Consider the following 56723-nt stretch of genomic DNA (forward strand, 5'->3'; position numbering starts at 1 on the left):
CCAAGGCGTTCGCGCGCAAATCCCACAGGAATAATTGGCCCGAAACAAACGTAGGAGCGAGCGCAGCTCGCGATGCGCCGCGCGGGCGGCGCTCGCTCTAACAGGCGCTGCATACCGTGTGGCAAACACCTGTCAGCCCTGATGCGATCCCCGTAGTGGCTTGCCGGCGATTGGGCCGCAAGGCGGCCCCCGAAATCAGCGCGGAATGACTGGCTGGCGCGGCTTCTTGCCCTTGCCGCCACCACCCTTGCCCGCTTCCTTGCGCTCCTTGGCCGCCTGCTGATTACGCGCAAACGCTTCGGCTTTGGCCTTTTCGCGCTTGTCCCACGGCTTGCTGCCATCGCTGCCACGCGGTGGCAGGCCCGTGTGCTGGGTCAGGATTTTCTGGTCCTTGCCCACTTTGTGGCTGCCCGGCGGGGTCGAGTTCTTGCGGCGCGCGCTCTGGTAGCTGTCGGTCTGCGGCTGGTGCGCCGGAATCAACTGGTGCTTGCCAGGCCCGATCAGGTCGGCGCGGCCCATGCGCTGCAGCGCTTCGCGTAGCATTGGCCAGCCTTTAGGGTCGTGGTAGCGCAAGAAGGCCTTGTGCAGACGGCGCTGCTCGTCACTCTTGACGATTTCCACACCTTCGCTCTTGTAGGTCACCTTGCGCAGCGGGTTCTTGCCCGAGTGGTACATGGCGGTGGCCGAGGCCATCGGCGACGGGTAGAACGCCTGTACCTGGTCGGCACGGAAGCCGTTGCCCTTGAGCCATAGCGCCAGGTTCATCATGTCTTCGTCGGTGGTACCCGGGTGCGCGGCAATGAAGTACGGGATCAGGTACTGCTCTTTACCCGCTTCTTTCGAGAATTTCTCGAACATGCGCTTGAAGCGGTCATAGGTACCAATGCCCGGCTTCATCATCTTGTCCAGCGGGCCACGCTCAGTGTGCTCCGGGGCAATCTTCAGGTAGCCACCTACGTGGTGGGTGACCAGCTCCTTGACGTATTCCGGCGACTCCACGGCCAGGTCGTAGCGCAGGCCCGAGGCAATCAGGATCTTCTTCACCCCTGGCAGGGCGCGAGCCTTGCGGTACAGCTCGATCAGCGAACTGTGGTCGGTGTTGAGGTTCTCGCAGATGCCAGGGAACACGCACGAGGGCTTGCGGCAGTGCTTTTCGATATCGTGGCTCTTGCACGCGATGCGATACATGTTCGCAGTCGGGCCGCCAAGGTCGGACACCACGCCGGTGAAGCCTGGCACCTTGTCACGCATCTCTTCGATTTCGTGCAGGATCGACTCGTGCGAGCGGTTCTGGATGATGCGGCCTTCGTGCTCGGTGATCGAGCAGAAGGTGCAGCCGCCGAAGCAGCCACGCATGATATTGACCGAGAAACGGATCATTTCGTAGGCCGGGATACGCGCCTTGCCGTACGCAGGGTGCGGTACACGGGCGTAAGGCATGCCGAACACGTAGTCCATTTCCTCGGTGCTCATCGGAATGGGTGGCGGGTTGAACCACACGTCCACGTCACCGTGTTTCTGCACCAGTGCACGGGCGTTGCCCGGGTTGGTCTCCAGGTGCAGCACGCGGTTGGCGTGGGCATAGAGCACCGGGTCGTTACGCACCTTCTCGAACGATGGCAGGCGGATGACCGACTTTTCCCGCGTGACCGCCGGGCTGTCGAGAATCTGTACCACCTTGGCTTCGTTCGGGTCTTCCTGGTCGCCCTTGGCCTGCTCGATGGCACAGGCCTGGGTGTCCTGGGTGTTCACGTAGGGGTTGATGATCTTGTCGACACGGCCTGGGCGGTCGATGCGGGTCGAGTCGATTTCGTACCAGCCCTGCGGCGTGTCACGGCGCACGAAAGCGGTGCCGCGCACGTCGGTGATGCTTTCGATGCTTTCGCCACTGGACAGGCGCTGGGCCACCTCGACCACCGCCCGCTCGGCGTTGCCGAACAGCAGGATGTCGGCGCTGGCGTCGATCAGGATCGAATGGCGAACCTTGTCCTGCCAGTAGTCATAGTGGGCAATGCGACGCAACGATGCCTCGATGCCGCCGAGTACGATCGGCACATGCTTATAGGCTTCCTTGCAGCGCTGGCTGTACACCAGGCTGGCGCGGTCTGGTCGGCTACCGGCCAGGCCACCCGGGGTGTAGGCGTCGTCGGAACGGATTTTCTTGTCCGCGGTGTAGCGGTTGATCATCGAGTCCATGTTGCCGGCGGCCACGCCGAAGAACAGGTTGGGCTCGCCGAGCTTCATGAAGTCGTCTTTGGACTGCCAGTTCGGCTGGGCAATGATGCCCACGCGGAAACCCTGGGCTTCCAGTAGCCGGCCGATGATGGCCATGCCGAACGAGGGGTGATCGACGTAGGCATCCCCGGTCACGATGATGATGTCGCAGGAATCCCAGCCGAGCAGATCCATCTCCTCCCTGCTCATTGGCAGGAAAGGTGCTGGCCCGAAGCATTCGGCCCAGTACTTGGGATAGTCGTAGAGTGGTTTGGCTGCTTGCATGTCAGTGACCGGTTCTGGTGTGCAGGAAAATCGCGGGCGCGAAATATAGCACAAATTTTGACCAAATCCGACTGTCTTCGTGGGGGATTGGTGGGTGGGGTGACGGTTGGCTGACTTGGGGGTTGTTTCATCCATCAACCCGATCATGGTCAATTGGCGCTCATACCCCATCAACGCCGAAGACTGGTCGCGAGCGTCCTGGCATGGGATTCCGGGCTCGATGCGGAACGACGGGTAGGTGCCATTTTCGCCTTGATAGAACGTGGTCTTGCCGACGGTGAACTGAGTGTTCATTCCCATGATAATTCTCGGCTGCCTGGACGGGCCCTTTTGCGGGCACGCCCGCTCCCACAAAGTCACCACAAACTTCGCGACTTGCACCGTACCTGTGGGAGCGGGCATGCCCGCGAAAGGGCCCGCCCAGGCGACATCAAAAAAAGCCTTGAAAAGGCATCTGCACTCGCAGCGGGTTGCCTTGAACAATCCGAATAGCGGTATTAATCGTCTGCGGGCTTACAGGCCCGGTCACCCTGGTGAGCGGATTGCTGAGGCTTGGCGATTGGTAGATCAGTTTCGGCTAGACAAGCAGGTGCCTGGCGTCGCTCGACGCGAGAGAACAGTTCAGTCGCTTACGACTTTGTCCTCAGGATACGCATTTCATACCCGGCTCCCTGCCCCGCGCGGTGGTGTTCGAGCAAGCTCATGATCGCGCTCAAATCGAGCGGTGGCTTGAACGGTTGGGCCTGGGCAAAGACTGGTACGAACTTGATCTGGATGCACGCGCAGAATCGATTTCCGGCGGCGAAGCACGCAGGCTGACGCTGCTACGCCTTCTTAATCAGCCTGGGGAATTCAATTTCTTTGATGAACCTACAGCTGGGCTCGATGCCGGGTCGGCAGAGCGCACTTGGGATCTGTTGTTTGAGGCATTCAACGGAAGAGGGCTGGTTTGTGTAACGCATGATCAGAGCGTGCTGTCGCGGTTTGACCGGGTTATCACCATGAGCGAGGGTCGGATCATCGGCCAAATGCAAACGAACATCGCTCAGAATCCCCCGCTAGCCGGCGCTCCTTACACCTTGTAGGAGCGGCCTTGCGTCGCGATGGGCTGCGCAGCAGCCCCAGGATTTCAGTGCAAATACAAACAGTGTGGGGGCTGCTGCGCAGCCCATCGCGACGCAAGGCCGCTCCTACAGTGAGTTATTCATCATCATCGAAGTTGTACATGCCCGGCGCGAGGTTTTCGAAGCGGGTGTACTTGCCGATAAACGCCAAACGGACAAAGCCGATCGGGCCGTTACGCTGTTTACCGATGATGATTTCCGCCACGCCCTTGTGCTCGGTCTCGGGGTGGTACACCTCGTCGCGGTACACGAACATGATCACGTCGGCGTCCTGCTCGATTGCACCGGACTCACGCAAGTCGGAGTTCACCGGGCGCTTGTTCGGGCGCTGTTCCAGCGAGCGGTTCAGCTGCGACAGGGCGATGACGGGGCAGTTGAATTCCTTTGCCAAGGCTTTGAGCGAGCGGGAAATCTCGGAAATTTCGTTGGTGCGGTTATCACCGGCCGAACCCGGAATCTGCATCAGCTGCAGGTAATCGACCATGATCATGGCGATTTCGCCGTGTTCACGGGCCAGGCGGCGGGTGCGCGCGCGCATTTCCGAGGGGCTGATGCCCGCGGTGTCGTCGATGAACAACTTGCGGTCGTTGAGCAGGTTCACCGCCGAAGTCAACCGCGGCCAGTCATCGTCGTCCAGCTGGCCGGAACGGACCTTGGTCTGGTCGATGCGGCCCAGCGACGACAGCATACGCATGATCAGCGACTCACCTGGCATTTCCAGCGAGAACACTAGGACGGCCTTGTCGGTACGCAGTACGGCGTTTTCCACCAGGTTCATGGCAAAGGTGGTCTTGCCCATCGACGGGCGGCCAGCAACGATGATCAAGTCGGCCGCCTGCAGGCCGCTGGTCTTCTCGTCCAGGTCGGTAAAGCCGGTGGATACACCGGTAATGTCGCTGTCGGAGTTGAACAAGGTGTCGATACGGTCGATGGCCATGGTCAACAGCTCGTTGACCCCCACCGGACCACCGGTTTTCGGCCGGGCCTCGGCAATCTGGAAAATCTGCCGCTCGGCATCGTCGAGGATTTCTTCGGCGTTGCGCCCTTGCGGGTTGAAGGCGTTGTCGGCGATGTCGGTACTGATGCTGATCAGCTGGCGCAACGTGGCGCGCTCGCGAATGATCGCGGCATAGGCCTTGATGTTCGCCACCGACGGCGTGTTCTTGGCCAGTTCTGCCAGGTACGCCAGGCCGCCAACTTGCGAAGACAGGCCTTCCTTGTCCAGTTGCTCGTGCAGGGTAACCACGTCGAATGGCTGGTTGGCGTCGGCCAACTTGTGCACGGCACGGAAGATCAGGCGGTGGTCATGCCGATAGAAATCGCCGTCCGATACCTGATCCAGCACCCGCTCCCAGGCGTTGTTGTCCAGCATCAGGCCACCGAGCACGGCCTGTTCGGCCTCGATGGAATGCGGCGGCACCTTGAGGGCTGCGGTTTGCAGGTCTAGCTGTTCGGAAGTGGTGATCTCGTTCATGGCCACGAAAGAATTCTGGAGGACGAAAAAGACAAAGGGCACGGCCTGTAGGAAACAGGACCGTGCCCGATGTTAACTGCCTGGCTCGCAGGGAGCCAGCCAGTCAGCGCAGCTTAGGCAGCTACGACAACCACACGTACAGTGGCTTCAACGTCGCTGTGCAGGTGCACGGCTACGTCGTATTCGCCAACCTGACGGATAGTGCCGTTCGGCAGACGAACTTCAGCTTTGGCCACTTCAACGCCAGAGGCGGTCAGGGCGTCAGCGATGTCGTGGGTGCCGATCGAACCGAACAGCTTGCCTTCGTCGCCAGCGGTGGCAGTGATGGTCACTTCCAGCTCGGCCAGTTGGGCAGCGCGGCTTTCAGCCGAAGCTTTCTTGTCAGCGGCTGCTTTTTCCAGCTCGGCACGACGCTCTTCGAACGCAGCCAGGTTGGCGGCGTTGGCAACGGTGGCCTTGCCGAATGGCAGCAGGAAGTTACGGCCGTAACCAGCCTTAACTTTTACTTTGTCGCCCAGGTTGCCCAGGTTAGCGACTTTTTCCAGCAGGATCAGTTCCATTTGGTAAAACCTCTTAACTTTTAACCTTCACCGTTCGCGGAGTCATTCCCCTTGGGGGACTTGCGACCGCGAAAATCAATCAGGCTGTCGACAATGGCCAAGACCACCAGCAACGGATAAATCAGCTGCATGATCAGCGGCAACGTCACGTACATGCCCACCAGCCAGAAACCGGCCAGTCGCCCCTGTGCCACCAGCCCGTGCATCAACGCGATGCCGGCCAGCACCAGTACCAGGCTGGAAGCCGATGCCAGAATGATGAACTGCGGACCGATAAACGGCGCCACCACCATCACTGCCACCAAGACCGCCATGGTCTGTTTCGGCAACTTCAGCTCGCGAAACTCGCGACCGAAGCCTCCAGGGTTGTACAACGCTGCTTGCCAATAGCGCGCCAGCATCAACGCCAGCACACTGAACAATTGCACCGTCACTGCTGTGGAGGCGACCAGCACAGGGCGGATCAGCTCACCGGAGAGCACGGGTTCCCCTTCGATTTTCGGCATGGCTTCGGCAAACGCCTTGGCCAGCATATCGAAGGTCTGCGCCAGCGCCAGATCAAGCACGAGGCTGAAAGCCACGGCGAACACGGCACTGGCGAGCAACACCCGGCTCCAGGGATGCTCGGCACGCAACATGGCGGCCAAGGCCAGGGCACCCGCAATCACCAGAAAGGTGATGGGATCGCCCATGACCCACACAGCCAGCCCGGCGAGCAAGCCGCCGACGATGACCGATGTAGCATCCCTGAACCCACGCCGCAGCAGCACAAGGCTGCCGGCAGCGGCACTCAACCAGAACAGCAGCGGCAGTACCGCGCTGATGACCACCACCAGGGTGGCCTGCATACGACCGCGCATGATGAAACTTGCTAACGCTCGCATGCTAGTCCCTTACTGCTTGTCGACGACCCGGTCTCAGCGGCCGTGGCTGTCGGTGTAGGGCAGCAGGGCCAGGAAGCGGGCGCGCTTGATAGCGGTAGCCAGCTGACGCTGATAACGAGCTTTGGTACCGGTGATACGGCTTGGAACGATCTTGCCGGTTTCGGATACGTAAGCTTTCAGGGTGTTGAGATCTTTGAAGTCGATCTCTTTCACGTCTTCAGCAGTGAAGCGGCAGAATTTACGACGACGGAAGAAACGTGCCATTTAATAGGCTCCTCTAAAGGTCCGTGGATTACTCGTCAGCGTTATCGCTGGAGTCGCTGTCATTGCTGTCGTCGCCTTCGGCGGAGTCAGCATGCTCAGGACGCTCGCGACGCTCACGGCGCTCGCTGCGGTTCTCTTCAGCCTTCAGCATCTCGGACTGGCCGGTAACGGCTTCGTCACGACGGATGACCAGGTTACGGATCACGGCATCGTTGTAGCGGAAGTTGTCTTCCAGCTCGGCCAGGGCCTTGCCGGTGCACTCAACGTTCAGCATCACGTAGTGAGCCTTGTGAACATTGTTGATTGCGTAGGCCAGTTGACGACGGCCCCAGTCTTCCAGGCGGTGGATTTTGCCACCATCTTCTTCGATCAGCTTGGTGTAACGCTCAACCATGCCGCCGACTTGTTCGCTCTGGTCCGGGTGAACCAGGAAGATGATTTCGTAATGACGCATGAATGCTCCTTACGGGTTAGTAGTCTGCCAGTGAATCTGGTCAGACAAGGAGTGAATGACACTGTATGTCTTGCACGGAGGGGAGGCACATGAGCGCCTGCCAGCTCGGCAAGGGGCGCAATTGTAGAGAAGGCGTTGCGCACAAGCAAGGCAATTGGCGAATATTTGAACAGCCTGAAACATATTCACATGGCGTCAAGCCCCCTTCGCGTGCACGCCCGCTCCCACAGGAAAGCTGCGTTGCCAGAGGCAGCAGCGAACCTGTGGGAGCGGGCATGCCCGCGAAGGGGCCGTTACAGGCTGAAGATCAGCGCTTGGCCTGGCGCTGACGCACGGCCTCAAACAGGCACACGCCCGTGGCGACCGATACGTTAAGGCTGCTGACGCTGCCACTCATCGGCAATTTCACCAGGAAGTCGCAATGTTCGCGGGTGAGGCGGCGCATGCCCTTGCCTTCAGCGCCCATGATCATCACCAGCGGCCCGGTCAGGTCTTGCTGGTAGATCTCCTGCTCGGCCTCACCCGCGGTGCCGACCACCCACAGGCCACGTTGCTGCAATTTCTCCAGCGTACGCGCCAGGTTGGTGACAGCCACCAGCGGAATGACCTCGGCAGCGCCGCAGGCCACCTTGCGCACCACCGGGGTCAGGGTGGCCGACTTGTCCTTGGGCACGATCACTGCCGTGGCGCCGGCCGCATCGGCAGTACGCAGGCAGGCGCCGAGGTTGTGCGGGTCGGTCACACCGTCCAGCACCAGGATCAGCGGCGGGGTTTCCGTGCGCTCGAGCATCTCTTCGAGCATCAGTTCGCCCCACACCTGGCTGGGGCTGACCTCGGCGACAACGCCCTGGTGCACCCCCTCGACCCAGGCATCCATTTCGCGGCGCTCGGCCTGGCCAACCGCCACGCGGTTTTCCGCGGCCAGTGCCAACAGCGCCTGCAGGCGTGGCTCGCTGCGCCCTTCCGACAGCCAGATCTGCTTGACCCGCTTCGGATGGTGCTGCAGCAATGCCTGCACGGCGTGCACGCCGTAGATCTTTTCCAGCTGACTCATGACTTGCTCTTGCTCTTGCGTGGCGCACCGGACTTCGGTGGGCCTTTACGGTGCTTGGTCGGTTTGCCAGTGGCCTTGCCACCTTTGTCCGACTTGCTGCTGGCGTGGCCGCCCGTGCGCGCCTCGCTCATCAGCGCCTTTTTCATCTCGCGGCTCTTGCGCACTTCGGCATTACGCTGCACGGCGTCTTTCGGGAAGTAGGCTTCGGCGGCTTCGCTTTTACGGCTGCGCGGCTTGGGCGTGGCCTTCGCCTCGCTCAGCGGCGGCTGCTCGGCCTGGTCAGCTGGTGGCGCGGCGCCGCGCTGCTTGCGACCGATAGGTGCCGCCAGGGTCGACTGGGCCACTTCGAAGTCAATCTTGCGCTCGTCCAGGTCTACCCGCATGACCTTCACTTCGATGGTGTCGCCCAGGCGGAAACTGCGCCCGGTGCGCTCGCCGGACAGGCGATGGTGCACCGGGTCGAAGTGGTAGTAGTCGCCCGGCAGCGCACTGACGTGCACCAGGCCTTCCACGTAGATGTCGGTCAACTCGACGAACAGGCCGAAGCCGGTCACGGCGGTGATCACACCCGGGAAGGTCTCGCCCACGCGGTCTTTCATGAACTCGCACTTGAGCCAGTTGACCACGTCGCGGGTGGCTTCGTCGGCCCGGCGCTCGGTCATCGAGCACTGCTCACCCAGTTGCTCGAGGGTGTTCTCGTCGTACGGGTAGATGCGCGCCTTGGGAATGCTCATGGCACCAGCCCGCTTGACGTGCGGGGTGTCGACCTTGGAGCGGATGATGCTGCGAATGGCGCGGTGCACCAGCAGGTCCGGGTAACGGCGGATCGGCGAGGTGAAGTGGGTGTAAGCCTCGTAGTTGAGGCCGAAGTGGCCATTGTTCTCGGTGCTGTACACGGCCTGGCTCAGCGAGCGCAGCATCACCGTCTGGATCAGGTGGAAGTCCGGGCGCCCGGCGATGCTCGCCAGCAGGGCCTGGTAATCCTTCGGCGACGGGTCCTTGCCTTTGTGCAGGCTGAGGCCCAGTTCGCCAAGGAAGGCGCGCAGTTTTTCCAGGCGCTCCGGCGGCGGGCCGTCGTGCACACGGTACAGGGCTGGCACGCTGTGCTTCTGCAGGAACTCGGCAGTGGCCACGTTGGCAGCCAGCATGCACTCTTCGATCAGCTTGTGGGCATCGTTGCGCACGGTCGGGCGGATTTCCGCGATCTTGCGCTCGTCACCGAAGATGATGCGGGTTTCCTGGGTCTCGAAGTCGATGGCGCCACGGGTGTGACGCGCCTCCACCAGCACCTTGTACAGGTTGTACAGGTTCTTCAGGTCTGGCACGACCGCCTTGTACTCTTCGCGCAGCGCCTTGCCTTCACGGGTGCGCGAGTGCTCGAGCATGCTGCTGACCTTGTTGTAGGTCAGGCGGGCGTGGGAGTGGATAACGCCTTCGTAGAACTGATAGTCGACCATCTGGCCGGCCTTGTTCATGGTCATTTCGCAGACCATGGCCAGGCGATCGACGTGCGGGTTCAGCGAGCACAGGCCGTTGGACAGCTCCTCGGGGAGCATCGGCACCACGCGCTCGGGGAAGTACACCGAGTTGCCGCGCTGCTGCGCTTCTACGTCCAGGGCCGAACCCAGGCGTACATAGCTGGACACGTCGGCAATGGCCACATACAGGCGCCAGCCACCGGAGAACAGGCGCAGCTTGCCCAGCGGCTCGCAATACACGGCGTCGTCGAAGTCGCGGGCGTCTTCACCGTCGATGGTGACGAACGGCAGGTGACGCAGGTCGATGCGCTTCTCTTTGTCCTTGTCTTCGACTTCAGAGCGGAACTTGCGCGCTTCCTTGATCACGTCCTTGGGCCACACATGGGGGATATCGTAGCTGCGCAGGGCAACGTCGATTTCCATGCCGGGGGCCATGTAGTTGCCAATGACCTCCACCACGTCGCCTTGCGGCTGGAAGCGCGGGGTTGGCCAATGGGTGATCTTGATCTCGACGAACTGGCCGATCTTGGCACCACCGTTGCGCCCCGCAGTCACCAGCACTTCTTGCTGGATCTTGGGGTTGTCGGGGGTCACATAGCCGATGCCGCCTTCTTCGAAGTAGCGGCCGACCACGCTTTCGTGGGCGCGGGAGATGACCTCGACCAGCACGCCTTCGCGACGGCCGCGGCGGTCCACGCCGGACACGCGCGCCAGGCCGCGGTCACCGTCGAACACCAGGCGCATCTGCGACGGGCTGAGGAACAGGTCTTCGCTGCCGTCATCTGGAATAAGGAAACCGAAGCCGTCGCGGTGGCCAGAGACGCGGCCGCAGATCAGGTCCAGCTTGTCTACCGGGGCATAAGTGCCGCGCCGGGTATAGATAAGCTGGCCATCGCGCTCCATGGCACGTAGACGGCGGCGCAAGGCTTCGATCTGGTCTTCTTCATACAGACCAAATTCTTTCGCCAGGTCCTCGCGTGCGGCGGGCTCGCCACGGTCGGCAAGGCGTTGCAGGATCAGCTCACGGCTGGGAATGGGGTTATCGTATTTTTCCGCTTCGCGAGCGGCCTCGGGATCGAGGGATTGCCAATCGGCCATCAGAAGGGGTTCACCTTGGGGTATATAGATAGGAATTCTGGCATAGGCGTATTGAAACCGGAAATGTCGGCCTTGGACAGCCCCCGCTGCAGTGCGTAAACAGCAGGAATAGGCCAGTGGAATCAACAAGTTGAAATTTTTGAATTTTTTTTTGCCAAGGGGGTTTACAGCCCCCCAAGCCGTCCGTATAGTGCGCACCACAACGACGGACTAGCCCGAAGTTGTAATAGAGATTAGCGGCGCTGTAAAGCACCAAATAATCTTGAATGTGTGCCCAGGTGGCGGAATTGGTAGACGCGCTGGTTTCAGGTATCAGTGACCGCAAGGTCGTGGAAGTTCGAGTCTTCTCCTGGGCACCAAGTATTTCAAGTAACAGATGACCAAGGATCTGTTACTACTGTGTGAAAGCGAACGATTTTCGCCTTCTCCAGATGATGTAAAGCTTTGCCCAGGTGGCGGAATTGGTAGACGCGCTGGTTTCAGGTATCAGTGACTTAACGGTCGTGGAAGTTCGAGTCTTCTCCTGGGCACCATACAAAAACCCACTAGCTTGCTAGTGGGTTTTTTCTTGCCTGCGATTTTTGTACCCTCCCCCACCCCTTGCACCATGGTCTGACGATGAATTTATCGTCACCCGGCCACATGAGAAACGATTTCGTTTACCATTGTTTCCAAATATGTTGCCGTAAGCGAGGAAGTACCCGCATGACGATCCGCCCGCAACCGCTGATGCGTACCTTGGCCGCCGCCGTGCTGAGCCTGGTCATCGGCGCTCCGGCCGCCATGGCTGACGCACCGGTCACCCTGACCATGTACAACGGTCAGCACAAGGAAATCGGCGAAGCCATCGCCAAGGCCTACGAGGCCAAGACCGGTATCCACATCAATATCCGTAAAGGCAGCAGCAACCAGCTGGCCAGCCAGATCATCGAGGAAGGCGATCGCTCGCCGGCCGACATCATCTACACCGAAGAATCGCCACCGCTGAACAACCTGGGCGAGCTGGGCCTGCTGGCGAAGATCGACGACGCCACGCTGAACATGCTGCCCAAGGAATATGTGGCTGCCAACGGCACCTGGATGGGCGTTACCGCGCGCACCCGCGTGGTGGTCTACAACCCGAAGAAGATCGACGAGAAAGACCTGCCGACCACCGTCATGGACTTCGCCAACCCTGACTGGGAAGGGCGCGTAGGCTATGTACCGACCAGCGGTGCGTTCCAGGAGCAGGCCGTTGCCATCCTGAAGATGCACGGGCGTGAAGCCACCGAAGAATGGCTGACCGGCCTGAAGGCCTTCGGCAAGACCTACACCAACAACATGGTCGCGCTGAAGGCCGTGGAAAAAGGCGAAGTGGCTGCCGTACTGGTGAACAACTATTACTGGTACGCCCTGGAGCGTGAGCGCGGCAAGCTCGATTCGAAACTGTACTACCTGGCCGACGGCGACGCCGGCAATCTGGTGACCATCTCGGGCGCCGCGGCCGTGAAGGCCAGCAAGCACCCGAAAGAGGCCCAGGCCCTGCTCAACTGGATGGCCAGCGAAGAAGGCCAGCGCGTGATCACCCAGACCACCGCGGAGTACCCATTGCACAAAGGCATGGTTTCGGACCGCGGCCTGAAACCGTTCGATGAACTGCGCCCGCCGAAGATTTCGCCAGCTGACCTGGGTAATGCCGAAGAAGCCATCGAGCTGGAACGCGAGGTCGGCCTGCTCTGATGACCGCCGCCCTGTCCACCCCGCTGCAGGTACGGTTCGTACCGCGCCGCAAGCGCCCTTCGATCTGGGTCGTGCTGCCTGTGCTGTTCCTGGTGGCGATGAGCTTGCTGCCCCTGGCCTATGTGGCAATCAAAGCCTGGGAAGCCGGCTGGCACGAAGCCCTGTACCTGCTGTGGCGGCCCTTTGTCTGGGGGCTGATGCGCAATACCCTGCTGCTGATGGTCGGTGTAACGCTGACCTGCATGGTGGTCGGTCTGGCGCTGGCCTGGCTGCTGGAGCGCAGCAACCTGGCCGGTCGCCGGCTGTGGGGGGTGGTGCTGTGCCTGCCGTTTGCCGTACCGTCGTTCGTCAGCAGCTTCACCTGGGTATCGCTTAGCTCGGACTTCGAAGGGTTGGGCGGGGCGATCATGGTCATGGCCCTGTCCAAGTACCCGCTGGTGTTCCTGCCGGTGGCCGCGACCCTGCGCAATCTCGACACCTCCCTGGAGGAGTCGGCGCGCACCCTGGGTTGTAGCCGCTGGGGCGTATTCACCAAGGTGACCCTGCCCCTGCTGTGGCCGTCGATGCTTGGCGGTGCCCTGCTGATTGCCCTGCACATGCTGGTGGAGTTCGGTGCGCTGTCGATTCTCGGCCTGCAAACCTTCACCACGGCGATTTACCAGCAGTTCGAACTGGAGTTCAGCAACGCCAACGCGGCCATGTTGTCTGCCGTCCTGTTGGCGATGTGCCTGGTGATGCTGTGGCTGGAGCTGCGCGTGCGCGGCAAGACCCGCCATGTACGCATCGGCCAGGGCGTGGCACGCCGTGCACAACCGGTGCGGCTGCGTGGTTGGGCGGTGCCGGCGCAGCTGTTCTGCCTGGGCCTGGCAGTGCTGGGCAGCGGCATTCCCCTGGCGATGCTCGGCTACTGGCTTGGCGTAGGTTCGTCAGCGGCATTCCCGGTGTCGGCCATTTCCAAGGCGCTGTTCACCTCACTGTCGGTGTCACTTGGCGGTGCCGGCTTCTGCGTGCTGTTGGCGCTGCCGATCAGCTTCCTGGTGGTGCGCTACAAAGGCCGCCTGGCGATCTGGGCCGAGCGCCTGCCGTACCTGCTGCACGCCCTGCCCGGCCTGGTGATCGCCCTGACCCTGGTGTTCTTCGCCTTGCACTATGTGCCGGCGCTGTACCAGACCACGGCGCTGTTGCTGCTGGCCTATGCACTGCTGTTCCTGCCGTTGGCGCAATCGCCGGTGCGCACCGCGCTGAACAAGGCTTCGCCAACGCTGGAAGAAGCTGCGCGTACGCTGGGTGCGAGCAGTTTTGCCGCGTTCTGCCGGGTGACCCTGCCGATTATCTTCCCGGCCATGGCGGCAGCGTTTGCCCTGGTGTTCCTGGATGCCATGAAAGAGCTTACGGCAACGCTGCTGCTCAGCCCGACCGGCATGACCACCCTGGCGACCGAGGTGTGGGCGCATACGGCAAACGTCGAGTTCGCGGCGGCGGCGCCTTATGCGGCATTGCTGATTGTGGTGTCGGGGTTGCCGGTGTATTTGCTGACTACGCGGATGTATCTGAACAAGGCTTGAAAGCTTGCCCAGGCTGCCATGTGGCCTGGGCACAAGCCTGAGTACTTGAGACTTCATCACAAGTTCACTTTAAAACTCCCACCAGCCAGTTGAAAGCAAAGAACAAGGTCGTCGACACTACAAGCCCCATCCAAGACGGCAACAAAACTCTTTTAATAGGCCTTGGAAAATTCTCGAGATCTGAAACATCTGCCACACCTTTTCGAACAAACAACCCTGGAATCATCAGCATATTTGCCGCCAGGCAAGTACGCATTAATTTTCCAACAAGACCAGCCGCTGAAAAGTTTTCCCTGTTACTCTGAATATACTTGCATTTCGCTAAAGCTTTTTCGATAGCCTCTATAGATCGACAAGCTAAGTAAACCATCACACACACGCTGATTGCCATACAAGCGAGCAGGATAGACGCGATTATCGTCAAAGCTACGGCACTCATTCTCGCGCTCTTCCTTCAGGCCCGGCTGACACTATACCCCGGTGCCTGGCACTGCACTAGTAGGTAACTAACCAAGACTATTGTGCGAAATTCCTTACAAATTTAACGATGAAGACAGCTCGCTTCTGCTCACCGCAGGCTCCAGCCGAAAACTACTAATAGCCTACCAATTTCAACCACACCCAAAGACCAATGAGCGATAAAAAAACAGCCACATGAACAAACCACAAGCCAACTAGCATACGCCGCAAACCACCAGGAAACCTCTTTACATCCTGACGATCCAGAAGGCCTTTACGAATACAAATCGCCCTCATCGACAACATGACGGACGCCGAACCGGTACGCATCACTTTACCTAGCAAGCCGGCGGAGCTAAAAATCCTTTTGTTACCCGAAACCATTGAACTATTAGAAAGTAACGATTCTATGTAATTTACATAACGAACTGAAATATAAATCCACACAAATATGACTATAAACATAGCTACCATCAAAGGAAGACCTAACCACCTCGTGTCGAAGCTAGTCATTGCGGCACCTCATATAACAACTCACCAACCATCTCACCGATATCACCTACGGCCGTACCGCCTATAGCACCACCAACAGCAAGGTATCTGCTCCAGCCGTCGCTCACAGCGCCAGCTCCCATGGAAGCATGGGCGAGCAGGCTTTTCAAAAACTCGTAGTTATCCAGAAGAAAGTCATCTACCCCTGCGCCGTTAATCTCAAGCTGATGATGTATTCCCGCCGCCTTCGCCATCAAGAGTGCTTCATGACCTGTGCACATGGGCGTGCTGGGATCACCAACAATCACAAGCTCCCCGCCGACAACCACACCATTGGCGATATGTGCATTCAGCACATCAAACTTGGCCCGCTGATTGGCCGACATGGGCGTGCCAGCCTTCAGCGACTCATACGATTGCGCCTGAGGATTGATAAAGCTGCGTGCCTCGGACATGGTCGCACCTCACGCGTACTTCTTGTTGTTGATGCGGTCCCAACCCCCAGTGACATTACCGCCGGCGCTGCCATCGAGACGTTTCTGCCGGGTGTAGGTTGTCTTGATGCGGCCGTAGTTCAATTGAATCACTTCTATCGGCACCCCGGCGCTGGCGCTCTGGGCGTAATCGGCGATGATCACTTCTTCGAGAACGACTTCGTAGTACTTGAGCTTTTCGGTACCGGCACGGCACACCACTAGCTTCACTTCCTTCAGGTGCTGGCCGGCACAGCTGGCCTCGAGCAGCTTGCAGCTGGCTCTGTCCAGATACTTGGTGAAGCTGAAATTGCTGAGTACGCAGATTTACTCGAACAAAGCTTGAAATCAAGTCCAGGCTGTTGGTCAGCCTGGACCACCATCAGACTTCACGCTATCTGATTCCCATAGCAACTAATTTGCATTTACTGCAAACTCAGGTACGTCCATGCTCGGAATGCGACCATCATCGAAAAACAGATAATGAGGATTAACACCCCACCTACAATGATCCGCTTCATCCCCACGGGGAAACGCTCGACCTCGCTCAAATCGACTAGCCCCCTGCGGGCATAGGGGCCCGGGAACATCAGTACGCCTCCAATGACGCACGTCCGTAAAACCTTCCCAATCAAGCCCCCCCCGGAAAAAGTAATTTTCATATTTCCAATGTACTTGGAGTTAATCAATAACGCTTCAATCCCATCAGTATGCTTGTGAGCCACGTATATCAGTACCAACATAGCCAGGCAACCCGGCCCTAAGATGGACATCCATACCAGCGCTGGCTCAATACTCATTCCGCCACCCTCCGATACAAATACTCACCAATAACTTCACCTCCTTCTGCTCCAATATTCCCACCAACGACACTACCCATCGCCCCTCCCAAGACTGCGCAGGCAAGCGCACCAGGCCCCGTGGTAACTCCCAACACAAAAGTACAGCCAGCAGTAGCAAGGAAACTCCCCACAGAGCCTCCTATGCTCCCTCCACCCAACCCCAATGCCAAAGGGCTATGGGCTATTGCCAATACAGCAGCCAAGTAAAAAATAGTACGATCAGTGTAATTAGTAGAATCTGAGCAACCCATAAACGCACTAACAATTTCTTCAGATCGACTGGAGTCTTGCGGACGTCTTCGCCATCTAACATTCCTTTACGAACGCTAAAGGATCTCATTGTTAACATTGCTGAAATTGAGCCGAGGCGCATGACCCTTCCAAACAGGCCAGAGCTGCCGTACATCTCCCTATTAACGACCACCATGCGACTATTCGACAAGTATGATTCGATACGACCCAAGCATCGATGCGCAACAAAGGCCAGTACAGCGAACATCAAGAAGGGTGAAATAATCAAAAAAACACCGAGCACAGCCACCTGCTGGCTATTCATCGTACGGCCTCATAAAAAATCTCACCCAAAGTCTCGCCTCCCATTTTTCCTAGCGCCCCACCAGCCATACCACCAGCGGCCCCCCCCAGCACTGCGCACGCGATAGTTGCCGTTCCTCCCGTGGGAATACCGACCGCAACACAGACCATTGGGCCCAATGCTGCCCCAACATATCCAATCGCACCTCCAATCCCCCAGCTAGCGGCCAATGAACTTCGCTCGATATACTTAACTCTTCGACAATCATCCTCTCGACCGAGCATGCAAGCTTGACGAATCGATAACTCCGTTGACGCCAAATCCAGCGCCATGCCCACATACGCCCCCTTTTTAATCCAACTAGCGGCCCTCGCCACACCCGCTATCTTTTCTGAGTAACCGCTAATTTCGCCAGTATGCAAAAAACTTTTTGTAGATATACCAAGCGCCCTCTTGATCTTGCCCCTGCTTCGCAACCCTGACCCATATGCGGCCATGCCATCCAATTGCGCCTCCAACTTCAGAAACAAAGCTGTGCGCTTCGCATAAAAATCATTACGCTCTTTCAACGTACCGTGATTCAAATACTCTCTATGAAGCTGCTCAATCTCTTCAAGCGTTTTCTTGATAGCTTCGACGTGCTTACTCCAGGCGTCACTGGCTACGCCTGCGCCTATGGAAGCACGGACCAGCAAACTCTGCAGCAACTCATAGTTCCCCAGTAGGAATCCATCAATTCCCCCTCCGCCCAACTCAATGTCCAGGTGTATTCCAGCCGCCTTCCCCATGAGGAAAGCTTCATGACTGGTGCAGGTCGGAGTGCTTGGGTCACCCAAGATTACAAGCTCGCCAGGGAACACCACACCATTGGCGATATGTGCATTCAGCACATCAAACTTGGCCCGCTGATTGGCCGACATGGGCGTGCCGGCCTTCAGCGACTCATACGATTGCGCCTGAGGATTGATAAAGCTGCGTGCCTCGGACATGGTCGCACCTCACGCATACTTCTTGTTGGCGATGCGGTCCCAGCCGCCGGTCACGTTGCCGCCCGCGCTGCCGTCGCGGCGTTTCTGCCGCGTATAGGTGGTCTTGATGCGGCCGTAGTTCAATTGAATCACTTCTATCGGCACCCCGGCGCTGGCGCTCTGGGCGTAATCGGCGATGATCACTTCTTCGAGAACGACTTCGTAGTACTTGAGCTTTTCGGTACCGGCACGGCACACCACTAGCTTCACTTCCTTCAGGTGCTGCCCGGCACAGCTAGCCTCCAGCAGCTTGCAGCTAGCACTGTCCAGGTATTTGGTGAAGGTAAAGTTGGTGAGTGTGGTGCGGCCTGATGATGCGCCACCCGCTGAGCTTGCGGTGGCAGAGGTGCTCTGATTGGCACCGAACTTGTAGCCGATGATTTCGATCCAGTTGGCGTACTGCTCGTCCAGTGCTTCGCCAGTGATTTCCGCGATTTGAATATAAGCATCGAAAGCCATGCTTACCTCTCCTTGGTAAAAATTGGGCTGATAACGACGATGTTCCGACATCGCCGTCCTGAGGTCGTTCCTGAAGAAAGCGGCGAAGTTTGCCGGCGCCTTCAGGCAAGATCGACACTAGCTCCCTGCGTCTAGCGCTGCAACAACAAACATTCTAACGAGACCTATTCGGGAAATATCCTACAATTTTGAGGAAGATGCAGACTTGATCACGTAAATGAATGTTTCACCTTCATATTCAGCGCTGTCTACAAATTCGCCAACATCCGACGCACGATCAGACCATGTACCTGGCCAACCGGCAGCATGTACAGCCGGCCAAAGGCATTGAAACACCGCACCGACGTGGTCACTTTCAAGCGCTGCCCATTCACATCCATGCAGACCATCACCGCCAAGTGCGTATCGCGCGACGTCAGCACCAGTTGCTGGTCGCTGATGGCCTCGACAGTGAAGAAGTCCAGATGCTCGCCGTCGGCTGGCACATGCCCAGGATTCTGGGGAGTGAAGCCATGGATATCGGCGACATTGAATCGACGCGAGATGAAGTCACGAATGCGGAAGGCCTTGGCCAGCCAGGCGGGAACATCCGAGGTCATGGCGCAGTAGGCTTGCAGGGCGGTCATCGGGGCAGTGAGCTGTCTGCTGGCACTGTGGAGAAAATCGAGGTCTGCCTGGGCGGCGACCAATTGGGCGGACATGAGCAACTCCCTTTGTCATGTGTCGCTGACAGCATAGCAACATGACTCGCTGTAGGAGCGGCCTTGTGTCGCGAAAGGGCCGCGAAGCGGCCCCAGCAATGGATGTGTTTACGCGAATATCCTGAGACCGCTTTGCGGTCCTTTCGCGACGCAAGGCCGCTCCCACAAGAAGAGACTGCGCAGGATTCAGGCCCGGAACTGGCCCAGGCTGGCGCGTAGCTGAGCCGCCAAGTCATCCAGCACCTTGCTGCTGGCCGTGGTCTGCATCACCACCTCAGCCGAGCGTTCGGCCTGGGCATGGATGTTCTCCACCCGCCCCCGCACCGCCTGTGCGCCATGGGCCTGTTGTTCGGCAGCGCGAGTCGCCAAACCAATGGCCGCGTGAACTTGCTCCACCGCAGCCTGCACCGACTGCTGGCGACGTTCGTTGTCGCGCAGCACCAACAGGCCTTCACTGGCCTTGAGCCCGGCCTGGCTGATAGTAGCCACGGCCTCCTTGGCGCCCTTCTGTAACGCGGCGATGTGCGACTGTATATCGCCAGTGGAGCTTTGTGTCTTGCTCGCCAGCGCCCGCACCTCATCGGCCACCACGGCAAACCCGCGCCCGGTCTCGCCTGCCCGGGCCGCCTCGATGGCGGCGTTCAAGGCCAGCAGGTTGGTCTGCTCGGCGATGCCGTGAATAACCGTCAGCACCACTTCGATCTGCTCACTCTGCTTGGCCAGGCGCTCGATCACCTGGGAGCCCGTCTCCACTTGGCCGGCCAGGTTCTCGATCAAGCTCGCCAGCTGGGTCGAGCTGCGGCTGTTCTCGTCGGTGGCCTGTCGAATATCCACCACCTGCTGCAGAGCCGCCTGCATCGCATGGCTTTCGGCCTGGGCTTCGTCAGCCATGCTCGACAGGTCGCGCAGGCTGGCTGCCACTTCATCACGCTGCAGCGCGGCAGCAGCATCGGCGCCGGCATTGCGCTGGGCCATCGCGCCTATTTCTATGCCGGTACGCTGCGCCACTTCGCCCGCCTCCCGCACGATTGGCTGCAGCTTGTCGACAAAACGGTTCACCGCCGAGGCCATGTCGCCAATTTCATCGCGGCTGTCGAGCGACACGCGCTTGGTCAGGTCGCCCTCGCCGGCCGCAAGGTCATTCAGGGCAGTTATCAACAGGCGCAACTTGCTCAGCACCCGGCGCCCCAGCACCACGGCCACGACCAGCAATACACCTAGCCCCACCACCGCCAAGCCCAGACCGATGCGCCAGCGCAGCTCGGCAGCGGCATCGCGTACGGTCTGCGCGGTATTGGCCTGCATTGCCGCTGCACTGCCCTGTGCTTTCTCCAGGCGTTCGCGCAGGGTGTTGCCGCTGTCGGCGGCAGCACCGTTCAGGCTGTCACCCACCAACTGTTCACCACTGGCAATCAGCGCCGAAAAACGCTGGTCAAGGGCCTTGAGTTCCTGGTCGATGCCTGCGGTGGAAACCCCCATGACCACTTTGCCGATTTCCGCACCATTGGGGTTGATCGGCGCTTCCACGAAGTACACCGCCGGGTCGCGCCGGGCGGCGTCGATCACCTTGTCCAGCGCGCGCTCGCCTTGGCCTTTCTCCATCAACGCCTGGTTGATCGGGTTTTGCCGGTTCAGGTAGCGGGTCAGGTGCTGGCCCTGGGCGTCGTCGTAGATCACGAATAGCACATTGGGATTGCGCTGGGCGCGGCGGGCGAAGTCGGAGAGTACCGGCACGTCGTTATCCCAGATCGCCCGCGGGGCGACCGAGGCCAGCAACTCGGCCATGTCGCTGGCCGAATCCTTGAGGTTCTTCTCCAGGGTGCTGCGCAGTTGCTGCTGCTCGCTTTGCAGGCGCGTCGCCAACCCCGCGCTGAGGCGCTGGCGAGTGCTGCTGGACAGGCCGTCGAGGCCCGAACGTACATCTTGCCCGGCTTGCTCCAGCTCGCTGGCGAGTTGGCGGCTGTCATTACCCAGGCGCTCGCCAAGGTCGGCCTCAAGGGCAGTCACCGTGCTGCGGGTGAGGGCAACTGCAACCAGTACCTGCACCAAAAGCGCGATACCAAGGGCAACAAACACAGGCCGCAGAAGGCGGCTTCGTAACAGTGAGAGGATGGCAGACACGTTGTAACCCTCGTGTTTTCTGGCGCCACTATTTTGATGGCATCGTCAGATGTTTCTTACAGCAAGGGTTGTGCCGGGGGGAGCAGGGATATGCGCCAAGGTTGAGCAACGGGGTTGCCTGGGCTGGTCCTATCGCCGGCAAGCCAGCTTCCACAGAAAGCCCACAGCGCTCAAGGCAGGCATACGCCACAAACAAAAACGCCGCAGCCCCTTTCAGGGCCACGGCGTCAGATCAGCCTGGAGGGCAGATCAGGCGAACGGATGGCGCAGGACGATGGTCTCGTTGCGGTCCGGGCCGGTCGAAATGATGTCGATCGGGGCGCCGACCAACTCTTCGATGCGCTTGATGTAGTTACGTGCAGCCTGCGGCAGCTCTTCCAAGGTTTTAACGCCCAGGGTCGACTCGCTCCAGCCTGGCATCGCTTCGTACACCGGCTCCAGGCCGATGTAGCTGTCGGCATCGGAAGGTGCGTCGATGACGGCACCGTTCTCGTTCTTGTAGCCAACGCAGATGTTGATGGTTTCCAGGCCGTCGAGCACGTCCAGCTTGGTCAGGCAGATGCCCGAGATGCTGTTGACGTCGATGGCGCGACGCAGGATCACGGCGTCGAACCAGCCGCAACGGCGAGCACGGCCGGTGGTGGAGCCGAATTCGTGGCCACGCTTGGCCAGGGTAGCGCCGGTTTCGTCGAACAGCTCGGTCGGGAACGGACCGGAGCCCACGCGCGTGGTGTAGGCCTTGGTGATGCCCAGGATGTAGTCCAGGTACATCGGGCCCACGCCGGAACCGGTGGAGATACCACCAGCCGTGGTGTTGGAGCTGGTGACGTACGGGTAGGTACCGTGGTCGATGTCCAGCAGCGAACCCTGGGCGCCCTCGAACATGATGTCCTTGCCGGCGCGGCGCAGGTTGTGCAGCTCGGCGGTGACGTCGAGCATCATCGGCTTGAGCTGTTCAGCGTAGGCCATGCACTCGTCCAGGGTCTGCTGGAAGTCGATGGCCGGTTCTTTGTAGTAGTTCACCAGCTGGAAGTTGTGGTAATCCAGCAGCTCACCGAGCTTGGCAGCGAAACGCTCGCGGTGGAACAGGTCACCCACGCGCAGGCCGCGGCGGGCGACCTTGTCTTCGTAGGCTGGGCCGATGCCGCGGCCAGTGGTGCCGATCTTGGCTTCGCCACGGGCTTTTTCACGGGCCTGGTCCAGGGCCACGTGGTACGACAGGATCAGCGGCGCTGCCGGGGAGATGCGCAGGCGCTCGCGCACCGGTACGCCCTTCTCTTCCAGCTTGGTGATTTCACGCATCAGCGCATCCGGGGCAACGACCACGCCGTTGCCGATCAGGCACTGTACGCCTTCACGCAGGATGCCAGACGGAATCAGGTGCAGAACGGTTTTTTCACCGTTGATCACCAGGGTGTGGCCCGCATTGTGGCCACCCTGGTAGCGCACTACGGCGGCAGCATGTTCGGTCAGCAGATCGACGATCTTGCCTTTGCCCTCATCACCCCACTGGGTGCCCAGGACGACGACATTCTTACCCATTACATTGGTCCTCATTCACGCAAACTTGGTTGCCGGCCTGTTGCCGACGCAGAAACTCACTGGGCCAGCGGCAGAACCTGCCAGCGCCCATCTTGCTGAATCAATTGCCGATCACAATCCGCCTCGAGAGCAGCACTCAACGGCTGGCCAGGCAGAGCCTGAACCACACGCTGGCCCTCGCTGCGCAACTGGCAGACTTGCTGCCAGAGGGCCGCGTCGCCACTGTCGGGCATCCAGATGCCGCCAGTCGGCAATACGACCTCCGCTCGCCCCAGTGTGACCAGGGTCTTCAAATCCGTGGAGAAACCTGTGGCTGGGCGTGCCCGGCCAAAATCGGCGCCGATGTCGTCATAGCGCCCGCCCTGGGCAATGGACTGCCCCTCGCCCGGCACGAACACGGCGAACACCACACCGGTGTGGTAGTGGTAACCGCGCAGCTCACCGAGGTCGAAGTACAGCGGCAGTTCCGGGTAGCGCGACGCCAGCCGGTCCGCGATCGCCAGCAGGTCGTCCAGCGCGGCCAGCACGCTGGCCGGGGCGCGCCCCAGGCGCACGCGCGCTTCGTTCAGCACTTCACGGCCACCGCACAGCTCGACCAGCGCACGCAACATGTTGCCCAGGTCCTTGGGCAGGTCGGCAGTCAAGGCTTGCACCTCATCGACCGACTTGCGTTGCAGCGCGTCAAACAACTGCTGCTCCACTGCCCCGGACAGGCCGGCCGCACGGGCCAGGCCGCGGTAGATGCCGACGTGGCCAAGGTCCATGTGTACGTCCGGCACGTCAGCCAGTTGCAGCGTGGCGAGCATCAGGCTGATGACTTCGACGTCGCTGGTAGGGCTGGCATCGCCGTACAGCTCGGCACCCAGCTGGATCGGGCTGCGCGAGGTGGACAGTGCGCGCGGCTGGGCGTGCAGCACGCTACCGGCATAGCATAACCGGCTTGGGCCTTCACGGCGCAAGGTGTGCGCGTCGATACGGGCCACCTGCGGGGTGAAGTCGGCGCGGAAGCCCATCAGGCGGCCGGACTGCGGGTCCACCACCTTGAAGGTGCGCTGGTCCAGGTCCTGGCCGGCGCCGGTCAGCAGCGACTCCAGGTACTCGATATGCGGGGTGACGACCAGTTCGTAGCCCCAACCCTGGAACAGGTCCAACACCTGGCGGCGCGCGATCTCGATACGCGCAGCCTCAGGTGGCAGTACTTCCTCGATGCCATCTGGCAGCAGCCAGCGGTCTACCGTTGCCATTACGCCATTTCCCCTCTGGTCCGGGCGGCTTGCCAGCAGGCGAGCCGTCAGTAAAGCCGGTATCGCGCACAGCAGCGGGCAGCACTGATCCCAGCGCAGCCACCGTACCCGATACCCTCGAATTGCCTTGCGAGCTGAGCAAACCGTCAACCGGCGCTGTGCCAATCAACCTTGCAGACGCAAAAAAGCCGGGAAATTTCCCGGCTGCCTCATGATACACCCCTTTTCATTCAGGATGCACCCCGCCTGGTGTTTTAGCTGCCAGGCGGAGCGCTGCCGCATGAAAATCAGGGCCTGAGCATTACGGCTTGCTCTTGTCCAGGAAGCGGAAGAACTCGTTCTTCGGATCCAGGACCAGCACGTCGCTCTTGCTCGAGAAGCTTTCGCGGTACGCCTGCAGGCTACGGTAGAACGCATAGAAGTCCGCGTCCTGGGTGTAGGCCTTGGCATAGATGGCGGCCGCCTGGGCGTCACCGTCACCGCGGGTTTCTTCCGATTCGCGGTACGCTTCGGCCAGCAGCACACGGCGCTGGCGGTCGGCGTCGGCACGAATACCTTCGGCCAGCTCGTTACCCTTGGCGCGGTGCTCGCGGGCTTCACGCTCACGCTCGGTACTCATGCGGTCGAACACGCTGCGGTTGACTTCCTTCGGCAGGTCGATGGCCTTGACGCGCACATCGATCACCTCGATGCCCAGCTCCTTGTTGGCCATGCGGTTCAGCGATGCGGTGATATCAGCCATCAGTGCGTCGCGTTCCCCGGAAACCACTTCGTGCAGGGTACGTTTACCGAACTGGTCACGCAGGCCGCTTTCCAGGCGACGCGAAAGCCGCTCGTCGGCGATCTGCTTCATGCCCGACGTGGCGGTATAGAAGCGCTCGGCGTCCTTGACGCGCCACTTGGCGTAGGCGTCGACCATCACCGCTTTCTTCTCCAGGGTCAGGAACCGCTGGGTCGGGGCGTCGAGGGTCATGAGGCGGGCGTCGAACTTGCGTACCTGGTTCACGTACGGGATCTTCACGTGCAGGCCTGGCTGAACATCTGCCTGGACCACCTTACCGAAGCGCAGCAGCACTGCACGCTCGGTCTGGGACACGATGTAGAAGCTGTTCCAGGCCACGATGGCCAGGACCACGGCGGCGATCAGGGCGATCAGCGATCTGTTGCTCATCAGCGGCTCTCCCTAGTGCGCAGCGGCTGCTGTTGCTGTTGCATGTCCTGCGCCGCACGCGCGGCCGCATCGTTGGCCGATGGCGATACGCTGGTGTTTGGCGCGGACGCGTTGCGGCTGCCTTCGACCATTTTGTCCAGCGGCAGGTAGAGCAGGTTGTTCTGCCCATCCTTGGTTGCCACCATGACCTTGCTCGAATTGCTGTAGACCTCTTGCATGGTCTCCAGGTACAGACGCTGGCGGGTCACGTCAGGTGCCTTGCGGTACTCGCCGAGCAACTTGCTGAAGCGATCGGCCTCACCCTTGGCGCGGGCGATGACTTCGTCGCGGTAGCCGTTGGCATCTTCGATGATGCGCTGCGCCTGACCACGGGCTTCCGGCACCACGCCGTTGGCGTAGGACTCGGCCTGGTTGCGGGCGCGCTGCTCGTCTTCACGGGCACGGATCACGTCATCGAAGGCTTCCTGCACTTCACGCGGGGCTGCCGCGCTCTGTACGTTGACCTGGGTAACGGTGATACCCGTGCGGTAGTTGTCGAGGAAGCGCTGCAGGCGCTCGCGGATATCCACGGCCATCTGCTCACGGCCTTCAGTCAGTACCTGGTCCATCGAGGTGGAACCCACCACGTGGCGCAAGGCACTGTCGGTGGCGTGCTGCAAGCTCACCTCAGGCTGGTCGACGTTGAGCACGAAGTCCTGCAGGTTGCTGATCTTGTACTGCACGGTCAGCGGCACCTCGACGATGTTCTCGTCTTCGGTCAGCATCTGGCCCTGCTTGGTGTAGGCACGCTCACGCGTGACGTTCTCCATGTACTTGCGATCGATTGGCGGGAAGTAGATGTTCAGGCCGGGACCGACCGTTTCATAGTACTTGCCGAAGCGCAGCACCACGGCCTGCTCCTGCTCGTCGACCACATACACGGCGTTGTACAGCCAGATGGCAGCCAGCACCGCCAGGCCGATGCCCAGCAGACCGAAGCCACCGCCCTTGCCGATGTTGCGGTCACCGCCGCCACGTTTCTTCTTGCCGCCGAACATGCCATTGAGGCTGTCCTGCAGTTTGCGGAAGGCCTCGTCCAGATCCGGCGGACCTTTCTTGTCACCACCGCCGCCACCGCCACCACGGCGGCCGCCCCAGGGATCCTGATTGTTCGAGTTGCCACCCGGCTCGTTCCAAGCCATAGCGCTCTCCATCTGATAAAGCAAAGACGCGCCCACGGCGCGCCGTCCAATGCTACAGAATGCCTGTCACTGCTGCCCGGCGACCTCGACGGGCATTTATTGCAAAGTGTGTTGCTCGACAAACACTTGCGGCTCCATGCCTTCGCGGCTGACCAGGCGATTCAGTTCGACCATGGGCAGTCGCACGCTCAGCAGGCTGCGCCCTTCTTCATCATGCTCTTCACTCTGCACCGCACCCAAGGCAAAGAATTGCGCGCGCAAGCGGGCAAAACGCTGCTCCAGGCAAAGGGTACCGACAAACAGATCTTCCCCCAGCAACTCGGCAATCGCCTGGCCGACCAGCTCCAGGCCACGCCCATCGCGTGCCGATACCCAGACCCGTTCCGGCTTGCCATCGGCATTGCGCTGGATCTGCGGCTCGACATCTTCGAGCAGGTCGAGTTTGTTATACACCTCGAGGATCGGCAAGCCTTCGGCGCCAATCTCGCCCAAAACCGCCAGCACTTGCTCGATCTGTTCCATGCGCTCGGGCTCATGGGCATCGATCACATGCAGCAACAAGTCGGAGTTGCTCGACTCTTCGAGCGTAGCGCGAAATGCCTCGACCAGCTTGTGCGGCAAATGGCGAATGAAGCCCACGGTGTCGGCCAGCACGATCGGGCCAAGGTCGTTGAGCTCGAGCCGGCGCAAGGTCGGGTCGAGGGTAGCGAACAGCTGGTCCGCGGCGTACACCTCGGATTCGGTCAGGGCGTTGAACAGCGTGGACTTGCCGGCGTTGGTGTAACCCACCAGCGACACCGAAGGGATGTCTGCACGCTTGCGCCCGCGCCGTGCCTGCTCGCGCTGGCTACGGACCTTTTCCAGGCGCGACTTGATCTGGCGGATGCGCACGCGCAACAGGCGCCGGTCGGTTTCCAGCTGGGTTTCACCCGGGCCGCGCAGGCCGATACCCCCTTTTTGCCGCTCCAGGTGAGTCCAGCCACGCACCAACCGCGTGCTCATGTGCTCCAGCTGGGCCAGTTCGACCTGCAGCTTGCCTTCATGGGTACGCGCCCGTTGGGCGAAGATATCGAGGATCAGCCCGGTGCGGTCGAGCACACGACACTCGAACACGCGTTCAAGGTTGCGCTCCTGGCTGGGCGTGAGGGTGTGATTGAAAATCACCAGGTCTACCTGTTCGGCATGGACCAGGTCGTGCAGCTCTTCGACCTTGCCACTGCCAATCAGGTATTTGGCGGAAGGCTGATGCCTTGTCACCGTGACCAGCGAAATGATGTCGGCACCGGCCGACAATGCCAGTTCCTGAAACTCCTGCGGGTCTTCGCGCGCCTCAGGGTTCTGACCTTCCAAGTGAACGAGCAACGCTCGCTCACCACCACCGTGGCGCTCAAAGAACAATGCAGGCTCCTATCAGGCGTTGCCTGGCTCGCTGTCACCGTGCTCGGAATCGGACGGGCTTGGCAGGCGAACCGGACGGGCTGGCACCACGGTCGAAATGGCGTGCTTGTAGACCATCTGGCTCACGGTGTTCTTCAGCAGTACCACGAACTGGTCGAACGACTCGATCGAACCCTGCAGCTTGATGCCGTTGACCAGGTAAATGGAAACCGGGACCTTCTCTTTTCTCAAAGTGTTCAGGTAAGGGTCTTGTAGCGAATGCCCTTTTGACATATGCCGCACTCCTGTAAGGATAAATAATAGAAAATCAATGAGATCGATAAATCAGGCCGCCCCTTCGCAAGAATAGACGGCAATCAGCAGGGACTCAGCTCAATATGGAGATGGGCCCCAGGTATTTCAAGGTGCGGGACAGATTGTCGCAGGCCAGGCTGTCTAGCCAGTGTACGTCAGGCCAGCCACGCAACCAGGTGAACTGCCGTTTGGCCAGCTGCCGGGTCGCGATGATACCGCGTTCACGCATTTCACTCTCTGACAGCTTGCCGTCCAGGTAATCCCAGACTTGCCGATACCCCACTGCCCGTATAGACGGTAACCCGGCGTGCAAGTCACTTCTGGCTCGCAGTGATCGGACCTCGTCGATAAAGCCCTGTTCCAGCATCTGCGAAAATCGTAACGCAATTCGCTGATGCAAAATGTGACGATCTGTAGGAGCAATCGCCAAGCTGGCGACAGTATAGGGCAAATGCCCGCCAGCGCCTGCGTCTGCGCCGCGACTTTCAGCGAATTGACGTTGCCGGTGGGCCGTCATGCTCTCACCGCTCACCCGGTAGACCTCCAGGGCGCGGATCAACCGCTGCGGGTCGTTGGGGTGAATGCGCGCCGCCGACACCGGGTCGACCTCGGCCAGTTGGCGGTGCAACTCGCCCAGCCCCAAGGCCGCCGCCTGGGCTTCAAGCTCGGCACGCACGCCCGCGTCGGCCGCCGGCATGTCGGCTAGGCCGTCGACCAACGCCTTGTAATACAGCATGGTACCGCCGACCAGCAGCGGGATTTTGCCGCGCCCGCTGATCTCGGCCATGGCCTGCAGGGCGTCGGCGCGAAACTGCGCGGCCGAGTAGCTTTCGGCCGGGTCGCGGATGTCGATCAAGCGATGCGGGTGGGCGGCAAGGACTGCTTTCGACGGTTTGGCCGAGCCGATGTCCATGCCGCGGTAGATCAGCGCCGAATCAACGCTGATCAGCTCGCACGGCAGCACTTTGGTCAGTTCGATGGCCAGGTCGGTCTTGCCGGCGGCCGTCGGACCCATGAGGAATATCGCTGGGGGCTTGCCGCTCATTTCATCGACCGCGCAGGAAAAGTTTGTCCAGGTCGTCCAGGCCCATCTGGGTCCAGGTGGGACGGCCGTGGTTGCACTGGCCGCTGCGCTCGGTGTTTTCCATATCGCGCAGCAGGGCGTTCATCTCGGGAATGGCCAGGCGCCGGTTGGCGCGTACCGCGCCGTGGCAGGCCATGGTGCCGAGCAGCTCGTTGAGGTGGGCCTGAATACGGTCGCTGGTGCCGTATTCCATCAGGTCGGCCAGCACATCCTGCACCAGGCGGTTGGCCTCGGCCTGCTTGAGCAAAGCCGGGATCTGGCGGATGGCCAGGGTTTCCGGGCCCAGGCGCTGCAGTTCGAAGCCCAGGCGCTGGAACCACTGCGCGTGCTCTTCGGCGCAGTCGGCTTCGCGCTGGCTCAGGGCCAGGGTTTCCGGCACCAGCAGCGGCTGGCCGCTGAGGCCCTCGCTGGCCATGGCTACCTTCAGGCGCTCGTACATGATGCGCTCGTGGGCGGCGTGCATGTCGACCAGCACCAGGCCGACAGCGTTCTCGGCCAGGATGTAGATACCCTTCAGCTGCGCCAGCGCGTAACCCAGCGGCGGAATGTCGCCCTGGCTTTCCGGCAGGGTGGCTGCCGGGGCGGCGCCATTGTCCAGCGGCTTGTAAAACTCGCGGTACACCGCCTGCGCCTCGGCCGCCGGCAGCGGTGGCGAGGGCCGCGGGGTGTACTGGTACTGGTAACCGGCACCACTGCCGCCGTTGCTGGCGGTGTGTTGCGGCGCACGTGGCTGCTCGAGCACAGGCGAAGCAAGGCGCATTTCCCCCTGCGGGCCGAACTCACCGGCCTGCTGGCCAGTGGCGCGAATTGCTTCAGGCACCGCAGCCGGGGCGGCCAGTTGGTCTTCCGGGCGCACATCGGCCAGGGCCCGGTGCAGGGTGCCGTACAGGAAGTCGTGCACCGAACGCCCTTCGCGGAAGCGCACTTCATGCTTGGTCGGGTGCACGTTGACATCGACGCCGTTGGGTTCCAGTTCAAGGAACAGCACAAAGGTCGGGTGCCGGCCGTTGAACAGCACGTCACGGTAGGCCTGGCGTACGGCGTGGGCCACCAGCTTGTCGCGCACCGCACGGCCGTTGACGAAGAAGTACTGCAGGTCGGCCTGGCTGCGCGAGAAGGTCGGCAGCCCAACCCAGCCCCACAGGCGCAGGCCGTTGCGCTCGACGTCGATCGGCAGCGCCTGCTCCATGAAGCCCGGGCCGCAGATGGCACCCACCCGCCGCGCACGCGCCACTTCATCATGGGCCTCGTGCAGGCTGAGGATGCTCTTGCCGTTGTGGCGCAAGTGGAAGCCGACGTCGAAACGCGCCAACGCCAGGCGCCGGATGACCTCCTGCAGGTGATCGAACTCGGTTTTCTCGGCCTTGAGGAACTTGCGCCGCGCCGGGGTATTGAAGAACAGGTCACGCACTTCGACCGAAGTACCCACCGGGTGGGCCGCCGGCTGCACCCGCGGGAGCATGTCGCGGCCTTCGGTTTCAACCTGCCAGGCTTCTGTGGCACTGGCGGTACGCGAGGTCAGGGTCAGGCGCGCCACCGAACTGATCGAGGCCAGGGCTTCGCCACGGAACCCCAGGCTCAATACACCTTCAAGGTCTTCCAGCTCTCGGATTTTGCTGGTGGCATGACGGGCCAGCGCCAGCGGCAGGTCGTCGGCAGAAATGCCGCTGCCATCATCCCGCACCTTCAGCAGCTTGACGCCGCCCTGCTCCACTTCCACATCGATGCGCCGGGCACCGGAGTCCAGGCTGTTTTCCAGCAGTTCCTTGGCTACCGAGGCCGGCCGCTCGACCACCTCGCCAGCGGCGATCTGGTTGGCCAGCCGCGGGCTGAGCAGCTGGATGCGCGAACCACCACTCATTGCGAAGCCAATGTGGTGGCAGGGATATCCAGACGCTGGCCGACCTTCAGCTCATCGGACTTCAGGCTGTTGGTGTTGCGCAAGCTGGCCACACTGACCTGGTAGCGCACCGCCAGCATTGCCAGGGTTTCGCCTGGGCGCACCGTGTGCTCACGTGGGCCGGCGGCAATCTTGCCGGTGTCGCGCAGCCAGGCGATATAGGTGCCAGGCGGCGGGTTCTGCTGGAAGAACTGGCGCACCCCGGTATGAATCGACCGCGCAAGCGCTTGCTGATGGCTGCGACTGGCCAGCTTGGCCGCCTCGCTGGCGTTGGAGATGAACCCAGTCTCTACAAGGATCGACGGAATATCGGGCGACTTCAGCACCATGAAGCCAGCCTGCTCCACACGCTGCTTGTGCAGGGAGGTGATGCGGCCCATGTTGCCCAGCACTTTCTGCCCGACATTCAGGCTGGAGCTGAGCGTGGCCGTCATCGACAGGTCGAGCAGCACACCCGCGAGCATGCGGTCCTTGTCGTCGAGGCTGACGTTGCCGGCGCCCCCGATCAGGTCGGAACGGTTTTCCGTGTCTGCCAGCCAGCGTGCGGTTTCGGAAGTAGCGCCACGGTCGGACAGGGCAAATACCGATGCGCCGAACGCAGCCTTGGACGGCGCGGCGTCGGCGTGGATCGAAACGAACAGGTCGGCGCCCTTCTTGCGGGCGATTTCGGTGCGTTTGCGCAGCGGAATGAAGTAGTCACCGGTGCGGGTCAGCTCGGCGCGGAAGCCCTTTTCCGTGTTGATCTGGCGCTGCAGCTCCTGGGCAATCTGCAGCACGATGTCTTTTTCATGCTGGCCGCGCGAGCCGGAAGCACCCGGGTCCTCGCCGCCATGACCGGCGTCGATGGCAATGACGATGTCGCGCTTGCCGCTAGGTACCGGCGGCAGCTTGATGGCTGGCTGGGTCGGCGTGACCGGGACCGCTGGCGTGGTGGCAGGCGTTTGCACCGGGGTCGGTGGTGGGGTTGGCGCCGTTGCCGCGATGGCATCGGCTTCCTGGTCGTACAAGTCGACCACCAGGCGGTTGCCGTACTGGGCATTGGGCGCCAGGGTAAAGCTCTTGGGGGTGACCGACTTCTTCAGGTCAACGACCACACGCAGGTCGGTCGGCGTGCGCTGGGCCGAACGCACGCTGCTGATCGGCGTGTTGGAAGTCGCCACTTTCAATGGCGCCGCCAAGGTCGCGCCATTGATGTCGATAACCAGGCGATCCGGTGCGCTCAAGGTGAAGACGCTGTGCTGCACGGGGCCAGACAGGTCGAAGACCAGCCGCGTGTTGTCTGGCGCGCGCCACAGGCGCACGCTCTTGACTTGAGTGACGGCCAGAGCGTCAACGGTCACCGTTGTCAGCAGCAGCCCAACGATGGCGACCAGTGCGCGTATGCGCATACCTACCCCACTTACTGTTTATAGTGTTTGGCCAGTGCCACGCACCAGGCCTCGCCGCGAGCCCCCTGCGGCGACAGGTTCAGCGAGCGTCCGCCCGCTTGGGGGCTTATGGTAATGGTCAGGTCGGGCTTTGGCAAAATGCCCGCACCCTTTTGTGGCCACTCGAACAGGCACAACGGGTCGCCCTCGAAATAGTCACGAATCCCCATGAACTCCAGCTCCTCCGGATCGACCAGGCGATACAGGTCGAAGTGAAAAGCTCGGACAGCGCCGATCTCGTAGGGTTCGACCACGGTGAACGTCGGGCTTTTCACTGCACCAGTATGGCCCAGGCCACGGATCAGGCCACGCGAGAGCGTAGTTTTACCCGCCCCCAGGTCGCCTTCCAGGAAAATGACACCGCGACCACCGGTCACTTCGGCCATTTTTGCACCAAAGTCGACTGTAGCCGCTTCATCGGCCAGAAACAGATTTAAGCCACACACGCAGAATGCTCCTCCAACAACGCTCGAATGACCGGCGCCAGATCGCTGGCCGCCAGGCCCCTGCCTTCAACCCCCAGACGCTCACCGGCACAGGCGTGAAGCCAGGTACCCAGGCAGCCGGCACTCCAGGCGTCCAGCCCCTGGGCCAGCAACGCCGCCAGCACCCCGGTCAGCACATCGCCCAAGCCCGCGCCGGCCATCGCCGGGTGCCCGCGCTCGCACAGCATCAACTGGCCGGACGGGTGCGCCACCAGGGTACCTGCCCCTTTGAGCAGGCACACACTGTTGTAGCGCCGCGCCAGCTTGCGCGCAGCGCCCGGCCGGTCGGCCTGTACCGCTTCGGTGGAAATGCCCAGCAGCCGCGCCGCTTCCCCGGGGTGAGGCGTGAGGATGCTACCGCTGGGCAGGGCCAATGGGGTGCCTGCCAGCAAATTCAGGGCGTCGGCGTCCCATACCTGCGGGCGCTCGGCGTTCGCCACTGCCGACAACAGGCTCCGGCCCCAGGCAGCCTGCCCAAGGCCGGGGCCCACCACCAGTACCGTGGCGCGCTCCAGCACGCCGACCAACTGGTTGGCCGACTGTACCCCCAGGCACATCACCTCAGGCAGGCGGGCCAGGCTCGCGGGTAGATGTTCGGGCCGGGTCGCCACGCTGACCAGGCCGGCGCCGCAGCGCAAGGCGGCTTCGGCGCTGAGCAGCACAGCGCCACCGGTGCCCAGGTCGCCGCCCACTACCAGCACATGGCCGAAGTCGCCTTTGTGCGCATGCGGGTGCCGTGCCGGCAGGTGTGCGACAGTCACGCTGCTGAGCAGTTGTAGGGTGTTGCCAGGGTGTTTGGTCTGCGGCATGGGGTCAAAGGCTCCAATGTCTGGCAGAATTATACGCACCTGAGCCCGTATTGCCTTGCCCATCCATGCCTGCCTCTACACCTGACCTCGCCCAACTGGCCCAATCGATCAAGATATGGGGCCAGGAACTCGGTTTTGCCCACGTCGGCATCGCCGGGGTCGACCTTGGCGAACACGAACAGCACCTGCAACGCTGGCTAGACGCCGGTTACCAGGGCGAAATGGAGTACCTGGGTGCCCATGGCAGCAAGCGGGCGCACCCCGACCAACTGATTCCCGGCACGGTACGCGTGGTCTCGCTGCGCATGGACTACCTGCCCGGCGATACGCAGATGGCGCAACGCCTGGCGCAACCGGAAAAAGCCTACGTGTCACGCTACGCCCTGGGCCGTGACTACCACAAGCTGGTGCGCAAGCGCGTGCAGTTCCTGGCAGACCGTATCCAGCAAGCCATCGGCCCGTTCGGCTACCGCGCCTTCGTCGACAGTGCCCCAGTGCTGGAGAAGGCCTTGGCCGAGCAGGCCGGGCTGGGCTGGATCGGCAAGAACACCCTGCTGCTCAACCGCAAGGCCGGCAGTTACTTCTTCCTGGCCGAACTGTTCGTTGACCTGCCGTTGCCGGTGGACGAAGCCACCACCAGTGAACATTGCGGGCGTTGCCAGGCGTGCCTGGACATCTGCCCGACCCAGGCGTTCGTCGGGCCCTATGTGCTGGACGCGCGGCGTTGCATCTCGTACCTGACCATCGAGCTGAGAGGGCCGATTCCTGTCGAACTGCGCTCGATGATGGGTAACCGTGTATTCGGTTGCGACGACTGCCAGATCGTCTGCCCGTGGAACCGCTTCGCCAAGCACAGCCAGGAGCAGGATTTCCAGCCGCGGCATGGGTTGGAGAATGCCGAGCTGGCCGAGATGTTCCTGTGGGATGAGCGTACTTTCCTGCGCAAGACCGAGGGCGGGCCGCTACGCCGGGCAGGCTATGAGCGGTTCTTGCGCAACCTGGCGGTGGGCTTGGGCAATGCGCCGCCGACGATACCGGTGATCGAGGCGCTGAAGGCGCGGCGCGAGGATGCGTCGGAGCTGGTGCGCGAGCATGTCGAGTGGGCGCTGGCCCGGCACGGCATTCAATAGCTACACGGCCCACTGTGGAAGCGGGCGCGCCCGCGAAGCAGGCACCGCGGTGGGTGGCACCGGCTGCGCCGGTGTTCGCGGGCATGCCCGCTCCTACAGGGACCGCGCCGGGCCTGGGGCAGGTTTACTGCTGGTCGTTGTAGTGAAACTTGGGCATTTCCCAATGGAAACGAATCGCCAGCAAGCGCATCAGGAACCCACCAAAGAGGGTCAGCAGCATCGCCTGCTCCGCCGGCACCTTGAAATACACGCAGCCGAGGTAGAACCACGCCGCGGCGAACGACACGCTGGCGTAAAGCTCGCGGCGGAACACCAGCGGGATGTCGTTGCAGAAGATATCGCGCAAGATGCCACCGAACACCCCCGTGATCACCCCGCTGATCGAAGCCACCAGCATGCCCTGCCCCATTTCCAGCGCCGTCATGCAGCCAATCAGGGTAAACGCCACCAGCCCCAGTGCGTCTAGCACCAGGAACAGCGAGCGCAGGCGGCGCATCATTGGCGCGATGAAAATGGTCAACAGGGCAGCAAAGCTGGTCAACACCAGGTACTCAGGGTGTTTCACCCAGGTCAGCGGGTAGTGCCCGAGCAACACATCGCGCACCGACCCGCCACCCAGGGCGGTAACACAGGCGATCAGCACCACGCCGAACCAGTCCATGCCGCGACGCCCCGCAGACAACGCACCGGTCATGGCTTCGGCAGTGATGGCAATGAGGTAGAGCATCAGCAACATGGTGCGGGTCCGTGCGGGAAAGGCGCGCAGTCTAACCAGTTGCCCAAGGCACCAAAAGGGGGCGCAGCCAGAATATCTGCGCCGTAACGGTTCACACCTTGATGAAATGCTCGCGGTAGTGGCGCAACTCGGCAATCGATTCGCGAATGTCGTCCAGCGCCAGGTGCGTATTGCCCTTCTTGAAGCTGTCACGCACGTCCGGCGCCCAGCGCGCTGCCAGTTCTTTCAGCGTCGAGACATCCAGGTTGCGGTAGTGGAAGTAGTTTTCCAGGTTGCGCATGTGCCGGTAGAGGAAGCGACGGTCCTGGCAGATGCTGTTGCCGCAGATCGGCGATTTGCCTTTGGGCACCCACTGTTCGAGGAAAGCAATGGTCTGGGCCTCGGCCTCGGCCATGCCGACCTTGCTGTCGCGCACACGCTGGGTCAGGCCAGACGCGCCATGGGTGCGGGTGTTCCACTCGTCCATGCGGGCCAGTACTTCATCGCTGTGGTGGATGGCGATCACCGGGCCTTCGGCCAGGGTGTTCAGCTCGCTGTCGGTGACAATGGTGGCCATTTCGATGATGACGTCGCTGTCCGGATCGAGGCCGGTCATTTCCAGGTCGATCCAGATCAGGTTCTGTGGGTTTTGCATGCAGAAGCTCCTCATATAGCCCGTCATCTTAGCCTAGTGGCCCAGCCACGCCCATTCACCGCCACAAGGTAAGGGCAATGGTGCAACGCCTGGCGTGCTAAACTGCCTGCCGTTTTCAATGCCCTGACCCGGGCCCTTCTCACGGAATGTTCATGGCCAAACGCCAGCTCAATCGCCGCCAGAACTGGCGCATCGAAAAAATCCAGGGCGAGCGTGCTGCTCGCGCGGCCAAACGCGAGCAGCATGTGCTGCAGGAACTGGAAGGTGGCGACCTGGGGCCGGAACAACTGGGCCTGGTGATTGCCCACTTTGGCGTGCAGGTCGAGGTGGAGGCCCAGGATGGCGACGTTGCAGGCCAGGTGTTCCGCTGCCACTTGCGCGCCAACCTGCCAGCACTGGTCACTGGCGACCGCGTGGTATGGCGTGCAGGCAACCAGGGCATAGGCGTGATCGTGGCGCAGATGCCACGCAGCACCGAACTGTGCCGGCCAAACAACCATGGCCAGTTGAAACCGGTCGCAGCCAACGTCGACCTCATCGTGATCGTGTTTGCCCCGGCCCCGGAACCGCACCCGAACCTGATCGACCGTTACCTGGTCGCTGCCGAGCATGCAGGCCTGCGCCCGCTGCTGCTGCTGAACAAGGCCGACCTGATCAACGCCGAGAACGGCCCCGGCCTGCAGGCGCTGCTGGAGGTTTACCGCGAGCTGGGCTATCCGCTGCTGGAGGTATCTGCCCACCACGGTGATGGCATGCAACGCCTGCAGCAGCAACTTGACGGGCACATCAGCGTGTTCGTCGGCCAGTCGGGTGTGGGCAAGTCTTCGCTGGTCAACAGCCTGCTGCCAGAGGCCGGCACCCGCGTCGGCGACCTGTCGGAATGGTCGGGCCAGGGCACCCACACCACCACCACCGCGCGGCTGTACCATTTCCCCAATGGCGGCGACCTTATCGACTCGCCGGGCATCCGCGAATTCGGCCTTGGCCACGTCAGCCGCAGCGATGTGGAGGATGGCTTCATCGAGTTCCGCGACCTGTTCGGCACCTGCCGCTTCCGCGATTGCAAACATGACCGCGAGCCAGGCTGCGCGTTGCTCAAGGCGCTGGACGATGGCCGGATCTCGCAGCAACGCATGAACAGCTACCGCTCGATCATCGCCAGCCTGACGGAAGACAGCTACTGACCGGGCTGTAAGCCTTCCTCCGCCCTGAGGCCCACCTGCACGGCCCTGCAAAACGCCGTGCGAGGTTGCGCGGGGCCTACTGCTCCTTGCTCTCGTCCATCTTCAGCGTGCCATCCTCGAAGATGTTCAGCTTCTGGCGCAGTTCACGTGGTTGCATCGGCGCCTGATCGGCCCCGGCACCGGGCGCCGCGCCACTGGCCGGCGGGGCCGCGGGCGGGGCTGCCGGCGCTTGCGGTGCACCCTGTTCGCCCTGCTCACCCTCGATGTTGCGCTGGGCCTTCTTGGTCAGCACGATGATGTCGATGCGGCGGTTTACCGGGTTGAACGGGTTCTTGCGGTCGAACAGCGATGACGATGCATACCCCACCACCCGAGCCACCTGGCCGTCCGGGTACCCACCCGCCACCAATGCCCGGCGTGCGGCATTGGCGCGGTTGGCCGACAGCTCCCAGTTGCCGAACTCGCCAGTGCCGGCATACGGTTTGGCGTCTGTGTGGCCGCTGATGCTGATCTTGTTGGGCACTGCCTTGATGGTGTCGGCCATGGCCAACAGAATGTCTTCGAAATATGGCTGCAGGCGCGCACTGCCGATATCGAACATCGGACGGTTCTCGGCGTCCATGATCTGGATACGCAGGCCATCCTGGGTGATCTCGAACAGGATCTGGTCCTTGAACTTCTGCAGTTGCGGGTTCTCTTCGACCTTGTTCTGCAGCTCCTGCAACAGCAATTCAAGGCGCTCGCGCTCGACCTGCTCGGCCATGGTCTCCACCTGGTCCTTGTCCAGCTGGGTGGGCGACGGCTGTGTCGGCTCGGTTTTCACTTCCGGGTTGATGGTTTTGTCCGGCGCCATTTCGGGGGAACCACCCAGGTCGATGACGTAGGGCGTACCACTTTCGGAGAACCCGATCGGGTCCTGGAAGTAACCGGCAATGGCGATCTTCTGTTCAGGCGTGGCCGTGGACAACAGCCACAGCACCAGGAAGAACGCCATCATCGCCGTGGCGAAGTCGGCAAAGGCGATTTTCCAGGCGCCACCGTGGTGGCCGCCGCCAAAGCGCTTGACGCGCTTGACGATGATGGGCTGATTGTTCTCCATGAATCAGCGACCGCGAACCGCTTGTTCCAGCTCGGCGAAGCTTGGGCGGTGCTTGGGGTACAGCACCTTGCGCCCGAACTCGACCGCCAGCGACGGCGGCATGCCCGAAGCCGAGGCCACCAGCGATGCCTTGATCGACTCGTACAGGTTCAGCTCTTCCTTGGCGTCGTGCTCCAGGCACTTGGCCAGCGGGCCGAAGAAGCCGTAGGCCGCGAGAATACCGAAGAACGTACCGACCAGCGCCGCACCCACGTGCATGCCGATGGCCGCCTGGTCCCCATCGCCCAGCGAGGCCATGGTCACCACGATACCCAGCACCGCCGCTACGATACCGAAGCCGGGCATGCCATCGGCGATGCCGGTCACCGCATGGGACGGGTGCTCAAGCTCTTCCTTCATGCTCAGCAGCTCCATGTCGAACAGGCCCTCGAGCTCGTGCGGGGCCATGTTGCCGGTAGACATGATGCGCAGGTAGTCGCAGACGAACGCGGTCATGCGCTCATCGGCCAGTACCGTGGGGTACTTGGCGAAAATCGGGCTGGCGGCGGCGTCTTCGATGTCGGCCTCGATGGCCATCATGCCTTCGCGACGGCTCTTGTTGAGGATTTCGTACACCAGCCCCAGCACTTCAAGGTAGAACGCATGGCTGAAGCGCGAGCCGAACATCTTCATCGACTTCTTGATGACGTGCATGGTCATGTAGCCAGGGTTGGCCTGCAGGAATGCACCAAAGGCCGCACCGCCGATAATCAGTACTTCGAACGGCTGGATCAGCGCCGCGATCTTGCCGTGGGAAAGCACGTAGCCGCCGAGCACGCTCGCGAATACGACGATGATGCCGATAATTTTAGCCATAGGTTCAAAGCACTTGCTGTCGTGGTCAGGGGAAGAGACGAGAGCTGTAAAACTCTTCTTCTACTTATCGGCAGAACTGCGCCAGACTATAGCCACACAATGCGAAAAGCCAGTTCGGACTGATGTCAAAATGCCAATTGAAACCAAGGTGCCCGCTCAGGCTCCGCGAACGCTAGAGGCCTGGGTCAAGCTGCTCGAGAGTGTTCGCATCCCGGTGCCGAAGCACAGCTACGACCGGGTCATGGCGGCCATCCACGATAGCCGCCGCTCGCTGCGCGACATCGCCGAACTGATGCAAGATAGCCCGGCGCTGGTGTTGTCGGTGATGCGTGAAGCCAACCACTCCACCAACGCCAGCATGGCCGAACCGGCCGAAAGCCTTGAAGTGGCCCTCAACCGGCTCGGCCTGGAGCGCAGCGAGCTGTTGCTCAAGCGCCTGCCGGCAGTGCCTGTTGAAGAAATCCCGCCGGTTCTGTGCCAGTTCCAGATGATCAGCCAGCACGCAGCGCAGCAGGCCAGCGGCCTGTTCGCCAGCCGCCTGGCCCGGCTGTGGCAGGAAATCCACTGGGGTAGCCTGCTGTTCCTGTCGCCCCTCTGGCCGCTGGCACTGGCCTACCCGAAGCTGCTCGACACCTGGGAGCTGCGGGTGATCCACAAGGGTGAAGAGGCCGCCCATGTCGAGGAAGAACTGTTTGGCGTGCGCATAATGGCGCTGTGCCAGACCACGGCCGAATACTGGCGCCTGCCGCAGTGGGTGACCCAGGGTTACCGCCTGCTGCTGGAAGAGCGCGAGCAACTGGCCCAGGTGCTGAGCATCGCCCGCGACGAAGACCTGCTCAGCCAGCAACACCGCCTGGACGCAGAGCCCGGCCTGCGGCGCTGGTTCAACCAGCCGGCCAATACCGTATTGCTGGCCAACAACCTGGCCCTGGCGGCGCAGGTCGGCTGGGACAACCCGCACCTGTTACGCTGGCAGCTGCTGACCGCCCTGTACCTGCAGACTTCGCTGGAAGACGTGCAGCAGCAAGTTCACCAGCAGGCGGCCGCCAGCGCCCGTCGCCATGCCCGGCATGCACTGTTCCACCCGGCCGAGGCGCTGATATGGCCGTGGCACCAGCGCCGCCCGCACCCAGACATGCTGGCGGCGCCACCGCCCAGCAGTGAAGAGCTGGCGCGCTGGCGCACACTGTGCCAGCACCTGCTGGCGCAACCCAGCCCGTTCACCAATACCGTGCACCTGGCCACCCAGGCACAAGAGGCCCTGCTGGCCTGCGGTATGCAACGCATCATGCTGCTGAGCCTGGACAAGAGCACCGACACCCTGCGCGTGCAGCAGACCGCCGGCTTGCCCAAGGAGGCCGCGGGCCTCGCCCTGCAGGTGGCGCAGAACAAACTGCTGCAAAAGCTGATGAGCCAGGCCGGGCAGCTGCGCATCACCCCGCAGAACCACAGCCAGTTCGCCGCGCTGCTGCCCGCCCCGCTGCGCGCCCTGTTCCGCAGTGAGCATGTGCTGCTGCGCTCGCTGGCAGTGAACGATCAGGTGCTCATGCTGCTGGTGGCCGACCAGGCTTGCAGGCCCATGGCCGACATCAGCGTGCAAGCCTTCGGCAAAACCGTGCAATGCATCGAGCGGGCACTGTCGCTGTTCGCCAACCGCAAAGCCTGAGCCTTGCGCTACAATCGCTCCTCTTTCCACTCTGGAGACCGTGGATGACCGACTTTTCCGGCCTGCCCTTGGTGATCGAAGCTGCAGACCTGCTGCCGCGCCTGGATTCACCGCAGTTGATCCTGGTCGACCTGAGCAGCGCCAACCGCTATGTCAGCGGGCATATCCCCGGCGCCCGCTTTGTCGAGGGCAAGCGTACCCAGCTCGGCCAGCCACCCGCCCCTGGTCTGCTGCCGCCCCTGGGCGAACTGGAAAAACTGTTCAGCGAACTCGGCCACCGTGATGATGCCGTCTACGTGGTGTATGACGATGAAGGCGGTGGTTGGGCGGGGCGCTTCATCTGGCTGCTCGACGTGATCGGCCATACGCGCTACCACTACCTCAATGGCGGTATCCAGGCCTGGCCAGCCGACAAGCTGTCCACCGAAGTGCCTGCACCCAGTACCGCCCCGGTGCACCTGCACCTCGACACTGCACCTACAGCCACCCGCGAGTACCTGCAAAGCCGCCTGGGCGCCGATGACCTGGTGATCTGGGACGCCCGCGCCCCACAGGAATTCAACGGCGAAAAAGTGTTGTCGGCCAAGGGCGGCCACATCCCTGGTGCGGTCAACTTCGAGTGGACCGCCGGCATGGACCTCAACGACCACCTGCGCATCCGCAAGGATATCGCCGAAGTTTTGCAAAGCCTGGGCATCACCCCCGACAAGGAGGTGGTTACCCATTGCCAGTCCCACCGCCGCTCCGGTTTCACCTATTTGGTGGCCAAGGCCCTCGGCTACCCACGCGTCAAGGCTTATGCCGGCTCGTGGAGCGAATGGGGCAACCACCCGGACACGCCTGTAGAAGTTTAAGGAACCTGCATGAAATCCCGTCTGTTCATCATCAGCCAGTACCTGCTGCCGCACCACCTGCTGTCGCGGCTGGCCGGCTGCGTCGCCGAGTGCCGCGTGCGCTGGTTCAAGAACGCCTTCACCGCCTGGTTCGCCAAGCGCTACCAGGTCGACATGAGCCAGGCGCTGGTCGAAGACCTGAGCGCCTACGAGCACTTCAACGCATTCTTCACCCGCGCCCTGAAGCCGGGCGCCCGCCCGCTGGATGAAACCCCGGGCGCCATCCTGTGCCCCGCCGACGGCGCCGTGAGCCAGCTTGGCCCGATCGAGCATGGCCGCATCTTCCAGGCCAAAGGCCACGGTTTCAGCGCGCAGGAGCTGCTGGGCGGTGACCCGGCGCTGGCCGCCCCGTTCATGGGCGGTGAGTTTGCCACCATCTACTTGTCGCCCAAGGACTACCACCGCGTGCACATGCCGCTGGCCGGCACCCTGCGCGAGATGGTCTACGTGCCGGGCCGCCTGTTCTCGGTCAACCAGACCACTGCTGAAAACGTGCCCGAGCTGTTCGCCCGCAACGAGCGGGTGGTCTGCCTGTTCGACACCGAACGCGGGCCGATGGCCGTGGTGCTGGTGGGTGCGATGATCGTTGCTTCGATCGAGACCGTGTGGGCCGGCCTGGTAACGCCGCCCAAGCGTGAGCTGAAGACCTTCCGATACGACGACGCCAGCCGTGCGCCGATCCACCTGGAGAAAGGTGCCGAGTTGGGGCGCTTCAAGCTGGGTTCGACGGCCATCGTGTTGTTCGGGCCGCAGCAGGTGAAGTGGGCCGAAAGCCTGGGTGCCGGCTCTGCCGTGCGCATGGGGCAGCAGCTGGCGGCGCCTGTGCAGGCTTGATGGCCTGATAAAACCTGGGCCGCTTTGCGGCCCTTCGCGGGCATGCCCGCGAAGGGCTGCAAAGCAGCCCCAAATTTCCGGATCAGCCGCGCGCGTCGCGGTCGCGCAAGCCCAACAGGTACAACACGCCATCCAGGCCCAGAGTAGAAATCGCCTGCTTGGCCGACTGGCGCACCAGCGGCTTGGCGCGGAATGCCACGCCCAGGCCGGCGAGTGCCAGCATTGGCAGGTCGTTGGCGCCATCGCCCACGGCAATGGTCTGTTCCAGTTGCAAGCCCTCATCGCTGGCCAGTTTCTGCAGCAGTTCGGCCTTGCGCTGGGCATCGACGATCGGCTCGACCGCCACACCAGTCACCTTGCCATCCACCACTTCCAGCTCGTTGGCGAACACATAGTCGATACCCAGGCGCGCCTGCACCTGGCGGGCAAAATAGGTAAACCCACCGGACAGGATGGCCGTCTTGTAACCCAGGCGCTTGAGCTCGGCGAACAGATTTTCCGCGCCTTCGGTCAGGCGCAGCGAGGCGCCGATTTCGTCCAGCACGCCCACATCCAGGCCCTTGAGCAGCGCCATGCGCTCCTTGAAACTGGCGCGGAAGTCCAGCTCGCCACGCATGGCGCGTTCGGTGATCGCCGCCACCTGCTCACCCACGCCAGCCGCCTTGGCCAGCTCGTCGATGACTTCGGCCTCGATCAGCGTCGAATCCATGTCGAATACCGCCAGGCGGCGGTTGCGGCGGAACAGGTCGTCTTTCTGGAAGGCAATGTCGACGCTCAGCGCCTGCGCCAGGGCGAAGAAATCGGCACGCAGGGCCTTGTCATCGCTCGGCACCCCACGCACGGATATCTCGACCGCCGCCTTGCCCTTGTCGGTGTCGGCGTCCAGCGCCACCCGGGCCGACAGCCGCTCGATGCGTTCGATCGTCAGGCCGTACTGGCTGATCACCGCACTGACCCGCTGCAGTTGCTCGGGGGTGATCTTGCGGCTGAGCAGGGTCACCACATGGCGCGCCTCACCATGGCCGTCGGCCCAGTGCTGGTAATCCGCCTCGGAAATCGGCGTATAACGGGCCTGCAGGTTCAGCTCGTGGGCCTTGGCTTGCACACCCTGCAGCAGGGCAGTTGCCACTTCGTTGTCAGGGATATCGACCAGGATGCCGAACGACAGGGTGCCGTGCATGACCGCCAGGCCGATGTCGAGGATACTCACACCGCCCTGCAGCAGGACGCCGGTGATTGCCGCAGTGAGACCGGGACGGTCCTCACCGGTGATGTTGATCAGGACGATTTCGCGCACAACCTGGCTCCGACTTCGATGAAAAATGCGCATTCTACCGACTTTCCATGACCATCGGGCGCCAACGATACTTTGCCGACAAAACCCGGCTCGCTATACTCCCCCCACTTTCTTGCCATTAAGAGCCGAGCTCTGTGAACCGGCCCACGCCCGTCAAACCAGACAATTTCTTCCTGATGATCTATCGTGCCCTGAGTCAACGTCGCGTGCCGCTGGCACTGCGCATCGCCTGCACCAACATCTTCCTGGTGGCGCTGGCACTGGTGATCTACGCCTGTGTGATGGGTCTGCAGTTCAAGCAGGCCATGCACGAGCAGGCCGACGCCCTCGGCCAGAGCCTGACCACGCAAACGGCCACTTCGGCGACCGAACTGCTGGTAGCCAACGATATCCTCAGCCTCAACGTGCTGCTGGGCAACCTGGTGAAAAACCCGCTGGTGGCCCACGCGGCCATCTACAGCGTGGACAACCGCATCCTCGCCGAAGCCGGGCAACGCCCGCGCAATAGCCTGCTGGGCGAGGCCGAAGGCGTGTACCAGACCAAGATCAGCTTCCAGGACGTGGCTGCCGGGCAGCTGCGCATCAGCCTGGACATGAGCCAATTCCAGCAGCCGATGCTGATCAGCCTGCAAAGCATGGGCATTCTGGCGGCCATCCTGCTGGCGCTGGCCTTGGCCCTCAGCTTGCGCCAGGGCCGCTACATCACCCTGCCATTGCTGCAGTTGCGGGTATGGCTGCGCGACCCGCAGTACTACACCCCGGCCACCGACCGCCAGGATGAAATCGGCGACATCGCCCGCCAGCTGCATGCGCGCCTGGCGCCACCGCCGCCACCAGAGCCGGAGCCAGAGCCGGAGCCAGAGCCTGAGGAAGACGACGATGAACCGTTCGACGACCCGCATCACGCCAGCCCGGCACCCAAGACCGCGCCGCGCGCCAAGGTCGCCGCAGTGCCAGACGAGGAAGATGACGAAGCGTTCGCCGGCCTGCTCGACGACGACACTGCACCAAGAACCGCAGTGGTAGACGAGTCCGACGAACCGCACTTCAGCGCCATCCTCGCGGTGCAGCTGGGCTCCCAGGAGCAACTGCGCCGTCTGCCGCGTACCCGCCTGACCGAACTGACCGAGCGTTACCGTGACTGCCTGGAGCATGCGGCATCGCTGTACGACGGCGAAACGCACACACTCAACGATGGCAGCACCCTGGTGCTGTTCCACAGCCGCGTATGTGGTGAGGACTACCTGACTAACGCAATCTGCTGCGGCGAGCTGTTGCGCGCCCTGGGCCATGCCCTGCAGATCGAAGTGGCCGACAGCGGCATCACCTTGCAATTGCAGCTGGGCCTGGTATTGGGCAACGATCTGCACGGGCTGGAGCTGGTAGACGTGTTGATCGCCGAAAAAGCCCAGGATGCCCTGGCGTTGTCGCAGCACAGCCGCAACCTGTTGCTGGTAGAGCGGCAGATCAGCGACGACGCACTGATTCGCCAGCGCGCACGCATTCGCCCGATTGCCAGCCCTGAGGGCGCCTGCTGCGTGGAGCGCCTGCTGGAACCGTACCCTTCGATGCTGGAACGGCAACTGGCGCGCATGCACGAGCGTCGGGCCTGACAGGCTGCGCTGGGCACTGGGGCTGCCGCGCAGCCCCTTCGCAACGCCAGGCCGCGCCTACAGGGCCCGGGCCCAGCTTCGCAATGGTTTGACGCAGACATGAAAAAGCCCGCAGCATCGCGGGCTTTTTTACACCTGGCGGTTAGGTCAGAACCGATAGACTTCCATATCGGTGCGGATCGGCGAGGCCATCGGGATCCTGGACTTTTCCGGCGCCTTCTTCACCTGCACCGGTGCAGCCGGCTTTTTCGGCGTTTCTTCAGCGATTGCCGGCTGGTTGGCCAGCGGCTTCACCGCCGTGCTCAGCTGCTCGGCCAGCTTCTGCAGCAATTGGCCCTGGGCCTGTACCTGCGACGACTCGCTGCCCTCATGTGGCTGTTCGAGGTGCACGATACGGTTGTCACGTACGCGGCCACGGCGGTCCAGCAGGCGCCACTGGGCGTCGAGGATGGCCGGTTGGTCCTTGCCCGAGTCCAGGCGGGTAATCGACAGCAGCACCTGTACATCCGGCGTGAAACCGGCCGTTGCCGGGGCCAGTACCACTCGCTGGCTGTCCAGGCGCCAGGCCAGCTGGCGCACCAGCAACTGGTCGATGTCCGACGACAGGCTACCCGCCCAACGACCGTCGGTCGCCGCGCTCAGGCTGCCATCGGCCTGGCGCTGCAGGAACGTCTCGCGCTGCAGGTAATCGGCCACCGATACCGGCCCGAGTACAACGGCCATGCCCGCACTCTGCGACGGCTGGCCAGGATCACCACTGTCGAGCTGGTACAAGGCGACAGGCTGGTGCATGGTGCACCCGCCCAGCCCCAGCAGGCCAGTCATCAACAGCGCAAGTGGAAGGCGCAGAAATTTCATCATCCCATCCAGGCGGCTGCCTACAGGCACACCGCAGTGATACATATAAATTCAAACGGGCACACGACCACGCCGGCGCCGCAAGGGCCATATCATCCGCGAAATAACCGTCCGACTCCAGTGTTTCTGCCCGGAACGGCGCTGTAATTGCCGTTCCAGACATTTCCACCGGTTACGCCGGCACTTCCACCTGCAAGCTATCGACGCGCTGGAACCCACGCGGCAGCTTGCTGCCGCGCCGGCCACGCTCGCCCTTGTAGTGTTCCAGGTCGTCGGGCTTCAGAGACAGGGTACGCTTGCCGGCCTGCAATACAAGGGTCGCCCCGTCGGCGACCACGGCCAGGTCGGTGACGAACTCTTCGCGGCTGGCGACCCGGTCGCCGGGTACACCGATGATCTTGTTGCCCTTGCCTTTACCCAGCTGTGGCAAGTCGCTGACCTTGAACACCAGCAGGCGGCCTTCGGTGGTCACCGCCGCCAGCCAGTCCTGCTCACGGTTAGCCACCGGCCGCGGCGTCATGACCTTGGCGCCGTTGGGCAGGCTGAGCAAACCCTTGCCGGCCTTGTTCTTGGCCTGCAGGTCTTCACCCTTGACCACAAAGCCGTAGCCGGCGTCGGACGCGACCACGTACAGCGCATCGTCCTCTGGCAGCAGCACGCAATCGAAGGTGGCCCCAGGCGGAGGCGTCAGGCGCCCCGTCAGCGGCTCACCCTGGCCACGCGCCGAAGGCAGGCTGTGGGCGGCCAGCGAGTAGCTGCGCCCGGTCGAGTCGATCAGCACGGCAAACTGGTTGGAGCGGCCAGCAGCAGCGGCCTTGAAGCCGTCGCCTGCCTTGTACGACAAGCCGGTCGCGTCGATGTCGTGGCCCTTGGCACAGCGTATCCAGCCTTTTTCCGACAGCACCACGGTGACCGGCTCGGTCGGCATCAGCTCGTTTTCCGACAGCGCCTTGGCTTCGGCGCGCTCGACGATTGGCGAGCGGCGGTCGTCGCCATAGGTTTCGGCATCCTTGATCAGCTCGCTGCGCACCAGCTTGCGCAGTTTGGCCTCGCTGCCCAGCAGCGCCTGCAATTTGGCTTGCTCTTTCAGCAGTTCGTCCTGCTCGCCGCGGATCTTCATCTCCTCCAAACGCGCCAACTGCCGCAGGCGGGTCTCGAGGATGTAGTCGGCCTGGATTTCGGTCAGGCCGAAGCGCGCGATCAGCGCCTGTTTGGGGTGGTCCTCGGTGCGGATGATGTGGATCACTTCATCCAGGTTGAGGAACGCGGTGAGCAAACCGTCCAGCAGGTGCAAGCGCTTCTCGACCTTGTCCAGGCGGTGCTGCAGCCGGCGACGAACGGTATGGGTACGAAACTCCAGCCATTCCACCAGGATCGTGCGCAGGTTCTTCAGCTGCGGCCGGCCGTCGAGGCCGATGATATTGACGTTGACCCGGTAGCTGCTTTCCAGGTCGGTGGTGGCGAACAGGTGCTGCATCAGCTCGTCGGCATCCACACGGTTGGACCGCGGGATGATGACGATGCGGCAAGGGTTCTCGTGATCCGATTCGTCGCGCAGGTCGGCCACCATCGGCAGCTTCTTGGCCTGCATCTGCGCCGCGATCTGCTCCAGCACCTTGGCCCCCGACACCTGGTGTGGCAACGCGGTTACAACGATGTCACCGTCCTCGACGCGGTACACGGCGCGCATGCGGATCGAGCCACGGCCACTTTCGTACATCTTGAGGATTTCGGCCCGCGGCGTGACGATTTCGGCCTCGGTCGGGTAGTCCGGCCCTTGGATATACTCGCACAACTGCTCGATGGTGGCCTTGGGCTCGTCGAGCAGGCGCACGCAGGCGCTGGCCACTTCACGCAGGTTGTGCGGCGGCACATCGGTGGCCATGCCCACGGCGATACCGGTGGTGCCGTTGAGCAGAATGTTGGGCAGGCGTGCCGGCAACACGGCGGGCTCCTGCAAGGTGCCGTCGAAGTTGGGCACCCAGTCGACGGTGCCCTGGCCGACTTCGCTGAGCAGCACTTCGGCATAGCGGGACAACCGCGCCTCGGTGTAGCGCATCGCCGCGAACGACTTCGGATCGTCCGGCGCACCCCAGTTGCCCTGGCCATCGACCAGTGTGTAGCGGTAGCTGAACGGCTGCGCCATCAGCACCATGGCTTCATAGCAGGCCGAGTCGCCATGGGGGTGGAACTTGCCGAGCACGTCACCGACGGTACGCGCCGACTTCTTGTGCTTGGCATCGGCATCGAGCCCCAACTCGCTCATGGCGTAGACAATGCGCCGCTGCACTGGCTTGAGGCCATCGCCGATATGCGGCAGGGCGCGGTCCATGATCACGTACATGGAGTAGTTGAGGTAGGCCTGTTCGGTGAAGTCAGCCAGTGAGCGGCGTTCTACGCCGTCCAGGCTGAGTTCCAGTGAGTCGCTCATGCGGGCCTCGTCATTTCAGGTTCTGGCGCAGCAGCATGGTGCCACCGCGCTGGGTAAATTCAAGTTGTTGCAGGGCACTCATGCCCAGTAGCACGGTGGGGCCATCCAGGCCCGGCACGACAATGGCGCGTACGTTCTGCAGGTGGATGTCGCCCAGTTGCAGGCTGGCCAGCCGCGTGCGGTAGCCCTCGGTGCGGCCATTGGCGGTACTCAGCAGCACCGGGCTGCCACGCGCCAGGTTCAGGTCACGGGCCAGCCCTTCGGGGATCGCGACGTCGGTGGCCCCGGTGTCGAGCATGAAATGCACCACCTGGCCATTGATCGCGCCATCCACCACGAAATGCCCCTGGCCATTACTCAGCAGGCGCACCTCGATGAAACCTTGGCCGTGCTCCGACTGCACCTGGCGGTTGGGGTTACGTTGGCTGTCTTCCCACTGGCCGAAAAAGCGCGTGGCCAGAAACAGCGCAGCCGCCCAGGCAAGCACCATCAGCACCCGCCCTGCGCGCTTGCCCGGTGCCTGGCTCACGGTTTGGCGCCCCAGCCGCCCTGAGGTGCCTCGAAGCGCCACACGATCGGGCGCCGCTCGCCGTCGGCACGGTCAGCGTTGTTGTTGTCCAACCCAACCCAGGCGCCTTTGCCGTCGATCACCAGCGCCTCGGCCAGGCCGAACGGCTGATCGTAGCGGCGCATCGGCTCCAGCGCCTCGGCGGCGAACGACCAGCAGCGCTCGACCTCGCCGCTGTCAGCGTCCCGCCGGCATATCCGGTAGGCGTTGCGCTCAAGGGTGAACAGCTTGCCCTCGAACCAGGCGAGGTCGGAAAAGTCGCGCGACAGGGCCCGGGCCTCTGGCATTTGCGGCGGCTGCATCTCGACCCCAGCCTCGCTCAGCAGCACGCAACCGCGCCCGCAGGTCCATACCGACTGCTGCCGTTCGATGGCCACCAGACCACGGCGCTCGCGCTCGGCCGCCAGCCACAGGCGGTCACCCGCCGGGTTGATTGCCAGCCCTTCGAACAGCGCATTGAAGTTCAGCAGCATGCCACTGGCCCGCGCCTGACGGACCATGGCCGGGTCGATCTTGAGCCAGTCGGGCTCACCTTCGGGCGGCAGTTGCAGCACCGCAGCGTTTGCCTCGCTGACCAGGTACAGGTTGTTTGCCTGGTCGCAGGTGATGCCTTCAAAGTCCAGCGCCCCGCCGCGAATGTACGACGCCGCCCAGTTGCGTGACTTCAGGCCCCACGGCAGGCCGCTTTCCGGCACCGGCGGCGCAGTGAAGACAAGCGCCTGCGCGCGCCAGGTAGCGCTCTGCTGGTCGAAGCGGTAGATGCGGTCATCGTCGCGGTCGGACACGCCCCATAACGCCCCCCGGCAGACTGCTAGACCAGACAGGTTACCACCGCGCATACCGTCTATCGGGTGCTCGGCAGTCATCTTCAGCTCTGGCCAGTCGCCCGCCAGGCCCGGCAGCGCAACCAGCGCCAGCCAGGCCGCCAGAAGCAGACGAATCAAACCATGACCTCGGCGAGGTTACCTTTGGTTTCCAGCCAGTTCTTGCGGTCACCGGCGCGCTTCTTGGCCAGCAGCTTGTCCATCAGCTCGCAAGTCGCCTGCACGTCATCCAGGGTCAGTTGCACCAGGCGCCGGGTATTCGGGTCCATGGTGGTTTCACGCAGTTGTGGCGGGTTCATTTCGCCCAAACCCTTGAAGCGGGTGACTTGGGGTTTGCCGCGCTTCTTCTCGGCCACCAGGCGGTCGAGAATGCCATCACGCTCGGCTTCGTCGAGGGCATAGTAGATTTCCTTGCCCAGGTCGATGCGGTACAGCGGCGGCATGGCCACATACACGTGCCCGGCCTCGACCAGTGCACGGAAGTGCTGCACGAACAGCGCGCACAACAGCGTGGCAATGTGCAGGCCGTCGGAATCGGCGTCGGCGAGGATGCAGATTTTGCCATAGCGCAGTTGCGCCAGGTCGGTGGCACCGGGGTCGACGCCGATGGCCACGGCAATGTTGTGCACTTCCTGGCTGGCCAGGACTTCGCCGCCGTCCACTTCCCAGGTGTTGAGGATCTTGCCGCGCAGCGGCAGGATGGCCTGGAATTCCTTGTCCCGGGCCTGCTTGGCCGAGCCACCGGCCGAGTCACCCTCGACCAGGAACAGCTCGGCACGCATCGGGTCCTGGCCGGCGCAGTCGGCCAGCTTGCCGGGCAATGCCGGGCCCTGGGTGATGCGCTTGCGCTCGACCTTCTTGCTGGCCTTGAGGCGGCGGCCGGCATTGCTGATGGCCAGCTCCGCCAGTTGCATGCCCAGTTCAGGGTGGGCGTTGAGCCACAGGCTGAAGGCATCCTTGACCACGCCAGAGACGAATGCCGCCGCCTCGCGTGAAGACAGCCGCTCTTTGGTCTGCCCGGAGAACTGCGGGTCCTGCATCTTCATCGAGAGGACGAAAGTAATGCGCTCCCAAACGTCTTCCGGTGCCAGCTTGACCCCGCGCGGCAGCAGGTTGCGGAATTCGCAGAACTCGCGCATGGCATCCAGCAGGCCCTGGCGCAGGCCATTGACGTGGGTACCGCCCTGGGCGGTAGGGATCAGGTTGACGTAGCTTTCCTGGATGCTGTCGCCGCCTTCGGGCAGCCATAGCAAGGCCCAGTCCACCGCTTCCTTGTTACCGGCCAGGCTACCGCAGAACGGCTCATCGGGCAGGCGCTGGAACTCGTTGACCGAATCGACCAGGTAGGAACGCAGGCCATCCTCGTAGTGCCATTCGACCTTTTCGCCGCTGGCCTTGTCCTCGAAGCTGACCAGCAGGCCTGGGCACAGCACGGCCTTGGCCTTGAGCACGTGCTTGAGACGGCTGATGGAGAATTTCGGCGAATCGAAATACTTGGGGTCGGGGCTGAAATACACGCTGGTGCCGGTGTTGCGCTTGCCGACCGAACCCACAACTTCCAGCTCGCTGGCCTTGAAGCCGTCGGCGAAGGTCATCTGGTACTCGTTGCCGTCGCGTTTGACACGCACGCGCACCTGGGTCGACAGGGCGTTGACCACCGAGATGCCAACGCCGTGCAAGCCACCGGAGAACTGGTAGTTCTTGTTGGAGAACTTGCCGCCGGCGTGCAGCTTGGTCAGGATCAGCTCGACCCCGGACACGCCCTCTTCGGGGTGAATGTCCACCGGCATGCCACGGCCGTCGTCGCTGACTTCCAGCGAGTGGTCGGCATGCAGAATGACCTGCACGGAGCGGGCGTGACCGGCCAGGGCTTCGTCGACACTGTTGTCGATCACTTCCTGGGCCAGGTGGTTGGGGCGGCTGGTGTCGGTGTACATGCCCGGCCGCTTGCGGACCGGGTCAAGGCCCGAGAGGACTTCGATGGCGTCTGCGTTATAGGCGCTAGCGCTGGGATTGGCCATAGGGTCTCGTCGTCAGTCTGGTGAGTGCAAAAAAGTCAAAATACAGAAAAATCGAGCGCTGCATACTGCCCACGCGCAATACCGGCAAACGCCAGCAGGGCCGGCAGGCGCTCGGCAAAGCCCTGGAAACTGTGGTCACCACCGGCCTGGATGCGCAGGGCACAAGCACGGTAATAACGTTCGGCATGGCGGTAATCCAGGGTTTCGTCGGCGGTTTGCAGCCACACCTGATAGCGGCTGGCATCGACCGGCGCTGGCACTTCCAGCTCGGCCAGGGCCTGCACGTGGTCCAGGGTCAGCTCCCAGGTTTCATCGGTGTAGTGGTTGCGCTGGGTACCCAGGTAGCCGTCAAAGTGCTTGTGCGGGGTAACCGCCGGGTTGACCAGCAAGGCCTTGAGGCCATGGCGCTCCGCCAGACAGGTGGCATAGTAGCCGCCGAGCGAACTGCCCACCAGTAATGGCGCGCCCAGTTCGGCGATGGCCGCCTCAAGCTGGGCGATGGCCTGGCGTGGGTGATGGTGCAAGGCGGGCACCCGCAGTTGATCGGCCAGGCCGAGCCGCTGCATGACCGCTTCGAGCTGGCGCGCCTTGGTGGAAAGCGGCGAGCTGTTGAAGCCATGGATATAGAGGATGGAACCCGACATGCTGCCCCCGGAATCTGTGGCTTCGCGCCTGATGATGCGGGCGCAGGGACGCGCAGTGTAGCGCGTTCGCCGGGTTTTGACGCAGCGTCACGGGTTTCGCAACAATTTCTTCACCATAGCCCGCTGCAACAGGGCAGCGCTGTAGGAGCGGCCTTGTGTCGCGAAAAGGGGTGCGAAGCGCCCCCCAGAATTTCAGCTTCGCCGCAGACATTGCCGGGGCCGCTTTGCGGCCCTTTCGCGACACAAGGCCGCTCCTACAGTTGAACGCGCAACCCGCTCAATAACCTGGGCTATCGAAGTCGAGCTTCACTTCAAAGTCCCACGCCCGCTCCACCCCGGTCTCCAGCCGCCCGTCGGCATGCAGGCGCAGCCAGCGGTACCCAGGCTGCTCTTCGCTCACCTTGAAGTCCTCGCTGCGGGCCGCGAACTGAATGCAGGTCGAAGGCGTAGCCAGCAGGCGCCGACCATTGCGCACTTCATCCCACTCCTGATGAACGTGCCCCCACAGCAATGCCCGCACCTGTGGGTAACCTTCAATGATGTCAAACAGCGCCTGGGCATTGCGCAAGCCGATCGGGGCGATCCAGGCGCAGCCGATGTCTACCGGTTGATGGTGGAAACACACCAGGCAATGGCGCCCGCCCGCCCCTTTCAGCGCGGCCTCCAGCACTGCCAGCTGGTCATCCCCCAGCAAGCCATGTGTGGCGCCGTGCACCGCCGTGTTGAGCATCACAATACGCCAGGCGCCGATATCGGTTACCGCCTGTACCAACTCCGGCGCCACTTCGGCCATGATCCGGGCCTCATCATGGTTGCCCGGCAGCCAACGGCTTGGTACGCCAAACGGCGCAGTCAGCTCACGAAAAGCTTCATAAGAAGCAACGCTGGCATCCTGGGACAAGTCGCCCGTGCACAACAGCAAGTCGACAAGCGGTTGCTCGCGCCGCACCTGGGCTACCACATGGCCCAAACTTTCACGGGTCTTGAGGCCCAGCATGCTGCCGGCCGGGTCGGCGAAAAGATGGGCGTCGGTCAGTTGCACCACATGTACTGGGCGCGGGTGGTCTGCATGCATGTCAGCGAACGCTTGCCAGTTCGTGGCCACAGGCCAGGCAGTGACTCAGCCATTCACCGAGGAACAGGTTGAGCTGGGCCTTTTCGTCTGGCTGGTGCATGGCCTCGTTCGGGTAGGGGTAGATGCTGCGCAGGCGCCGGGCATGTTCGGCGCTGATCACTTCGGCCATGCGCGCATCGTGATACACCTGCACCTCCAGGTGCGGCACCGGCAGCCACGGCAAGCTGTGCTCCTGACGTATATGCAGGGTGGTGGTGTACGGGCAGGCCAGCACCACGTCGAGCACCAGCACGCCAAGCATCTGGTCGCCCTGGGTCATACCGATGCGGCGCGAGCTCTGGGTGGTACGCATGTCCGGCAGCAAGCGCATCAGCCGGGCATAGTTGGCCTCACAGGCAGCCTGCAGCCCGGCCAGGTCGACTCGATAGCGCTCGCGCAGCAGGTTCACTTCCACATACCTCGTACTTCGTCACGGTTCAGCGCCAGCCATTGCAAGCCGATGATGGTCGCCGCGTTGCAGATGCGCCCATCGCGCACGGCCTGCAAGGCATCTTCGAACGACCACACCCGCACGCGAATGTCTTCACCCTCGGCCTCCAGGCCATGCAGCCCCCCTGCCCCTTCGCTGCTGCAGTGGCCAAGGAACAAGTGCACGTATTCATCGCTGCCGCCTGGCGACGGGAAGTAGCGGGTCATCGGCCACAGGGCACTGAAAGTCAGGCCCGCTTCTTCTTCGGCTTCACGGTGGGCGACTTCCTCGGGTTGCTCGTCCTTGTCGATCAGCCCGGCGACCATTTCGATCAGCCAGGGGTTTTCGGCCTTGCCCATTGCACCGACGCGGAACTGTTCGATCAGCACCACTTCATCGCGCAGCGGGTCGTAGGGTAGTACACACACCGCATCGTGACGCACGAACAGTTCACGGCTGATCTCGCGCCCCATGCCGCCCGCAAACAGCTCGTGGCGCAAGTGCACCTTGTCGAGCTTGTAGAAGCCCTGGAAGCAGTTTTCCCGCTTGACGATCTCGACCGCCCTGGGCACTGAGTTCAACGTGTCTGACATGGAAATCCTCGCTACCTCAATCACAGCATCGCGCCATCCTACTCCGCACGCCAGCGCGTTTCACCCCTTTCCAGCAACCATTCGCACAGTCGGGACAGCACGTGCGCACTCTGTTAGCTTAGTGGCGAACCGAAGGCCGCGCAGACGGTCAAAGGCCGACTTTTCCCTGTTTTTGCAAGGATCATCATGACCATTGTCAAACTGACTTCCGTGGCCGTGCTGGCACTCGCTCTGGGCGCCTGCCAGAGCCTGTTCACGCCCAACTACCGGACCCCGCTAGAGGTCAAACGCGACGCCTGGGAGCATGTAAAACCCGGTTGCAGCGAAAGCGATTGCCCGCTGGTGAACATCGACATGGTGCACTTCCCGGCCCTGCCCAAGCTTGACGGCATCGTCGAAAAGCGCTTGCTGCAACTGACCGAAGACAATCAGCATGGCACCGCGCCGGCCACCCTGCAGGCCTATGAACAGCAATACCTGGCCAGTGCCGACAAACGTAACAGCAGCTACCTGCAAGCCAAGGTACGCGAGCAGCATGACGGCCTGGTGATCATCGAACTGTCCAGCTACCTGGACAGCGGTGGCGCACACGGCATGCCTGGGCGTGGTTTCATCAACTACTCCCGCAAGCTGGACAAGGTGCTGACCCTGCAGGACATGCTGGTGCCTGGCCAGGAAGAGACGTTCTGGAAAACCGTCGAAGAGTCGCACCGCGCCTGGCTGATGAGCGTGGGCATGGACAAGGACGCCGAGTTCGTCAAGACCTGGCCGTTCAAGAAGTCGCCGCACATCGCCCTGACGTACGGCGCACTGGTGGTCAAGTACGAGGTCTATGCCATCGCGCCCTATTCCATGGGCCACGTGGAACTGAAGATCCCCTACCCGCGCCTCAATGGCGTGCTCAAGCCGGAACTGTTCCCCGGCCGCGGCTGAGGCTCAGCAGCCCGTGCAGCACACCTGCCAGCAGCAATGCTGGCAGGGTGGCGCCCAGCTCGGGTGCATTGGCGGCAATCAGGTGGTAGGCCGCCACCCCCACGAACCAGGCCAGTAGCGCCTGCCAGTGCAAACCCTTGACCTGTACCGGCAGGCCACGGCGACGCACGACATAGTGGTCCACCAGCACTACGCCGAACAGCGGCGCAAACACCGAACCGATCAGCAACAGGAAGTTCTCGTACTGAGCCAATGGCGCCAGCAAGGCGATCAGGGTGCACAGCACGCCGATGGCCAGTGCCAGGTGCTCCACCTTCAACGGCAGCAGCACCCCGGTGGAGACCGCCGCCGAGTGGATGTCGGCGAATGCCTTTTCCGACTCGTCGAGCAGAATCAGCAGCAACGGAACCCCCATGCCGGCGCCAGCCAAGGCCAGCAACAACGCATTGACCTCGCCACTGGCGGCGAAGGCCAGGGTGTAGGCCACGCCCAGGCTCATCAGCCAGGTATTGCCGATGAAGTAGCCCAGCACGGTACCGCCGAACACG

Annotated in this window: 51 protein-coding genes, 2 tRNA genes and 2 pseudogenes (1 of these 55 running past the window's edge); 12 read left to right on the forward strand and 43 right to left on the reverse strand. The window is 62.3% G+C overall.

Annotation, left to right across the window (positions count from 1 at the left end):
* Positions 1–195: 195 nt before the first annotated feature.
* Positions 196–2499: a YgiQ family radical SAM protein gene (locus tag QME24_RS03365; RefSeq protein WP_054906296.1), complete on the reverse strand. Its 2304-nt coding sequence runs from the start codon at positions 2497–2499 to the stop codon at positions 196–198.
* A gap of 593 nt (positions 2500–3092) precedes the next feature.
* Between QME24_RS03365 and QME24_RS03370 the strand changes: the two genes are divergently transcribed.
* The gene (locus QME24_RS03370) at positions 3093–3584 is read left to right on the forward strand and encodes an ATP-binding cassette domain-containing protein (protein WP_259368267.1); all 492 of its coding nucleotides are present in this window, start codon (positions 3093–3095) and stop codon (positions 3582–3584) included.
* A 115-nt stretch (positions 3585–3699) separates the two neighbouring features.
* On the opposite strand, the gene dnaB is transcribed toward QME24_RS03370, so the two are convergent.
* The 7 genes from dnaB to rnr all read right to left on the reverse strand — a co-directional run bounded on the left by dnaB (position 3700) and on the right by rnr (position 10889).
* Positions 3700–5097, reverse strand: coding sequence for a replicative DNA helicase (dnaB, locus tag QME24_RS03375; RefSeq protein WP_009681285.1), 1398 nt, complete (start codon positions 5095–5097; stop codon positions 3700–3702).
* A gap of 113 nt (positions 5098–5210) precedes the next feature.
* Positions 5211–5657, reverse strand: a complete 447-nt coding sequence (gene rplI, locus QME24_RS03380) for a 50S ribosomal protein L9 (protein WP_003249568.1) — start codon at positions 5655–5657, stop codon at positions 5211–5213.
* A gap of 20 nt (positions 5658–5677) precedes the next feature.
* On the reverse strand, positions 5678–6541 hold the full coding sequence (locus QME24_RS03385; RefSeq protein WP_029887882.1) for a hypothetical protein: 864 nt from the start codon (positions 6539–6541) through the stop codon (positions 5678–5680).
* Positions 6542–6574: 33 nt separating this feature from the next.
* A complete protein-coding gene (rpsR, locus tag QME24_RS03390; RefSeq protein WP_003249563.1) occupies positions 6575–6805 on the reverse strand; it encodes a 30S ribosomal protein S18 in 231 nt (76 codons plus the stop codon).
* Positions 6806–6833: 28 nt separating this feature from the next.
* Positions 6834–7259, reverse strand: a complete 426-nt coding sequence (rpsF, locus tag QME24_RS03395; RefSeq protein WP_003249557.1) for a 30S ribosomal protein S6 — start codon at positions 7257–7259, stop codon at positions 6834–6836.
* Positions 7260–7566: 307 nt separating this feature from the next.
* Positions 7567–8313 (reverse strand): 23S rRNA (guanosine(2251)-2'-O)-methyltransferase RlmB, encoded by a 747-nt coding sequence (gene rlmB, locus QME24_RS03400; RefSeq protein WP_009681289.1) that lies wholly within the window; start codon positions 8311–8313, stop codon positions 7567–7569.
* Positions 8310–10889, reverse strand: a complete 2580-nt coding sequence (rnr, locus tag QME24_RS03405) for a ribonuclease R (RefSeq protein ID WP_280091833.1) — start codon at positions 10887–10889, stop codon at positions 8310–8312. Before rnr ends, rlmB begins: the two co-directional genes overlap by 4 nt.
* Positions 10890–11161: 272 nt before the next feature.
* Between rnr and QME24_RS03410 the strand changes: the two genes are divergently transcribed.
* The 4 genes from QME24_RS03410 (at position 11162) to QME24_RS03425 (ending at position 14173) form a co-directional block, all read left to right on the forward strand.
* Positions 11162–11248: transfer RNA gene (locus QME24_RS03410), tRNA-Leu, on the forward strand.
* Positions 11249–11335: 87 nt separating this feature from the next.
* A tRNA-Leu gene (locus QME24_RS03415) sits at positions 11336–11422 on the forward strand.
* 172 nt (positions 11423–11594) lie between these two features.
* A complete protein-coding gene (locus QME24_RS03420; RefSeq protein WP_009681291.1) occupies positions 11595–12608 on the forward strand; it encodes an extracellular solute-binding protein in 1014 nt (337 codons plus the stop codon).
* Complete coding sequence (locus QME24_RS03425; protein ID WP_280091834.1) at positions 12608–14173, forward strand: iron ABC transporter permease; 1566 nt, start codon at positions 12608–12610, stop codon at positions 14171–14173. The genes QME24_RS03420 and QME24_RS03425 overlap by 1 nt, the downstream gene beginning before the upstream one ends.
* Before the next feature lie 64 nt (positions 14174–14237).
* On the opposite strand, the gene QME24_RS03430 is transcribed toward QME24_RS03425, so the two are convergent.
* The 20 genes and pseudogenes from QME24_RS03430 to QME24_RS03525 all read right to left on the reverse strand — a co-directional run bounded on the left by QME24_RS03430 (position 14238) and on the right by QME24_RS03525 (position 33818).
* Positions 14238–14612 (reverse strand): hypothetical protein, encoded by a 375-nt coding sequence (locus QME24_RS03430; RefSeq protein ID WP_033690019.1) that lies wholly within the window; start codon positions 14610–14612, stop codon positions 14238–14240.
* Between the two features lie 155 nt (positions 14613–14767).
* Complete coding sequence (locus QME24_RS03435) at positions 14768–15145, reverse strand: hypothetical protein (protein WP_033690021.1); 378 nt, start codon at positions 15143–15145, stop codon at positions 14768–14770.
* A gap of 80 nt (positions 15146–15225) precedes the next feature.
* Positions 15226–15579, reverse strand: a pseudogene (locus QME24_RS03440) (hypothetical protein); the annotation flags it as partial.
* Positions 15580–15588: 9 nt separating this feature from the next.
* Positions 15589–15915 (reverse strand): annotated as a pseudogene (locus QME24_RS03445) (type VI secretion system tube protein Hcp); the annotation flags it as partial.
* A 705-nt stretch (positions 15916–16620) separates the two neighbouring features.
* The gene (locus QME24_RS03450) at positions 16621–16995 is read right to left on the reverse strand and encodes a hypothetical protein (RefSeq protein WP_009681296.1); all 375 of its coding nucleotides are present in this window, start codon (positions 16993–16995) and stop codon (positions 16621–16623) included.
* A complete protein-coding gene (locus QME24_RS03455; protein WP_280091932.1) occupies positions 16992–17963 on the reverse strand; it encodes a hypothetical protein in 972 nt (323 codons plus the stop codon). The genes QME24_RS03450 and QME24_RS03455 overlap by 4 nt, the downstream gene beginning before the upstream one ends.
* Positions 17964–17972: 9 nt before the next feature.
* Complete coding sequence (locus QME24_RS03460) at positions 17973–18461, reverse strand: type VI secretion system tube protein Hcp (protein ID WP_029885899.1); 489 nt, start codon at positions 18459–18461, stop codon at positions 17973–17975.
* Positions 18462–18709: 248 nt separating this feature from the next.
* Positions 18710–19162 (reverse strand): DUF2867 domain-containing protein, encoded by a 453-nt coding sequence (locus tag QME24_RS03465; protein WP_110676628.1) that lies wholly within the window; start codon positions 19160–19162, stop codon positions 18710–18712.
* A 186-nt stretch (positions 19163–19348) separates the two neighbouring features.
* On the reverse strand, positions 19349–21283 hold the full coding sequence (locus QME24_RS03470) for a methyl-accepting chemotaxis protein (protein WP_232893035.1): 1935 nt from the start codon (positions 21281–21283) through the stop codon (positions 19349–19351).
* Positions 21284–21532: 249 nt separating this feature from the next.
* On the reverse strand, positions 21533–22825 hold the full coding sequence (locus tag QME24_RS03475) for an adenylosuccinate synthase (protein ID WP_009681301.1): 1293 nt from the start codon (positions 22823–22825) through the stop codon (positions 21533–21535).
* A gap of 56 nt (positions 22826–22881) precedes the next feature.
* Positions 22882–24069 (reverse strand): ATP phosphoribosyltransferase regulatory subunit, encoded by a 1188-nt coding sequence (locus QME24_RS03480; protein ID WP_009681302.1) that lies wholly within the window; start codon positions 24067–24069, stop codon positions 22882–22884.
* 301 nt (positions 24070–24370) lie between these two features.
* Positions 24371–25240 (reverse strand): protease modulator HflC, encoded by an 870-nt coding sequence (gene hflC / locus QME24_RS03485; RefSeq protein ID WP_192441131.1) that lies wholly within the window; start codon positions 25238–25240, stop codon positions 24371–24373.
* The gene (gene hflK / locus QME24_RS03490) at positions 25240–26421 is read right to left on the reverse strand and encodes an FtsH protease activity modulator HflK (protein WP_232893036.1); all 1182 of its coding nucleotides are present in this window, start codon (positions 26419–26421) and stop codon (positions 25240–25242) included. The genes hflC and hflK overlap by 1 nt, the downstream gene beginning before the upstream one ends.
* Positions 26422–26517: 96 nt before the next feature.
* Positions 26518–27819, reverse strand: a complete 1302-nt coding sequence (hflX, locus tag QME24_RS03495; protein WP_009681305.1) for a ribosome rescue GTPase HflX — start codon at positions 27817–27819, stop codon at positions 26518–26520.
* 12 nt (positions 27820–27831) lie between these two features.
* Positions 27832–28092, reverse strand: coding sequence for an RNA chaperone Hfq (gene hfq, locus QME24_RS03500; protein ID WP_003258160.1), 261 nt, complete (start codon positions 28090–28092; stop codon positions 27832–27834).
* A 94-nt stretch (positions 28093–28186) separates the two neighbouring features.
* The gene (gene miaA / locus QME24_RS03505) at positions 28187–29158 is read right to left on the reverse strand and encodes a tRNA (adenosine(37)-N6)-dimethylallyltransferase MiaA (protein ID WP_029887991.1); all 972 of its coding nucleotides are present in this window, start codon (positions 29156–29158) and stop codon (positions 28187–28189) included.
* Between the two features lies 1 nt (position 29159).
* The gene (mutL, locus tag QME24_RS03510; RefSeq protein WP_192441133.1) at positions 29160–31058 is read right to left on the reverse strand and encodes a DNA mismatch repair endonuclease MutL; all 1899 of its coding nucleotides are present in this window, start codon (positions 31056–31058) and stop codon (positions 29160–29162) included.
* Positions 31055–32485, reverse strand: a complete 1431-nt coding sequence (locus QME24_RS03515) for an N-acetylmuramoyl-L-alanine amidase (protein ID WP_009681308.1) — start codon at positions 32483–32485, stop codon at positions 31055–31057. Before QME24_RS03515 ends, mutL begins: the two co-directional genes overlap by 4 nt.
* Before the next feature lie 11 nt (positions 32486–32496).
* Positions 32497–32970, reverse strand: a complete 474-nt coding sequence (tsaE, locus tag QME24_RS03520; protein WP_192441135.1) for a tRNA (adenosine(37)-N6)-threonylcarbamoyltransferase complex ATPase subunit type 1 TsaE — start codon at positions 32968–32970, stop codon at positions 32497–32499.
* Positions 32958–33818, reverse strand: a complete 861-nt coding sequence (locus QME24_RS03525; protein ID WP_009681310.1) for an NAD(P)H-hydrate dehydratase — start codon at positions 33816–33818, stop codon at positions 32958–32960. Before QME24_RS03525 ends, tsaE begins: the two co-directional genes overlap by 13 nt.
* A gap of 65 nt (positions 33819–33883) precedes the next feature.
* Here QME24_RS03525 and queG point away from each other — a divergent pair, with 65 nt between their 5' ends.
* Positions 33884–34948, forward strand: coding sequence for a tRNA epoxyqueuosine(34) reductase QueG (gene queG / locus QME24_RS03530; RefSeq protein WP_110676625.1), 1065 nt, complete (start codon positions 33884–33886; stop codon positions 34946–34948).
* Between the two features lie 124 nt (positions 34949–35072).
* Here the strand turns inward: queG and QME24_RS03535 are convergent, their stop codons facing one another.
* Both QME24_RS03535 and orn read right to left on the reverse strand, forming a co-directional pair.
* Entirely contained in the window at positions 35073–35684 is a 612-nt protein-coding gene (locus QME24_RS03535; protein WP_232893038.1) for a trimeric intracellular cation channel family protein, read from the reverse strand.
* A 91-nt stretch (positions 35685–35775) separates the two neighbouring features.
* Positions 35776–36318, reverse strand: a complete 543-nt coding sequence (gene orn / locus QME24_RS03540; protein WP_009681312.1) for an oligoribonuclease — start codon at positions 36316–36318, stop codon at positions 35776–35778.
* A 152-nt stretch (positions 36319–36470) separates the two neighbouring features.
* On the opposite strand from orn, the gene rsgA reads away from it, so the two are divergent.
* Positions 36471–37502 carry a small ribosomal subunit biogenesis GTPase RsgA gene (gene rsgA, locus QME24_RS03545; RefSeq protein WP_009681313.1) on the forward strand — a complete coding sequence of 344 codons (1032 nt, stop codon included), beginning with the start codon at positions 36471–36473 and terminating at the stop codon, positions 37500–37502.
* 76 nt (positions 37503–37578) lie between these two features.
* Here rsgA and motB read toward each other — a convergent pair whose 3' ends face one another.
* A complete protein-coding gene (motB, locus tag QME24_RS03550; protein ID WP_054912833.1) occupies positions 37579–38601 on the reverse strand; it encodes a flagellar motor protein MotB in 1023 nt (340 codons plus the stop codon).
* A 3-nt stretch (positions 38602–38604) separates the two neighbouring features.
* The gene (motA, locus tag QME24_RS03555) at positions 38605–39456 is read right to left on the reverse strand and encodes a flagellar motor stator protein MotA (RefSeq protein WP_009681315.1); all 852 of its coding nucleotides are present in this window, start codon (positions 39454–39456) and stop codon (positions 38605–38607) included.
* A gap of 130 nt (positions 39457–39586) precedes the next feature.
* On the opposite strand from motA, the gene QME24_RS03560 reads away from it, so the two are divergent.
* From QME24_RS03560 to asd, 3 genes are read left to right on the forward strand one after another with little or no spacing between them, the layout of a single operon-like run.
* Positions 39587–41122 carry an HDOD domain-containing protein gene (locus QME24_RS03560; RefSeq protein ID WP_280091734.1) on the forward strand — a complete coding sequence of 512 codons (1536 nt, stop codon included), beginning with the start codon at positions 39587–39589 and terminating at the stop codon, positions 41120–41122.
* A 44-nt stretch (positions 41123–41166) separates the two neighbouring features.
* Positions 41167–41976, forward strand: a complete 810-nt coding sequence (locus tag QME24_RS03565) for a rhodanese-like domain-containing protein (RefSeq protein WP_009681317.1) — start codon at positions 41167–41169, stop codon at positions 41974–41976.
* Between the two features lie 9 nt (positions 41977–41985).
* Positions 41986–42849, forward strand: coding sequence for an archaetidylserine decarboxylase (gene asd / locus QME24_RS03570; RefSeq protein ID WP_029887865.1), 864 nt, complete (start codon positions 41986–41988; stop codon positions 42847–42849).
* Positions 42850–42931: 82 nt separating this feature from the next.
* Here asd and serB read toward each other — a convergent pair whose 3' ends face one another.
* Positions 42932–44146 carry a phosphoserine phosphatase SerB gene (gene serB, locus QME24_RS03575; protein WP_280091887.1) on the reverse strand — a complete coding sequence of 405 codons (1215 nt, stop codon included), beginning with the start codon at positions 44144–44146 and terminating at the stop codon, positions 42932–42934.
* A gap of 134 nt (positions 44147–44280) precedes the next feature.
* Between serB and QME24_RS03580 the strand changes: the two genes are divergently transcribed.
* The gene (locus QME24_RS03580; protein ID WP_280091886.1) at positions 44281–45759 is read left to right on the forward strand and encodes an AhpA/YtjB family protein; all 1479 of its coding nucleotides are present in this window, start codon (positions 44281–44283) and stop codon (positions 45757–45759) included.
* A gap of 147 nt (positions 45760–45906) precedes the next feature.
* On the opposite strand, the gene QME24_RS03585 is transcribed toward QME24_RS03580, so the two are convergent.
* From QME24_RS03585 to QME24_RS03625, 9 genes are all read right to left on the reverse strand, one after another.
* Entirely contained in the window at positions 45907–46617 is a 711-nt protein-coding gene (locus tag QME24_RS03585) for a PqiC family protein (RefSeq protein WP_009681322.1), read from the reverse strand.
* Positions 46618–46789: 172 nt separating this feature from the next.
* Positions 46790–49048 carry a DNA topoisomerase IV subunit A gene (parC, locus tag QME24_RS03590; RefSeq protein ID WP_280091885.1) on the reverse strand — a complete coding sequence of 753 codons (2259 nt, stop codon included), beginning with the start codon at positions 49046–49048 and terminating at the stop codon, positions 46790–46792.
* A 10-nt stretch (positions 49049–49058) separates the two neighbouring features.
* Positions 49059–49577, reverse strand: a complete 519-nt coding sequence (locus QME24_RS03595) for a TIGR02281 family clan AA aspartic protease (RefSeq protein ID WP_009681325.1) — start codon at positions 49575–49577, stop codon at positions 49059–49061.
* Positions 49574–50560 carry an esterase-like activity of phytase family protein gene (locus QME24_RS03600; RefSeq protein WP_235768143.1) on the reverse strand — a complete coding sequence of 329 codons (987 nt, stop codon included), beginning with the start codon at positions 50558–50560 and terminating at the stop codon, positions 49574–49576. The genes QME24_RS03595 and QME24_RS03600 overlap by 4 nt, the downstream gene beginning before the upstream one ends.
* On the reverse strand, positions 50557–52461 hold the full coding sequence (gene parE, locus QME24_RS03605) for a DNA topoisomerase IV subunit B (protein WP_009681328.1): 1905 nt from the start codon (positions 52459–52461) through the stop codon (positions 50557–50559). Before parE ends, QME24_RS03600 begins: the two co-directional genes overlap by 4 nt.
* 35 nt (positions 52462–52496) lie before the next feature.
* A complete protein-coding gene (locus QME24_RS03610) occupies positions 52497–53105 on the reverse strand; it encodes a YqiA/YcfP family alpha/beta fold hydrolase (RefSeq protein WP_054904847.1) in 609 nt (202 codons plus the stop codon).
* Between the two features lie 277 nt (positions 53106–53382).
* Positions 53383–54180 carry a 3',5'-cyclic-AMP phosphodiesterase gene (gene cpdA, locus QME24_RS03615; protein WP_009681330.1) on the reverse strand — a complete coding sequence of 266 codons (798 nt, stop codon included), beginning with the start codon at positions 54178–54180 and terminating at the stop codon, positions 53383–53385.
* Between the two features lies 1 nt (position 54181).
* On the reverse strand, positions 54182–54634 hold the full coding sequence (locus QME24_RS03620; RefSeq protein WP_009681331.1) for a DUF1249 domain-containing protein: 453 nt from the start codon (positions 54632–54634) through the stop codon (positions 54182–54184).
* Positions 54625–55242: an NUDIX domain-containing protein gene (locus QME24_RS03625; RefSeq protein ID WP_009681332.1), complete on the reverse strand. Its 618-nt coding sequence runs from the start codon at positions 55240–55242 to the stop codon at positions 54625–54627. Before QME24_RS03625 ends, QME24_RS03620 begins: the two co-directional genes overlap by 10 nt.
* 186 nt (positions 55243–55428) lie before the next feature.
* Between QME24_RS03625 and QME24_RS03630 the strand changes: the two genes are divergently transcribed.
* Positions 55429–56175 (forward strand): RsiV family protein, encoded by a 747-nt coding sequence (locus QME24_RS03630; protein WP_173891289.1) that lies wholly within the window; start codon positions 55429–55431, stop codon positions 56173–56175.
* Here QME24_RS03630 and cytX read toward each other — a convergent pair.
* Positions 56144–56723, reverse strand: partial view of a putative hydroxymethylpyrimidine transporter CytX gene (gene cytX / locus QME24_RS03635; protein WP_047150057.1) — the 3' end only. 704 nt of this gene lie beyond the right edge of the window; only the last 580 of its 1284 coding nucleotides appear in the window; the start codon falls outside the window, past its right edge; its stop codon occupies positions 56144–56146. The two genes, QME24_RS03630 and cytX, sit on opposite strands and share 32 nt — an antisense overlap.

The sequence above is a fragment of the Pseudomonas sp. PARCl1 genome, assembly GCF_947311875.1.
Taxonomy (GTDB): domain Bacteria; phylum Pseudomonadota; class Gammaproteobacteria; order Pseudomonadales; family Pseudomonadaceae; genus Aquipseudomonas; species Aquipseudomonas juntendi.

What these genes read in the sequence shown, in the direction of transcription:
- QME24_RS03525 (WP_009681310.1), bottom strand. Translation starts at nt 33,818, where the DNA reads ATGCCGCAGACCAAACACCCTGGCAACACCCTACAACTGCTCAGCAGC.
- QME24_RS03480 (WP_009681302.1), bottom strand. Translation starts at nt 24,069, where the DNA reads ATGGCAACGGTAGACCGCTGGCTGCTGCCAGATGGCATCGAGGAAGTA.
- QME24_RS03610 (WP_054904847.1), bottom strand. Translation starts at nt 53,105, where the DNA reads ATGTCGGGTTCCATCCTCTATATCCATGGCTTCAACAGCTCGCCGCTT.
- QME24_RS03465 (WP_110676628.1), bottom strand. Translation starts at nt 19,162, where the DNA reads ATGTCCGCCCAATTGGTCGCCGCCCAGGCAGACCTCGATTTTCTCCAC.
- orn (WP_009681312.1), bottom strand. Translation starts at nt 36,318, where the DNA reads ATGCAAAACCCACAGAACCTGATCTGGATCGACCTGGAAATGACCGGC.
- QME24_RS03565 (WP_009681317.1), top strand. Translation starts at nt 41,167, where the DNA reads ATGACCGACTTTTCCGGCCTGCCCTTGGTGATCGAAGCTGCAGACCTG.
- QME24_RS03630 (WP_173891289.1), top strand. Translation starts at nt 55,429, where the DNA reads ATGACCATTGTCAAACTGACTTCCGTGGCCGTGCTGGCACTCGCTCTG.
- QME24_RS03460 (WP_029885899.1), bottom strand. Translation starts at nt 18,461, where the DNA reads ATGGCTTTCGATGCTTATATTCAAATCGCGGAAATCACTGGCGAAGCA.
- QME24_RS03365 (WP_054906296.1), bottom strand. Translation starts at nt 2,499, where the DNA reads ATGCAAGCAGCCAAACCACTCTACGACTATCCCAAGTACTGGGCCGAA.
- QME24_RS03515 (WP_009681308.1), bottom strand. Translation starts at nt 32,485, where the DNA reads ATGCGCATACGCGCACTGGTCGCCATCGTTGGGCTGCTGCTGACAACG.
- QME24_RS03560 (WP_280091734.1), top strand. Translation starts at nt 39,587, where the DNA reads ATGCCAATTGAAACCAAGGTGCCCGCTCAGGCTCCGCGAACGCTAGAG.
- mutL (WP_192441133.1), bottom strand. Translation starts at nt 31,058, where the DNA reads ATGAGTGGTGGTTCGCGCATCCAGCTGCTCAGCCCGCGGCTGGCCAAC.
- rpsR (WP_003249563.1), bottom strand. Translation starts at nt 6,805, where the DNA reads ATGGCACGTTTCTTCCGTCGTCGTAAATTCTGCCGCTTCACTGCTGAA.
- dnaB (WP_009681285.1), bottom strand. Translation starts at nt 5,097, where the DNA reads ATGAACGAGATCACCACTTCCGAACAGCTAGACCTGCAAACCGCAGCC.
- hflC (WP_192441131.1), bottom strand. Translation starts at nt 25,240, where the DNA reads ATGAGCAACAGATCGCTGATCGCCCTGATCGCCGCCGTGGTCCTGGCC.
- QME24_RS03385 (WP_029887882.1), bottom strand. Translation starts at nt 6,541, where the DNA reads ATGCGAGCGTTAGCAAGTTTCATCATGCGCGGTCGTATGCAGGCCACC.
- hflK (WP_232893036.1), bottom strand. Translation starts at nt 26,421, where the DNA reads ATGGCTTGGAACGAGCCGGGTGGCAACTCGAACAATCAGGATCCCTGG.
- motB (WP_054912833.1), bottom strand. Translation starts at nt 38,601, where the DNA reads ATGGAGAACAATCAGCCCATCATCGTCAAGCGCGTCAAGCGCTTTGGC.
- QME24_RS03425 (WP_280091834.1), top strand. Translation starts at nt 12,608, where the DNA reads ATGACCGCCGCCCTGTCCACCCCGCTGCAGGTACGGTTCGTACCGCGC.
- miaA (WP_029887991.1), bottom strand. Translation starts at nt 29,158, where the DNA reads ATGAGCGGCAAGCCCCCAGCGATATTCCTCATGGGTCCGACGGCCGCC.
- asd (WP_029887865.1), top strand. Translation starts at nt 41,986, where the DNA reads ATGAAATCCCGTCTGTTCATCATCAGCCAGTACCTGCTGCCGCACCAC.
- QME24_RS03475 (WP_009681301.1), bottom strand. Translation starts at nt 22,825, where the DNA reads ATGGGTAAGAATGTCGTCGTCCTGGGCACCCAGTGGGGTGATGAGGGC.
- QME24_RS03455 (WP_280091932.1), bottom strand. Translation starts at nt 17,963, where the DNA reads ATGTCCGAGGCACGCAGCTTTATCAATCCTCAGGCGCAATCGTATGAG.
- QME24_RS03625 (WP_009681332.1), bottom strand. Translation starts at nt 55,242, where the DNA reads ATGTCAGACACGTTGAACTCAGTGCCCAGGGCGGTCGAGATCGTCAAG.
- rplI (WP_003249568.1), bottom strand. Translation starts at nt 5,657, where the DNA reads ATGGAACTGATCCTGCTGGAAAAAGTCGCTAACCTGGGCAACCTGGGC.
- QME24_RS03535 (WP_232893038.1), bottom strand. Translation starts at nt 35,684, where the DNA reads ATGTTGCTGATGCTCTACCTCATTGCCATCACTGCCGAAGCCATGACC.
- QME24_RS03420 (WP_009681291.1), top strand. Translation starts at nt 11,595, where the DNA reads ATGACGATCCGCCCGCAACCGCTGATGCGTACCTTGGCCGCCGCCGTG.
- parC (WP_280091885.1), bottom strand. Translation starts at nt 49,048, where the DNA reads ATGAGCGACTCACTGGAACTCAGCCTGGACGGCGTAGAACGCCGCTCA.
- QME24_RS03430 (WP_033690019.1), bottom strand. Translation starts at nt 14,612, where the DNA reads ATGAGTGCCGTAGCTTTGACGATAATCGCGTCTATCCTGCTCGCTTGT.
- parE (WP_009681328.1), bottom strand. Translation starts at nt 52,461, where the DNA reads ATGGCCAATCCCAGCGCTAGCGCCTATAACGCAGACGCCATCGAAGTC.
- motA (WP_009681315.1), bottom strand. Translation starts at nt 39,456, where the DNA reads ATGGCTAAAATTATCGGCATCATCGTCGTATTCGCGAGCGTGCTCGGC.
- cpdA (WP_009681330.1), bottom strand. Translation starts at nt 54,180, where the DNA reads ATGCATGCAGACCACCCGCGCCCAGTACATGTGGTGCAACTGACCGAC.
- rsgA (WP_009681313.1), top strand. Translation starts at nt 36,471, where the DNA reads ATGGCCAAACGCCAGCTCAATCGCCGCCAGAACTGGCGCATCGAAAAA.
- rlmB (WP_009681289.1), bottom strand. Translation starts at nt 8,313, where the DNA reads ATGAGTCAGCTGGAAAAGATCTACGGCGTGCACGCCGTGCAGGCATTG.
- hfq (WP_003258160.1), bottom strand. Translation starts at nt 28,092, where the DNA reads ATGTCAAAAGGGCATTCGCTACAAGACCCTTACCTGAACACTTTGAGA.
- QME24_RS03585 (WP_009681322.1), bottom strand. Translation starts at nt 46,617, where the DNA reads ATGAAATTTCTGCGCCTTCCACTTGCGCTGTTGATGACTGGCCTGCTG.
- QME24_RS03450 (WP_009681296.1), bottom strand. Translation starts at nt 16,995, where the DNA reads ATGAATAGCCAGCAGGTGGCTGTGCTCGGTGTTTTTTTGATTATTTCA.
- QME24_RS03435 (WP_033690021.1), bottom strand. Translation starts at nt 15,145, where the DNA reads ATGACTAGCTTCGACACGAGGTGGTTAGGTCTTCCTTTGATGGTAGCT.
- rnr (WP_280091833.1), bottom strand. Translation starts at nt 10,889, where the DNA reads ATGGCCGATTGGCAATCCCTCGATCCCGAGGCCGCTCGCGAAGCGGAA.
- queG (WP_110676625.1), top strand. Translation starts at nt 33,884, where the DNA reads ATGCCTGCCTCTACACCTGACCTCGCCCAACTGGCCCAATCGATCAAG.
- rpsF (WP_003249557.1), bottom strand. Translation starts at nt 7,259, where the DNA reads ATGCGTCATTACGAAATCATCTTCCTGGTTCACCCGGACCAGAGCGAA.